General features: G+C 75.0%; 30 protein-coding genes and 1 pseudogene. 13 read left to right on the top strand and 18 right to left on the bottom strand.

The genetic code is table 11. From position 1 onward, the window contains the following. Window positions 1-4,424, bottom strand: a pseudogene (locus IE287_RS23395) (RHS repeat protein); the annotation flags it as partial. Between the two features lie 770 nt (window positions 4,425-5,194). On the opposite strand from IE287_RS23395, the gene IE287_RS23390 reads away from it, so the two are divergent. The 3 genes from IE287_RS23390 to IE287_RS23380 all read left to right on the top strand — a co-directional run bounded on the left by IE287_RS23390 (window position 5,195) and on the right by IE287_RS23380 (window position 8,937). Then, on the top strand, window positions 5,195-6,415 hold the full coding sequence (locus tag IE287_RS23390; protein WP_189851109.1) for an alpha/beta hydrolase family protein: 1,221 nt from the start codon (window positions 5,195-5,197) through the stop codon (window positions 6,413-6,415). 452 nt (window positions 6,416-6,867) lie between these two features. Then, window positions 6,868-7,431: a dihydrofolate reductase family protein gene (locus IE287_RS23385; RefSeq protein ID WP_189851108.1), complete on the top strand. Its 564-nt coding sequence runs from the start codon at window positions 6,868-6,870 to the stop codon at window positions 7,429-7,431. Window positions 7,432-7,713: 282 nt separating this feature from the next. Beyond that, window positions 7,714-8,937, top strand: a complete 1,224-nt coding sequence (locus tag IE287_RS23380) for a condensation domain-containing protein (RefSeq protein ID WP_189851107.1) — start codon at window positions 7,714-7,716, stop codon at window positions 8,935-8,937. Window positions 8,938-9,098: 161 nt separating this feature from the next. On the opposite strand, the gene IE287_RS23375 is transcribed toward IE287_RS23380, so the two are convergent. From IE287_RS23375 to IE287_RS23360, 4 genes are all read right to left on the bottom strand, one after another. Then, window positions 9,099-10,490 carry a PASTA domain-containing protein gene (locus IE287_RS23375; protein WP_189851106.1) on the bottom strand — a complete coding sequence of 464 codons (1,392 nt, stop codon included), beginning with the start codon at window positions 10,488-10,490 and terminating at the stop codon, window positions 9,099-9,101. A 239-nt stretch (window positions 10,491-10,729) separates the two neighbouring features. Further along, window positions 10,730-11,155 carry a VOC family protein gene (locus IE287_RS23370; RefSeq protein WP_189851132.1) on the bottom strand — a complete coding sequence of 142 codons (426 nt, stop codon included), beginning with the start codon at window positions 11,153-11,155 and terminating at the stop codon, window positions 10,730-10,732. A gap of 347 nt (window positions 11,156-11,502) precedes the next feature. Next, entirely contained in the window at window positions 11,503-12,363 is an 861-nt protein-coding gene (locus IE287_RS23365; protein WP_229883670.1) for an ABC transporter permease, read from the bottom strand. A gap of 14 nt (window positions 12,364-12,377) precedes the next feature. Continuing rightward, window positions 12,378-13,316 (bottom strand): ATP-binding cassette domain-containing protein, encoded by a 939-nt coding sequence (locus IE287_RS23360; protein ID WP_189851104.1) that lies wholly within the window; start codon window positions 13,314-13,316, stop codon window positions 12,378-12,380. Between the two features lie 175 nt (window positions 13,317-13,491). Here IE287_RS23360 and IE287_RS23355 point away from each other — a divergent pair, with 175 nt between their 5' ends. The 6 genes from IE287_RS23355 to IE287_RS23330 all read left to right on the top strand — a co-directional run bounded on the left by IE287_RS23355 (window position 13,492) and on the right by IE287_RS23330 (window position 27,420). Further along, window positions 13,492-14,130 carry a PadR family transcriptional regulator gene (locus tag IE287_RS23355; protein ID WP_189851103.1) on the top strand — a complete coding sequence of 213 codons (639 nt, stop codon included), beginning with the start codon at window positions 13,492-13,494 and terminating at the stop codon, window positions 14,128-14,130. Between the two features lie 317 nt (window positions 14,131-14,447). Continuing rightward, complete coding sequence (locus IE287_RS23350; protein WP_189851101.1) at window positions 14,448-15,305, top strand: DUF4132 domain-containing protein; 858 nt, start codon at window positions 14,448-14,450, stop codon at window positions 15,303-15,305. Continuing rightward, window positions 15,302-20,218, top strand: a complete 4,917-nt coding sequence (locus IE287_RS23345) for a DNA-binding protein (RefSeq protein ID WP_189851100.1) — start codon at window positions 15,302-15,304, stop codon at window positions 20,216-20,218. Before IE287_RS23350 ends, IE287_RS23345 begins: the two co-directional genes overlap by 4 nt. Before the next feature lie 385 nt (window positions 20,219-20,603). Then, window positions 20,604-21,758 carry an ATP-binding protein gene (locus tag IE287_RS23340; RefSeq protein ID WP_189851099.1) on the top strand — a complete coding sequence of 385 codons (1,155 nt, stop codon included), beginning with the start codon at window positions 20,604-20,606 and terminating at the stop codon, window positions 21,756-21,758. After that, complete coding sequence (locus IE287_RS23335; RefSeq protein WP_189851098.1) at window positions 21,755-25,507, top strand: DUF5682 family protein; 3,753 nt, start codon at window positions 21,755-21,757, stop codon at window positions 25,505-25,507. The genes IE287_RS23340 and IE287_RS23335 overlap by 4 nt, the downstream gene beginning before the upstream one ends. Continuing rightward, on the top strand, window positions 25,504-27,420 hold the full coding sequence (locus IE287_RS23330; RefSeq protein ID WP_189851097.1) for a hypothetical protein: 1,917 nt from the start codon (window positions 25,504-25,506) through the stop codon (window positions 27,418-27,420). Before IE287_RS23335 ends, IE287_RS23330 begins: the two co-directional genes overlap by 4 nt. A 144-nt stretch (window positions 27,421-27,564) precedes the next feature. Here the strand turns inward: IE287_RS23330 and IE287_RS23325 are convergent, their stop codons facing one another. After that, window positions 27,565-28,485, bottom strand: a complete 921-nt coding sequence (locus tag IE287_RS23325; RefSeq protein WP_189851096.1) for a LysR family transcriptional regulator — start codon at window positions 28,483-28,485, stop codon at window positions 27,565-27,567. 217 nt (window positions 28,486-28,702) lie between these two features. Here IE287_RS23325 and IE287_RS23320 point away from each other — a divergent pair, with 217 nt between their 5' ends. The 3 genes from IE287_RS23320 (at window position 28,703) to IE287_RS39140 (ending at window position 31,870) form a co-directional block, all read left to right on the top strand. Beyond that, window positions 28,703-30,109: a four-carbon acid sugar kinase family protein gene (locus tag IE287_RS23320; protein WP_189851095.1), complete on the top strand. Its 1,407-nt coding sequence runs from the start codon at window positions 28,703-28,705 to the stop codon at window positions 30,107-30,109. After that, window positions 30,106-31,113, top strand: a complete 1,008-nt coding sequence (gene pdxA / locus IE287_RS23315) for a 4-hydroxythreonine-4-phosphate dehydrogenase PdxA (RefSeq protein WP_229883669.1) — start codon at window positions 30,106-30,108, stop codon at window positions 31,111-31,113. Before IE287_RS23320 ends, pdxA begins: the two co-directional genes overlap by 4 nt. A gap of 79 nt (window positions 31,114-31,192) precedes the next feature. Then, window positions 31,193-31,870 carry a hypothetical protein gene (locus IE287_RS39140; RefSeq protein ID WP_189851093.1) on the top strand — a complete coding sequence of 226 codons (678 nt, stop codon included), beginning with the start codon at window positions 31,193-31,195 and terminating at the stop codon, window positions 31,868-31,870. 117 nt (window positions 31,871-31,987) lie between these two features. Here the strand turns inward: IE287_RS39140 and IE287_RS23305 are convergent, their stop codons facing one another. The 3 genes from IE287_RS23305 to IE287_RS23295 form a co-directional block, all read right to left on the bottom strand. Further along, complete coding sequence (locus tag IE287_RS23305; RefSeq protein ID WP_229883668.1) at window positions 31,988-32,362, bottom strand: hypothetical protein; 375 nt, start codon at window positions 32,360-32,362, stop codon at window positions 31,988-31,990. A 189-nt stretch (window positions 32,363-32,551) separates the two neighbouring features. Then, a complete protein-coding gene (locus tag IE287_RS23300) occupies window positions 32,552-33,391 on the bottom strand; it encodes an IS5 family transposase (protein ID WP_268254992.1) in 840 nt (279 codons plus the stop codon). A gap of 1 nt (window position 33,392) precedes the next feature. Beyond that, entirely contained in the window at window positions 33,393-33,764 is a 372-nt protein-coding gene (locus tag IE287_RS23295; protein WP_229883666.1) for a hypothetical protein, read from the bottom strand. Window positions 33,765-33,804: 40 nt separating this feature from the next. Here IE287_RS23295 and IE287_RS23290 point away from each other — a divergent pair, with 40 nt between their 5' ends. Beyond that, the gene (locus IE287_RS23290) at window positions 33,805-33,966 is read left to right on the top strand and encodes a hypothetical protein (RefSeq protein ID WP_189851092.1); all 162 of its coding nucleotides are present in this window, start codon (window positions 33,805-33,807) and stop codon (window positions 33,964-33,966) included. Between the two features lie 550 nt (window positions 33,967-34,516). On the opposite strand, the gene IE287_RS23285 is transcribed toward IE287_RS23290, so the two are convergent. The 9 genes from IE287_RS23285 to IE287_RS23245 all read right to left on the bottom strand — a co-directional run bounded on the left by IE287_RS23285 (window position 34,517) and on the right by IE287_RS23245 (window position 46,687). Continuing rightward, on the bottom strand, window positions 34,517-37,231 hold the full coding sequence (locus IE287_RS23285; protein ID WP_189851091.1) for a glycoside hydrolase family 38 N-terminal domain-containing protein: 2,715 nt from the start codon (window positions 37,229-37,231) through the stop codon (window positions 34,517-34,519). Beyond that, window positions 37,228-38,097: an N-acetylmannosamine-6-phosphate 2-epimerase gene (locus tag IE287_RS23280; RefSeq protein WP_189851090.1), complete on the bottom strand. Its 870-nt coding sequence runs from the start codon at window positions 38,095-38,097 to the stop codon at window positions 37,228-37,230. The genes IE287_RS23285 and IE287_RS23280 overlap by 4 nt, the downstream gene beginning before the upstream one ends. A 61-nt stretch (window positions 38,098-38,158) precedes the next feature. After that, window positions 38,159-39,973, bottom strand: coding sequence for an FAD-dependent oxidoreductase (locus IE287_RS23275; RefSeq protein WP_189851089.1), 1,815 nt, complete (start codon window positions 39,971-39,973; stop codon window positions 38,159-38,161). Beyond that, on the bottom strand, window positions 39,970-41,565 hold the full coding sequence (locus tag IE287_RS23270; protein ID WP_189851088.1) for a DUF4127 family protein: 1,596 nt from the start codon (window positions 41,563-41,565) through the stop codon (window positions 39,970-39,972). Before IE287_RS23270 ends, IE287_RS23275 begins: the two co-directional genes overlap by 4 nt. A 68-nt stretch (window positions 41,566-41,633) precedes the next feature. After that, window positions 41,634-42,653, bottom strand: coding sequence for an ROK family protein (locus IE287_RS23265; protein WP_189851087.1), 1,020 nt, complete (start codon window positions 42,651-42,653; stop codon window positions 41,634-41,636). Beyond that, window positions 42,650-43,438, bottom strand: a complete 789-nt coding sequence (locus IE287_RS23260) for a GntR family transcriptional regulator (RefSeq protein ID WP_189851086.1) — start codon at window positions 43,436-43,438, stop codon at window positions 42,650-42,652. Before IE287_RS23260 ends, IE287_RS23265 begins: the two co-directional genes overlap by 4 nt. Continuing rightward, window positions 43,435-44,364 carry a carbohydrate ABC transporter permease gene (locus IE287_RS23255; protein WP_189851085.1) on the bottom strand — a complete coding sequence of 310 codons (930 nt, stop codon included), beginning with the start codon at window positions 44,362-44,364 and terminating at the stop codon, window positions 43,435-43,437. Before IE287_RS23255 ends, IE287_RS23260 begins: the two co-directional genes overlap by 4 nt. Further along, window positions 44,361-45,239 carry a carbohydrate ABC transporter permease gene (locus tag IE287_RS23250; protein WP_229883665.1) on the bottom strand — a complete coding sequence of 293 codons (879 nt, stop codon included), beginning with the start codon at window positions 45,237-45,239 and terminating at the stop codon, window positions 44,361-44,363. The genes IE287_RS23255 and IE287_RS23250 overlap by 4 nt, the downstream gene beginning before the upstream one ends. A gap of 131 nt (window positions 45,240-45,370) precedes the next feature. Continuing rightward, a complete protein-coding gene (locus tag IE287_RS23245) occupies window positions 45,371-46,687 on the bottom strand; it encodes an ABC transporter substrate-binding protein (RefSeq protein WP_189851084.1) in 1,317 nt (438 codons plus the stop codon). Window positions 46,688-46,729: the final 42 nt, after the last annotated feature.

The raw sequence follows: 46,729 nt of genomic DNA, 5'->3' as shown, positions 1-46,729 counted from the left end.
CAGGCCTCCGACAGCCGCCGTGCCCAGTCGTAGGCGAAGCACTGCTGGTCGACGACGGTCCCGTCGTTCTGGACGTCCCGGATCGTGGTGACGTTGCCGGCCGGATCGTAGCCGTAGGTCAGGTCCGACACCGTCGCCGGGCCCGTCGCCTCACGGTCGACCGTGGCCCCGATCAGGCGCCGTGTGGACCGCTCGTACTCCATCGTCTGGGTCACGAGCTTGCCGATGTTGCCCAGCTGCGCCTGTGCCAGCTCGCCGAACTCGGTGTAGGTCGCCCCGCGCAGGTAGGCGTGGTCCAGCGTGCCGTCCACGATGCCCAGGAGGTCCTTGGCGCCGTAGTGGTGGGTCACCGTCTCCGCGGGCAATGCCGCCGACGCGTTCGCGTTCGTGGTGGAGTAGGCCGAGGTGGCGGCCAGGCCGTTGACCGGCGTGGTCGTGGCCCCCACGGTGTAGGTGCCGGCGAGCAGCTCCTCGCCCGTCACCGACGGGACGGTCACCTTGGTGCCCTTGGAGCGGCCGCCGGCGTCGTACCCCGTCACCTCGCTGGTGTACGCGGCGTTCGCCGTGACCGAGGAGTCGTAGCGGATCGACTTGTGCGGCAGGCCCTTGCCCGCCGGAGCGGTGTCGTAGGTCCACTCCGCCAGCTTCGCGCCGGTCACCGACCCCGACCGCAGGGACGTCTTGCGGCCCAGCTCGTCGTAGGTGGTGGCGAGGGCGCCGCGCGGATCGGTGATCAGGTCGGGACGGCCGTCGACGGTGCTGTAGTGGGTGGTGCTCAGGCCCTTGTCCGGGTCGGTGGCGGACACCTGCCGACCGCGCAGGTCGTAGCTCCACTTCCAGGTGTTGCGGCCCGACGAGTCGGTGTACGAGGCGAGCAGACCCGCCTGGTCGTACGTCCGCGTGGCCTTCTCGTACTGCGTCGCCGCCGCGCCCGGGACCGGGTTCCGGTCCTTGTACTGCCGCTCCTCGACCGTACGGCCGCGCGCGTCCGTCACGGACAGGGTGGCGGTGCCGCCGGCCGGCGGGACGACGGCCGACCAGTCGGCGCCGTAGGTGGTGGTGGTGCGCCACTTCTCGACGTTCAGCGAGAGCTGGGCGACGGCCGTGACCCGGCCGCGGCCGTCGTACTCGGTCAGGGCGGCCTGCGGCACCTGGTTCGGCGTGACGACGAACATCGTCGACGTCGAGACCGCGCTGCTGTTGTAGTACGGGGCGTTCGACAGGTAGGCGCGGCCGTGGCCGTCGTAGAAGGTGTCCGTCACCAGGCGCCCGGTCGTGCCGACCGCGTCCGACTGGGTCTGGCGCGGCCGGAGGAGCGAGTCGTAGAACGTGGTCGAGGTGCCCCACGTCCCGTCCTCGAAGAGCTTCTTCGACACGACGCTCGACGGAGCCGTGGCGGACATGGTGTAGACGAAGGTGGCGTTGGGCTGCTCCGTCCGGTCCCGGCCGGTGCTCCATCCCTTCGTCAGGCGGCCGAGCGCGTCGTACTCGCTCGTCGCGATCCGGCCGTTGGCGTCGCTCGCCGTCAGGTTGAGGCCGCGCAGGCCGTCGAAGGTGGTGCGGGTGCTGTGCCCCTTGACGTTGGTGGTCGTCACCGAGGTCGGCTGGACGCCGGTGTCCGGGGTGTAGACCGTGGTGAGCGCCTTGCCGTCCTGGCCCTCGGCCGTCAGCGGGCGGCCGTACTGGTCATGGGTGGTCCTGGAGGTCGTCTCCCAGATCGGGGTCGCGCCCTCGTATCCGGAGAGCTGCTCCGTCTTCGTGACGAAGGCCTTGCCCGGGAGGGGCGCCTGGCCCGACGCACGGCCGTCGTAGAAGGTGCGCGCCCGGCTGGTGACCTTGTCGGTGGCCAGGGTCGTGCAGGTGGACTGGTTCGCGGTCACGACCTCGCTGCGGTAGGCGATCAGCCAGTGGTCCGTGTCCGGCGTGACGTAGGAGGTGCAGGTGACCTTCTTCTCGACCGTCCCCGCGCCGTCGTCGCTCTCCTCGACCAGCAGGCCGTGGACGGGTTCGAACTCCCGCTTCTTGGTGAGGGTCCGCCACGTGCCGGTGTCCAGCAGGACGCTCGACGCCTCCTCGACGGTGCCGGAGAGGTACGCGGTCTTCGCCGGAAGGGCCGGGGCGGGGTCGTTCGGCTTGTCGGGGTCGGTGATGCCCTTCACCGTCTGCGTCGCCGTCGCGGGCGACACCCAGGGCGTGAACGTGGTCCTGGCGACGACCTTGCCGCCGGTGCCGTCCTTGTCGTAGGTGGCGTTGCTGGCGGCGCGGCCGCCGAAGTCGGCGCGGTCGACGACTCCGTTGACGGTGGCGACCGGCCGGGCGCTGCCGTCGGCGAGGGTGTCGCCGGCCATGCCGAGGTAGTAGGTGCTCTCGGTCTTCACGCGGTTCGTCGAGCCGACGTAGGTGCGGACGGTGCCGTAGCCGCGGAAGTCGTTCCAGGTGCGGTGCTTGTCGAGGGTGAACTCGCCGGTGTCGCGCCGGTAGCGCGGGCCGTCGGCGTACTCGTACGTCGTGACCTTCGAGGGCGAGCCGGTGCCGGCCGTCGTGTCGTTCTCGTCGACCCGGGTGACCAGGTACTTGTGGAACCAGTCCTTCACCGGCTCGACCGCGCCGTCCGGCGTCCACCAGGACGGGTAGCAGCGCTTGGTGTTGGTGTCCGCGGCCGGGGGAAGGGTCGTCGGCGTGCACTCCTTGGCGCTGTAGGTGACCAGGGTCTGGCCGCCCGTCTCGTTCGTCACCGTCGTGACGCGCTTGCGGTTCAGCGGCGGCCGGCCCTCGGCGGCGTCCACGCGGTTGGGCATGAGCTCGCCGGTGAAGACCGTCGCGGGCAGGCTGATGTCCGGCAGGGGTCCGGCCTTGGCCACCCGCTTCACCGAGTCCAGCCACAGCGCCGGCGTGGACGTGTCGCCCGTTCCCGGGAACGACTGGGCGAGGGTCCAGGTGTCGACCGGCTGGAGGGTCGTCCCGGAGAGGGCGTAGGTGTCGATGGAGGTCAGTCGCTGCTTCGTCCAGAACGACGGGGCCGCCTGGAGGCACTTCTCGCCCGTCGTGCATGCGAGGTCGACCGGGGTGTCCGGCCAGTTGACCGCGTTGGCCTCCGTGAACGCGCAGTCGGTCGCGGTGCACCGCGGGGCGGTCGTGAAGGTGACGCGGGCCGCCGGGTCGGCCGCGGCGTAGACGGCGCCGCCGCGCAGACCGTAGTCGATCCGCTTCAGGTAGCCGCCGCGCGTGTAGGGCTGGGGCGCGTCGGTCTTGCCGTTCTGCGCGTAGTGGCCCTGTTCCTTGGTGTAGTAGAGGGCCATGGCGTTGCCGTGCGGGTCGACGACGTAGTCGAGGTTCCAGCGCCAGCCCTGCTGCTCGGCGGAGGAGGCGAAGTCGGAGCCGTTGCCCTGCTCGCCGTCGTGGTTGCCGTAGACGGGCACGGAGAAGACGGAGTTCGATTCCGTCTCGCCGTCGGCCCAGCCGGGGAGCCGGTTCTTGCCGAACCAGTACTGGGTGCCGTCCACGGTGGTGACCCGCCAGTACTCGGAGTCCTCGTCACCGGAGTTGTTGGTCTCCGGCGCGTAGATCCGCTCCACGCGGGAACCGTCGTCACCACGGAGTTTCCACGTCTTCTTCGCCGCGTCCCAGATCAGCTCGCTCGACGATCCCTTGAGCGACAGGGTCGCGTTCTCCGACTTCCAGCACAGGTCGCCGGACTTGGCGGCGAGGTTGTTGCCGCCCTGTCGGTCGTTCTCGCAGGACACGTACCTGCGCTCGATGAAGCCCGGGGAGTACTCCCAGCCCTCGCCGATCCACGACGACTGGTTGTTCGTCGAGGCCGTGCGGCCGTCGATGGAGGAGGAGCTGTAGGACAGCTCGATCTTGGGGATCATGCCGCCCGGCACCGTCGGCACGCCGATCGGCACGTTCCAGCCGAAGCCGCCCGAGCTGCCGCCCGCGGACCAGGAGCCCGACGGCGAGAGGGAGGTCGGCTTGAACGAGCCGTCGGCGCCGTCCGTGCCGGCGGTCGCGGCCAGCAGGGTGGCGCCGAACGCGCTCGCGGCGCCGGACGCAGCGGCCGGCGCCGCGGAGCCGGTGGCGGCCACGGGGACCGTCGCGGTCAGGGTGGCGTCCGCCGTGTCGTTCCGCGTGGCGAGCGGCGTCTGCCGGCGGCACTCGGCCCTGTCGGGCGTGGTGAGCGCGCACGCGGGGAGGGTCACCAGGCGCAGACGGGAGGCCCAGCCCGCGCCGTACGCGCCCCGGATGGCGGCGTAGTCCACCTCGACGCCGACACCGGCGCGCCGGCCGGGCTTGGAGCCGGTGCTGGAACCGGTGTTGGACCCGGTGCTGCTCTTGGTGGCCGCCACGACCGGGCGCAGCGTGAGCAGAAGACCCTCGACGCCCGCCTTGCGGGCGGTTGCGCGGTCGGCGACCGTGACGTCCATCGCGTCGGACACAAGGCCCGGCGCGATACCTGATGCGGTGCCGGACGCAGCGGACTTCGTCAGCCGGAGGGGGACTCCGCCCACGATGGTCGACCGGGCGTTCCCTTCCGCGTCCGTCCGTGCGGCCGGTGCCGCGGACACGGTGCCGGTGGTGGCGCCGACGAGCGCGATCCGGCTCTGCCCCCCCTTGGGCCACGACACGGCCGGCGCCCGCCAGGGCGAGGACGGGGCGGAGCTCTTGCGTGCGCCTCCCGGGACGAAGTCCCGGCCCTCCACCGACTGCGTCTTCGGTACGCCGGGCGGGCCCGGCGGCTCCACCCGTACGGCCCAGGACGGTGCCGAGAGCAGCGACACGCTCAGGCCCGCCGCCACCACACCCACGATTCCTGCTCTTGCCCGCCTTTTCGATCCCGGTCTGCCCGAGGGACCGAAAAAGGGCATGGCGAAGCCACGCATGGTCCGCATGTGATTCCCACCCCGATTGTCATGTTCTGTTTGAACCGGCCCATCCAACGCCCCGGGTGAACCATGCGGCAAGCAAGATCACCGAGCAGTTCCGAAGTCCGTCAAGTCGCACGGCGGCCATGTCGCGACTGTCCGGTTCGCGTCGAGTCACCGTGCCCTCGGCCTTCGTGACGGGGCCCCATGGAGGTGCATCGGCGCTGCTCGCAGGGTGGAGAGCGGTGTGCGACCCGGGGCGTACGCGGGCGGTGACGGGTGCGACCACGGGGGGACGCGGAGGGTGGCGACGGAGCCGTAGCGTCCCTGGCATGAAGAAGCTGACGCGGGTGGCAGCCGCCGCCCTTCTCGCCTGCGCGGTCGCGTTACCGGCCGCCACCACCGCCCCCGCCGTCGCGGCCACCGCGGCCGACGTGCCGCGTGCCGACCGGATCGCCGCGACCGGACCGGACCGGCCCGCCGGGAGGATGGCGGTGCCCGCCCCCACCGGGGCGTACGGAGTGGGGAGTTCCGTCCTCCACCTCGTGGACCGCTCCCGTACGGACCCCTGGGTGCCCGCGGCCGACGGCCGCGAGCTGATGGTCACCGTGCACTACCCCTCGGCCCGCCCCGCGGCCGGCGGACGCACGCCGGGCCGCCCCGCCCCGTACGCCACCCGGGACGAGGCCCGGCTGCTGCTGAAAGCCGCCGCGATCGAGGACCCGGCCTCGATCCGGCGGCTGGAACGGGCCCGCGCGCACAGCGCGGTGGACGTCCGTCCCGCTCCGGGGCGGCATCCGCTGGTGGTGCTCTCGCCCGGCTTCGGCATGCCGCGGTTCACCCTCACCGCCCTCGCCGTGGACCTCGCCTCCCGCGGCTACGTCGTCGCGTCGATCGACCACGCCTACGAGTCGTCCGGCACGTCGACACCGGACGGACGGGTGCTGACCTGCGTCGCGTGCACCGTCATGGAGGAGAGCGGCTGGACCGAGGGGGCGCTGGTCTCCGCGACCCGCGCGGCCGACACCCGGTTCGTCCTGGACCGGCTGACCGGGCCCCGGCCCGCCTGGCGGTACGCGTCCTCCGTCGACCGCACGCGGATCGGCATGGCCGGGCACTCCATCGGCGGCGCGAGCACCGCGACCGCCATGGCGTCCGACCGGCGCATCGACGCCGGAGTGAACATGGACGGCACGTTCTGGGACGCGCCGCCCGCCGACGGGCTCGGCGGACGCCCGTTCCTGCTGCTCGGCACCGACGGGCACCGGCCGGGCGGTGAGGACACCAGCTGGGACTCCGTCTGGGCGGCCCTCGGCGGCGCGAAGCACTGGCTGACCGTCGACCGCGCCGACCACCTGGGCTTCTCCGACGCGCCGGTCCTCTTCGACCACTTCGGCATCCCCGGCGGCGGTGACCTCCCCGCCGGGCGCGCGGTGGCCGTCACCCGCGCCTACGTCGCCGCCTTCTTCGACGAGCACCTGCGGGGCAGGGAACAGCCCCTCCTCGACGGTCCGGACCCGTCCCACCCGGAGGTCCGCTTCCACCGCCCCTGAGGCGGGACCGGGGGGCGGGGCCGGAGGACGGGACCGGGGGACGGCGCCGGGGCCGGGGGGCGGGGACGGGAGTTCGGAGGGCGAAAGTTCGGGGGCCGGGTGTTCGGGGGCCGGGAGTCGGGGGCCGGGAGTCGGGGGCTGAGGGGCGCGGGAGCCGGTCGGGCGGCGCCGCCCGGGAGCTGCGTCGCGGTGTCGCCGCGCCCCTCCCGCCGTACGAGCGCCGGCAGCGGGGCCACCGCGAGGAGTTCGCCGACCGCCCCCGCCCACAGGGGCCTCCTTCCTCTCCATGAGTCCCTCTCCGCAGTGGAGTCCTCCCTCAGGGGGTCCTCTTCCTCAGGGGGTCCTCTCCGTGTTCCTCACGGGGTGCTCTCCGTGGCTGTCCGGCGCGTCGTGGCCGGGCCCGCGGCGGCCGGCGGCCGTACTGTCGGAGCCGTCACCGAGGAGGGCATCCGATGCGCAGCGTGACCTATTCGATGAGCACGTCGCTCGACGGGTACATCGTCGGGCCGGACGGCGGCTTCGACTGGACGGCACCCGACGAGGAGGTCTTCCGGTTCTGGATCGACGAGATCCGGAACATCGACGTCCACCTGCTGGGCCGCCGGCTCTACGAGACGATGCTGTACTGGGAGACCGCCGACGAGGACCCGGCCCTCGACGACGCGTCGCGCGAGTGGACCGCGCTCTGGAAGCCGCTCCCGAAGGTGGTCTTCTCCACCACCCTCCCGGCCGTGCGGGGACGGGCCCGGCTGGCCTCCGGCGGCGTGGCCGAGGAGATCGAACGGCTCCGGGCCGAACCGGGCGAGGGCGACATCGCGATCGGCGGCGCGCACCTCGCCGCGCAGGCGGCCGCGGCCGGGCTGATCGACGAGTACCAGGTGATGGTGTACCCGGTCCTGGTCGGCGGCGGCACGCCGTTCTTCCCCCGGGACGAGCGCCGGGTGGACCTCGAACTCGTCGAGACGCGCGCCTTCCGCTCGAAGGCCGTGTACCTCCGCTATCGCGTGGTGCGCTAGCGGGCGACGCACCGGCGTCCGGCCCGGTGCCGCGCGCCACCTCGCGGCCGGGGACCGGCGGGCGCTGATGCCGTGTCCCTTCCCGGACGCGCCTCGTTCGTATAGGCGGTCTTCGGTCGTTCCAGTGCGAGGTGTTCCATGCGGGTCCGGTTGGTGTCGGAGCGGAAGTCGGCAAACGTGCGCGAGGCCGCCGCCGGGCAGGACGGCCCTGGGGAGGGCGGCGCTGAGGAGGAAGGAGCCGGGCAGGGAGGCCGGGCGGGGCGGGCGGGGCGGGCGGGCCGGATGAACGCGCTGGACCGCGCGCTCGCGCTGTTCCCCGAAGGGGGCCGGGCCCGGATGACCGTGGTCCACGTCCTGGACTTTCCGGCCGGTGCGTTCACCCTCGACGAGCTGCGGGCGCGCGCGGCCGAGCGGCTGCCGGGGCTGGAGGCGCTGGGCGTCGCGGCGGTCGCGGGCGCCCGTACGTGGACGCGGACCGTGCCGGCCGAGATCGGGGCGCACGTCGGCGGGGAGCGGGTGGACGGCCGTCTCGCGGAGGCGACCGACGAGCTGCTGGGCGAGCCGCTGCCCGCCCGTCCGGCGCCCGCGTGGGACCTGCGGCTGCTGACGTGCGGGGTCGAGGAGGTGCAGCGGCTGTGCTTCCGCATCGACCACGCCGTCACGGACGGCGTCGGTGCGGCCCATCTGGTGGGCGCGCTGCTGGCCGACGAGCCCGTCGACGGCCCCCACCCCTACCGTCCGCCCGTCCCCCGGCCCGCCCGGCTGGCCTGGCTGGGCTCGTCGCCCTTCGGGACGTACCCCGAGCACGAGACGGTACCGGCGGGGTGCGGCGCACCGCCGAGCGGACGGGCGGCCATGGCGTACGCCGACGTCCCGGACGCGGCCCTGCGGGCGGTCGCGGCGCGGTGGGGGGTGGGGGTCAACGACGTGTACCTCGCCGCGGTGACGGGCGCGCTCGCCGCCCTCCAGCGGCGGCAGGGCGGCGAGGTCCGGGACCTGAGGGTGGTGATGCCGATGTCGGTCCGCACCCGGGAGGCCCGGCTCTCGCCGGGGAACGCGGCCCTGCCGGCGATGCTGCGGCTGCCGTGCGCCACGGCGGGGGCGGGCGGGCGTCTGGAGTCCGTGACCGGGCAGGCCCGCGCGCACAAGGACTCCGGGCTGCGCGAGGGGGGCTGGCGGACCCTGCTGCGCCTTCCGCCGCGCCTCCTCCACCGGTCGACCGTGCGCGCCGTGTTCCGGATGGCCGCCAGCCACATCCGGATCCACGGCGCGTACCGCGTGCTGGGCTCCGCCCCGCTGGGCACGAGCGTCTTCGGCCTGAACAGCCCCGGCATGCTCGGCTACTTCTCCCTCACCCGGACGGCGGCCACCGCCCGCTTCACCGTCGTCCACGACCGGTCCCACACGGCCGCGGCCGAGCTGCCCGGGCGGTGGGTGGAGGCGCTCGACGAGCTCGGCGCGCTGGACGAGCGCGACGGCCCCGAGGGGCGCGGCGGGCGGCCGTAGGTCCGACGCGCACCGCCACGGGGACCGCTCGCGGGCGCGGCTCGGCGGGCGGGACGGGCGCGGCGGGCGCGGCGGGCGCGGGCGAGGGGTACGGGCGCGGCCGAGGGGTACGGCGGGAGAGCAGTGCCCGCCAGGGAAAGCTCCTCCCCCGGCGACCGCGGTCAGCCGGAGCGGTACCCCCAACGGGCGTTGCCGTCCTTGCCCATGAAGCACTTCGCCGGTCTTCCGTCGGAGGTCGTGGCGGTGGCTCCCACGGGAGAGCAGAACTGCCCGAAGCCGACACCGGAACCGGAGCCGGAACCGGAGCCGCCCCCGGATCCGCTCGCTCCGCCCGATCCGCTCGTGGTGTCCGATCCCCCGGAAGAACCGTCCCACGCCCCGTCGCCGCTCCCTCCCGGCGTATCGCCGTCCGAGGCGGAGTCGCGAGCCGGCCGCGGACGCGGCTCGGGCTTCGAGGTCGCCTGCGCACCCGACGTGGAACCGGACTTCGGCTCGGGCTTCGGCTTCGGCTTGGGTTTTGGGCTCGGGCTCGGGGTCGGGCTGGGGTCGGTGCAGGAGACGCCCGGCTCGATGAGCCACAGGTCGACCTGCGTGGTGACCGGCACCTCGATGTCCGCCTCCGGCTGCTGCCGGCAGACCTGCCGGTCCGCCAGGCTCCGGCGCCCGTCGTCGAGGCGCTGCCCGGTGTGGGCGTGGAAGCGCGTGACGCGGTCGAGGCCGAGGCCGGCGAGCGTCCGCGACGCGGCGTCGAACCGCTCGCCGACGAGGTCCGGCATCACCACGCGCCGGGTGCCGTCCGGTTGCGCGGGGCACGGTTCCGCCTCCGGGACCGCGTAGAGCGTCATCGTCCTGTCGTACGGACGCGGCCCCTCGCCGGGGGCGGGGTTCTGGAAGCAGACGCGCCAGCCGGGCTGGGAGACACCCACCGTCCGGTACGCGGAGGACGCGTCGGCGACCGCCACCCGCCAGGACCCGTCGCGCGCCGTCGCGGTCGCCGTGGCCAGGGAGGTCCCGCGGAGGTCGGGGACGGTCCGCGTGCGGTCCGCGCCGTTCCGCGCCACGGCGTCGGGCTGCCCGGGCCCGCCCAGCCCGGCGGCCAGCATTCCGGCGACCCCCAGGGTCACCGTCACCGGATGCCGCCGTATCCACGTGGACGTCCGCTTCCCCCTGCCGGGGCGCAGGGGCGAGTCCGGGGGCAGGGGCCTTCCCGCCGCCGCCAGGAGCTCTCCCTTCGGATCGAGCTTGGAGCCGTGCAGCTTGTGCTGCCTCCCCTCCACCAGGATCCCGACGGAGTCGAGGACGCCGTACGCGCTCCGCAGGATCCACAGCGGCCCGGCCACGCGGGTCGCCCTCGGCGCCAGGAGGTTGCGGAGGAGGACGAGTCCCTTCCCCGTGAGCACGGCGTAGCCCCAGCCGTCGTGGTAGACGGCCTTGACGACCTCTTCCGCGCCGAGTTCCTGGAGCAGGACCTTCTTGTGGCCGTCGGGGAGGGAGAGGGTCTCGCCCGACGCGACCGCGGCGGTGCGCGGGTCGTCGGCCAGCGGATCGGACACAAGCTTCCCCGTGCTCGGAGGTACGACGGATGGCCCAAGGACAGCCCTGGGGGCCGTACCGGACGTACGGGATGCTAGCGGCCGCCCCGCGAAACCGCTGGTCCGGGCCCCTTCCCGGACATCCCGCCCTCCCTTCGTCCCGTCGTCCCGTGCCCACGCGAGAACGGGGGGGAACAGGGGAACGGAGAACGCGGGAACGCCTCGCCTCAGGCGGACGGAGAACGCGGGAACGCCTCGCCTCAGGCGGACGGTGACGGGGCGTCCGTGGCGACGAGTTCGACCTCGAAGCCGTCGTCGTTCTCCAGGTAGGCCGCGTAGTGCTGCTCACCGCCCGCGTACGGGTGGCGGTCCGCGAACATCAGGTGCCAGCCGTGACGCGTCGCCTCGGCGGTCAGCGCGTCGACCCTGTCCCTGCCCTCGACGTGGAAGGCGAGGTGGTTCAGTCCCGGGCGGCGGCGGTCGTGCCGGTCCGAGGTGAGGGCCGGGGACTCCTCGACGACCAGGTAGGTCGACCCCAGGAGCCAGCTGCGGCCGCCGGTCCACCGCTGGTGGGGCGTGTAGCCCATCGACTCCAGCAGGTGGCCGATGCTCGCCGCGGCGCGGCCGAGGTCGGGGACCCAGAGCTCGACGTGGTGCAGCGTTCCGGTCGTCCCGGGCGCGCTCATGCCGGCACCCGCCCCTGGGAGGGCGATGTGCCCGGCGGCTTCGGCGAGTTCGGGGCGCCCGGTGGGTTCACCGGGGCCGATGGGTTCAGCAGGGCCAGTGGGGTCACCGGGGCCGATGGGTTCAGCGGGGCCGTCGGGGCCGGTGGGAGGGGTGGGCCCGGTGGGGTCGGCGTGCCCGCCGGTCTTGTCGATCTTCACACCGCAGGCTCTCATGACACCGCGGACCCTCGTGGAGGGCGTACCCGTCCCGGGGACGCCGGCCGCCCGTCCGGCGTCCCCGGGGCGGGCCGGCGGAGGAGGGCCGGGGTGCGGCCGCGGGCCGGCCGCGCCCCGGACGCGCGGGTGCGTCAGTGGCTCAGGTCGCGGAACCGCTTCACCGCCAGCGGGAAGAAGACCGCGATCAGGACCACCGGCCAGGCCACCGCGAGGAGCTCCGCGTTCTGGGCGGCCCAGGAGTCGCCGTCGGCTCCGGGGTTGCCGAACAGGCCGCGCACCGCGGTGGCCGTCGCCGACATCGGGTTCCACTCCACTACGGCTCCGAGCCACGACGGCATCGACTCGGGCGAGGCGATCGCGTTGGAGAGGAAGCCGACCGGCCAGACGAGGATCTGCACCGCCTGCACCATCTCCGGCTTGCCCGCGACCATCGCCAGGTGGATGCCGATCCAGAGCATCGCGAACCGCAGCAGCAACAGCAGCCCCACCGCGCCCAGGAACGGCACGAAGCCCTCGTGCCAGCGCCAGCCGATCGCGTATCCCACCGCGATCATCACGGCCAGGCCGACCACCGACTGCAGCATGTCCGCGACGCTCCGGCCGACCAGGACCGCGCCGGAGGCCATCGGCATCGAGCGGAACCGGTCGATGACCCCCTTGCCGAGGTCCTGGGTGACCGCGAGCATCGTCGCCTCCAGGCCGAAGGCCATGGTCATGGCGAGCATGCCGGGGACCAGGTAGTCCTTGAAGTCCCCGTCCACGCCCTGTCCGCCGCCGATCAGGTAGCCGAACATCAGCAGCATCATCACGGGGAAGACCAGGCCGACGACGACCTGGACGGGCCGGCGCGCCCAGTGGGCCAGTTCGCGCCTGGTCATCGTCCAGGAGTCGGCGGCCGCCCACCCCAGCTTCGAGCCCGGACCCGGCACCGTGCTCACGCCCTGCACCTCGCCTCCGCCCCGCACGTCGGCCGCGTCCGACGTCCTGCCCATGTCCCGTGTCGTACTCATGCGGCGTCCCCCTTCGTCAGGTGCATGAAGACCTCGTCGAGCGTCGGCCGGCGCACCGCGACGTCCTCCGCCTCGATGCCGGCCGCCCGGAGCGCGCCGACGGTCCGGGTGAGCGCCGCCATCCGGTCGGTGACCGTGGCGCTGACCATCCGTCGGTCCTCGTCCGTCACCGCGGCGCCGGGCAGCAGCGCGGCGGCGCGGGCCAGCTGGGAGGCGTCGCGCAGGACGACGTCGATGCGGTCGCCGCCCGTCCGGGACTTCAGCTGGTCCGCCGTGCCCTCCGCGATGACCTTCCCGTGGTCGATCACGGCGATCCGGTCGGCCAGCTGGTCGGCCTCCTCCAGGTACTGCGTGGTGAGCAGGACGGTCGTGCCGCCGCCGACGAGGGAGCGCACCGCGTTCCACACCTCCGTGCGGCCCCGGGGATCGAGGCCGGTCGTGGGCTCGTCCAGGAAGAGCACCTCCGGTCGCGCGATGAGCGAGGCCGCCAGGTCCAGGCGGCGGCGCATGCCCCCGCTGTACTGCCCGACGGGCTTCCCGCCGGTGTCCTCCAGGCCGAAGCGGGCCAGGAGTTCGTCGGCGCGGGCGCCCGCGCGGCGCGCGCCGAGGTGGTACAGGCGGCCGAACATCTCCAGGTTCTGCCGGCCGCCGAGCTCCTCGTCGACGGCGGCGTTCTGGCCGAGGAGCCCGATCCGCGAGCGCACCTCGCCGGCCCGGGTCATCACGTCGATGCCCGCCACCTCGACGCGCCCCTCCTCGGGGCGCAGCAGTGTGGACATGATGCGCACGGCCGTGGTCTTGCCGGCGCCGTTCGGTCCGAGGATCCCCTGGACGGTCCCGGCCCGGACCGTGAGGTCGAGGCCGTCGAGGGCCTGCTTGGCCCCGTACCTCTTCCGTAGGCCTTCGACGACGATCGCCGCGTCGTGGTCGGACAAAGCACCCTCCCGCACTCACTGGTCAAACTTGACTAGAAACCCAAGGTACGACCCCGACCGGGTCTAGTCAAACTTGATTACGAGCGGTGGGGGCGCCCTCGCCCACCCCTGCTAGTCAAACTTGTAGAGTGGAACCGGTGACATTCGTGACCATCGCCTAGATGAGGAGCTGCGCATGTCAGCGATCCGGCTGCTGATCCTCGGCGCGGTCCGCCAGCACGGACGGGCCCACGGCTACCAGGTGCGCAACGACCTGGAGTACTGGGGGGCGCACGAGTGGTCCAACGCCAAGCCGGGCTCGATCTACCACGCGCTCAAGCAGATGGCGAAGCAGGGACTGCTCGTCGCCCACGAGGTCGCGCCGAGCACGGTCGGCGGCCCGCCCCGCGTCGAGTACGAGATCAACGAGCAGGGGACCGAGGAGTACTTCGCCCTGCTGCGGGACGCCCTCCGCTCGCACGAGCAGAAGCCCGACGTGCTCTCGGCCGGCATCGGCTTCATGGTGGACCTGCCGCGGGAGGAGGTCGTCGCGCTCCTCGGGAAGCGGATCGCGGGACTCGAACAGTGGCGGACCTCGGTCACCGACTACTACACGCCCGAGGACGGTCCCGAACAGCTCGGCCACATCGGCGAGATCATGAACATGTGGCTCCACTCGGCCGACGCGGGCGCCGCGTGGACGCGGGGCCTCGTCGAGCGCATCGAGGGCGGCGCGTACACCTTCGCGGACGAGGGCGATCCCTTCGTCGGCGTGCTCGCGGACGACGAGGAGAACCCCTACGCCACGGGGCCGCACCCCGGGGACGACCGCTAGACGGGACGACCGCTGGCCCGACGCCGAGGACGGTCGGCGGACGGCGGACGGCGGACGGCAGCCCGGGGACGGCCACGGGACTGTGAGCCGAGGACCGCCACGGGCCCGCGGCCCGAGGACGGCCGGGGGACCGCACACCGCGCGCACCGCTCCCCCGCCCCGGCCCCTGCGCCCCGGCCCTCGCCCGCCGCACGCCCCCGTGGCCGACGCGTTGTCAGTGGCGCCGCATAGTGTCCTCCGCATACCGCAGTTCGGGGCGATCCGCCCCTGTTCGAGGCTGCGTGGACGAGTGACGTACCGGTGGAGGGGCGCGGCTGATGGCGTGGGTGGATGCGGGTGAGGGGTACGAGGTCACCCTCGACGAGGGCGGGCGCGTGGCCGCGCGCCGGTCGGGGGGACGGCAGTTGAAGACGCTGCCGAAGGCGCTCCGGGACGATCCGGGGGTCGACCGGCTGCGGCGTCTCTCCGAGTGGCTGGACCGGCACGCGGACGCGTGCGTCGCGCAGGTCGACGCCTGGATGGTGTCCTCGCTGCCGGTGCCGACCGCGCTGATCGCGAAGGTGTGGCCGGACGAGGCCTGGCGGTCCGCGCTCCGCGACATGGCCGTCGTCGGGGACGACCCGGACGAGGTCGGCTTCCTGAGGGACGTGTCGGAGGACGGCGGCCTGAAGGTCGTCGACCTCGACGGCGAGACGGTGCGGCTGGCGCCGCGCACGGTCACCCTGCCGCACCCGGTGCTCCTCCCCGACCTCGACGACGTGCGGGAGTTCGCCGCCGAACTGGGCATCACCCAGCGCGTGGAGCAGATCCACCGCGCCACCTGGGCGCGCCCGGAGACGCACGCGGCGAACGCGACCGAGGTGCGGGACTACGCGGGCGGCAAGTTCGCCTCCCGCTTCGGGCTCGCCGCGCGGGCCACCGGGCTCGGCTACCGGGTCTCCGGCGGCTACGCCACCTGCAAGGTCCGCGACGGCGGCCGGGACACCGAGGCGTCGGTGTGGATCGGCGAGCCGTACTGGGACGGGGAGTCGGAGACCGGCGGGCTCAGCTGGCACGACGAGGAGGGCCGCGCGGTGCGGCTCGACGGGGTCGGGCCGGTCGCCTGGTCCGAGGGAATGCGCATGGCCGCCGCGCTCTACGCCGGCCGCACGATCGAAGAGGGTGGGAACGCGTGACCGGCACGACCTCGACGCACGACACGGAGCTGCTCGCCGCCGGAGCCGTGCTCCCGGCCGACACCGTGGGGGCCGGGCCCGCCGCGGTGGAGCTGACCGCACGCGCCTACCGCCACCCCGTGCTCGGCGAGGACCGGGTCGTGGTGCGGCTCGCCGCCGCCGAGCTCGGCGCCGCCGAGGACCTGGCCGCGGGCTTCCTCGGCCTCGAACCCGCCGCCGAGCCGGCCGTGGTCGGCCTGGGCCGGCGTCAGGAGCTCGGCTTCCCCGAGTGGGTGCTCGTGCACCACCCGGAGGACGGGCACCACGCGCTCGCCGTCGTGCCCGAGCTGGACCGGCTCGCGCGCCAGGCGAAGAGCAAGCCGAAGGCGGCGCTCGACGCCTGCCTCGAACTCGCCGGCCGGCTCGCGGCCTCCGTCCCCCACTTCCTGCCCGTCTTCTACGAGCAGGCCGCGCGGGTCTTCCTCGCCGTCGAGAACACCACCTACGCGGGCCAGCTGTTCGGCCGCGCCCGCACCAGCGAGGCGCAGCACGGGCTGCTCGTCGACGAGGACCGGCTCGACGCCGTCTTCCTGGAGTTCGCGCTCGCCGGCGCGCTGCCGGTGAAGGTGCTCTCCGGGTACGGCAAGGAGCTGTCGGCGCGCCTCGCGCCGCAGGAGGCGTACGAGCGGTTCCGCCGCCTGTGCGTGCGCCGCACCGCCGGCGGGCTCGCCCCGTCCGCGCAGGCCGCCACGGAACTGCGGCGTCTCGCCCGGGCGGCGGGCCTGCCCACCGCCGAGGCCGAGCAGGACCACCTGGCGGAGCTGCTGCCGCTGCCGGCCACCCTCCGGGCGGCGACGGGCTGGTGGAAGGCGCAGCGCGGTGCGCTCGTCGCGCTGGCCCGCCGCGTGCCGGAGGTCCGCGGCACCCTGCTGACCCTCACCCCCACGTCGGACGACGGGGAGCTCAGCACGCTGTGGCTGGAGCTCCTGGCGGAGTCCGGCGCCGACGCGGGGCTCTGCGACGCGGGGCTGCCCGCCGAGGAGCAGTGCGCCGACGGCGCCGCCGGCTGGCTGGAGCGCTTCCACACGGCCCGGCACCGCGGCTGGGGCCGGCGGACCACCCCGGCGGCGCTGCTGGAGCTGGTGGAGCGCGCGGCGGGGCGGATGCGGGCCGATCTCGCGGCCCGGCCCGAGGGCCGCCGCGAGCTGCGGATCGGCGTCGAGGACGTCAACCTGCTGGATCTGCTGCTCGCCCTGGACGTCCCCGTCGTCGCGCCGGAGGAGGACGACCGGCGTCACGGCACCGCGCTGGACCTGACGGAATGGCACCAGTCCGACCGGCCCCGGGACCTGGCCGCGCTCGCCGCCGACCCGCGCTTCCACCGCGCCTTCGACCGGGGCGCGGACGCGTTCAACGGCAGCGGCCACAGCGAGGAGGTCCTGCGCCGGCTGGCCGCGTCGGCCGGCGGGCGGGTGCTGCTCGCCCGCTGGACCCGGAAGGTCGCCCGGAAGTCCGTGGCGGCCGGGCTCCCCGCCGTGCCGCGCGCCCTGTCCACGCTGTCGTGGCTGCCGTCCGAGGCGCTGGCGCTGGCGCCGGAGGACGTGGCCGCCGCCGCGGCCGCCGACCTCGGCGAGACGCTGGCGCGCACGCTGCGCGGCGGTCTGTGGGAGGAGTTCCACTGGCCGGAGTGGGAGCGGACGGTGACGGAGCTGACGCCGGGCGGGGCCGACCCGTCGGCGCTGACCGTGGTGGAGGCGTGGCCGCACCTGATCGTGGCCAACGCCTCCCAGGTCCGGGTGATCGACGCCGACTCCACCGTGCTCGTCCACGACCTGCGCATCCCGTCCTCCGTCGCGTCCTCGGTCCGCAGCCAGGGCTTCCACTACGTGGACGGCGCGCTGCTCGTGTTCTGGAGCGTCTACGCCCACGGCCGGGTGCAGGGGTACTGGCACACGGCGCCCGACCGGCTGATCACCTTCGACGACAACGTCGACCGCTGGTCGCTGCGGTCCGAGCAGATCAGCCTGCCGCTGCCCGGCGGCGGCCGCACCACCGGCCGCGGCGTCCTGCACGCCGGGGACACCCGGCTCCCGGCCGAGGTCCCCGTGATCTCCGACGGCACCTCCTACTGGGTGTTCGACAACGGCACCGGCGGCGACGACAGCGGCTGGACCGAGTACGACCCCGCCGAGGGCACCTACGGGCGGCGCTCGCAGCCCGGCTTCCTGGCCGACGCGCTGCGGCCGCACGCCCAGGGCGCCAAGCTCGGCACGTTCTCCTCCTGGCTGCGGCCCGCCCCGGCCGTCGAGGGCTCCGTCCTCGGCGCGCCCGTCGGCGGACTGCTCGGCTGGCGCGTGGTGCGGCTGCCGGAGAACGGCTGGCACGCGGACGACCTCGCCGGGCGCGAGGTCGTCCTGCCCGAGGGGGCCGACATGCCGCTCGCGGCGCTGACGTTCCCCGGCGACGACCGGCCGCGCGCGCTGTCCCGCGCGTGGCGGACGCTGTCGCTCACCGACCCGGACGGCGTCGTCACGGCGACGACCGACAGCGGCCGGGGCGAGCTGTTCCGGACGGCGACGTCGGCGCTCCCGCCGCTCCCCTTCCTGTACGCGCTCCGCACCCGGGATCCGCGCGGGTCGGCCGCGCTGCGCGGCGCCGACGCGGAGACCGCCGGCGCCCTCCTGAAGGCGGCCGTCGCGGCGGAGCGCGTCGAGGACGTGACGGCCCTCGTGACCACCACGTTCCCGGAGCTCGCCACACCCGAACTCGTCGCCGGCGTGGTCAAGGTGGTGCGCTTCGCCGTCCGGCAGCAGAAGGCCCTGCACGCGGTCGCCGCCCGTCTCGACCCGGTGGCCGAGCCCGTCGTGTCGCGGGTCGAGGGTCCGGCCGACCATCTCCTGGCCCAGGCCCTCAACGGCGTCATCACCTCCAACTACTACCGGCGGGGCCCCGGCTCGGACGTCGCCCACCTCTTCCTGGAGACGCTCGCCGCGGCGGCCTGCGACGCCGACGCGGTGGCCGTGCCCGGCCGTCTCCACTTCGACGTGCCGGCGCTCCCCTGGTCCGGACTGCCCTTCACCCCGCTCCTCGACCGGCCCGCCGTGCTCGCCTACCGGGCCGTCGCGCCCGGCACCGACGCGGAGCGGCGGGACGCGCTGCTGGGGATGCTCGGCCGGGCCGACTCCCTCGGCCTGCTGTCCGCGGCCGGTTCCGCCGACCGCTGGCGGCGGGTCCTGCTGCACCTGGCCGAGCCGCACCTGACCGCCGCCGACGGCCAGGGCCGGAACGTGTCGCACCGCGGCGTCCTCCCGCTCGGCGGCGGGGCGTTCCTCGGCTTCACCGAGCACAGCGACGGCGTCCCCGACGGGCGGGAGTTCGGCGCCCTCCTGTACGACCCGAGCGGCCGGTTCGAGGTCCCGGGGCCGTACGCGGTGCGCGCCGGCGCGCCCGTCGGCGACCGCGTGCGCGGGCCCGGATGGGCGGCCGCCTTCCTGGAGGAGGCGCGGGCACGGGGCGCGGCGCCGTTCGTGCCCGCGGCGGTGGAGGAGTTCGGCCGGCTCACCGGCGCCTCCCGGGCGCTCGCCGGGCTCGTCGTGATCGGCATGGCCGGGATCAGCCGCCACGAGAACAACTTCCTGCCCGCCGAGCTCCGCAAGACCCTCGGCCTGAAGGTCGCCGAGGCCGGTCACGCCCGGGACGAGCTGCGGGCACTGCCGGTCGAGGTCCGCCAGGAGGTCGTCGCGGCGCTGCTGCCCGACGAGCCGGCCCGGCTGTGGACCGACGGCCCGGACGTCGCGGCGGCGGCCGAGGTGTGGAACGCGCGCGTCGGCCGCCGCGCCCAGGTCCCCGACTGGCTGACCGCCGAGGCCGCGCGGGCGGTACGCGGCGGCTGGCCGGTCCCGAGGGCGCTGCCCGCGCTGCTCGACCCGGCGGGCTCCCCCGAGCTCGGCACGGACGTGGCGTGGCGGATCCACCACGACCGGCCGGAGCCGGTGGCCCCCGCCGAGGCGCCGTTCACCGGGGCCGTACTGACGGGCGCCATGGGCCTGATGGCCTGGATGGCGCACCGGCTCCCGGCGGGCGATCCGCTGCGGGCTGTGCTGCCGGGCGCGCTGACGGCCGTGCGGCAGCGGCTGGCCTCGCCGGACCTGCTCGTCGCCGTCGGGCACTACACGAGCCTCTCGGACTTCCGGAAGGTGGCCGGGGCGCCGACGGAGACGGCACCGGACCACGAGCGGTACGGGGCCGTGCTGATGGCCACGCACGACGGGCAGCCGCTGCCCGCGCTGCGGACCTCGCTGCTCGACTCCACCGGCTCGGACCCCTACCTGGTGGCGCTGCGCGGGCCGGACCAGGAGCCGACGTCCGTCGAGGCGGCGCTGCGCCGCTGCCACGACCCGGCGTTCGCGCGGCTGCTGGCCGACCCCGGCACTCCCCTGGCGGGCGGGACGGCCGAGGACGGCACCTGGTGGCCGCAGGACCCGACGCGCTCGGTGCCGGCGCTCGTGGCCGAGGCCGCGGAGGCGCACGGCCTCGGGGCCGACGCGGCGACGCTGTACCTGATGCTGCTGGCCCTGCCCGACCCGACGGACCGCAACACGGCCCGGTGGACGGGGTGGAAGCCGGCCCGTCTGAAGGCGGCCCGTGCGGAACTCGCGGCCACCGACCTGGTGGTGTCCGCCGTCCGGGCCCGCGCGGGACGCTCGCTGTTCCTGCCGGGCGCCTGGGTGGAACAGCCGGCCCCCGCGCTCCCCGTCGAGCACTGGAAGCTGTCGCTCTTCGGCGTGCCGGCGGGCGGCCGGCCCGTGCTCGGGCAGCTGGTGCCGGCGGAGCCGGTCGCCGAGCTGTACGCCCGGGCATGGCGCCGGATCACCGACGGCGACCTGCCGCGCTTCGAGGAACTGCAGGTGAAGCGCACCCGCCGGCGCCGCTGACCGGCCACCGGCCCGGCGTGCCGGACCCGGCCCCCGCCTCCTCACGGGGCGGGGGCCGGGTCCGGCACCTGGCGGGTGGACCGGGTCCGGCACCTGGCGGGTGGACCGGGTCCGGCGCTGGGGGGAGGGGGAGGTCCGCGGGACGGGTGAGGCAAGTGAGGCGGGTGAGACAGACGGTGGTCACCACCGCCCGTCCCGCCCACCCGACCGCCCGACCGCCCGACCGCACCTGCCCTCCCCGCACCGTCGCCCCCCGTGCCGTCGTCCTCCCCTGTCGTCCCGCCCGCCTTCCCCCGCTCCGTCGTCCCGCCCCGCCCTCCCCCGCCCCGTCCTCCCCTCTCCGTCGTCCCCGCCCCTCCGCAGCACCCTCCCGAAGGAACCGCGCATGACCGTCACCGAACACCCCGCCCCCGCCCGGCAGGTCCGGCCCGCAGAGGAGCGCCACGCCGCCGAGCTCGCCTTCCTCGCCGCGCAGGACCCGGGTCCGCGTCCGCCCGGCTGGGCGCTCACCCCGCGCGCCGTCGTCACCTTCGTCTGCGGCAGCGCGGGCGTCGAGCTCGCGCTGTCGGAGAAGCGCGAGGGCCTCCCGGCGAAGCTGGCGATCGGCCCGAAGTTCGTGGGCGAGCGGGCGCTCGTCGAACGCTGCGTCGTCACGCTGGCCGGTGAGCGCGGCCTGCTCCTGACCGGCGAGCCCGGCACGGCCAAGTCGATGCTCTCCGAACTGCTCGCCGCCGCCGTGTGCGGCACCAGCTCCCTGACCGTCCAGGGCACCGCCGGCACCACCGAGGACGCCTTCCGGTACGGGTGGAACTACGCCCTCCTGCTCGCCCAGGGCCCCACCCCGCAGGCCCTGGTCGACTCGCCCGTGCTGTCGGCCATGCGCACCGGCCGGGTGGTGCGCGTCGAGGAGATCACCCGCTGCCTGCCCGAGGTCCAGGACGCCCTGGTGTCCCTCCTGTCCGACCGGCGCGTCACCGTCCCCGAACTGGCCGCGACCGAGGACGCCGTGGTGAGCGCCGCTCCGGGCTTCACCGTGATCGCGACGGCCAACCTCCGGGACCGGGGCGTCTCCGAGATGTCGGCCGCGCTCAAGCGCCGCTTCAACTTCGAGACCGTGGAGCCGATCGCCGACGCCGACGCCGAGGCGACCCTGATCCGGCGCCAGGCCGTCGCGGCGGTGCGGCGCGCGGGGGCCGACTTCGGCGTCGACGACGCCGTCCTCGACGCCCTCGTGACGGTCTTCCGCGATCTGCGGTCGGGCCGGTCCACGGAGGGCTGGGACGTGGAGCGGCCCGGCACCGTCATGTCCACCGCCGAGGCGGTGCAGGTGGCGGCCTCGCTGGGCCTGTCGGCCGCCTACCTGCCGGGCGGGGACGTCCTCGACCTGCTCCCGGGCCACCTCCTGGGCGTCGTCCGCAAGGACGACCCCGCCGACCACGCCCGGCTGCTCGGCTACTGGGACGGGCCGGTCCGCCGCCGCGCGGAGACCGGTTCGGCCATGTGGCGCCGGCTCTGGGACCTTCGCGGGAGCCTGCGTTGACCATCCCCGACCCCAGGACGGCCGTCGACGCGCTGGCCGCGTCGCGCACCCCGTACCTGCTGGGCGTGCGCCACCACAGCCCGGCGCTCGCCGCCGTGGTGCCCGCCCTCCTGGACGCGGCGGACCCCGAGGTGGTCTGCGTGGAGCTGCCCGCGGACTTCCGGCCGTGGCTGGAGCACCTCGCCGACCCCGAGACGGTCGCGCCGGTGGCGCTCGCCGGGACGGGCGAGGGCGGACGCCTGTCGTTCTACCCGTTCGCGGACTTCTCGCCGGAGCTCGCGGCGGTGCGGTGGGCCAGGGCCAGGGGCGCGGAGGTCGTCTGCTGCGACCTGCCCCTCGGCGACCCCGGCTGGTCCGCGGAGACGGACCCCACCGGGCCCGCCGCGCCCGGACGGCGCCTCTTCGCGGACGCGCTGACCGCCGCCGGCACCGGCCGGGACGGCGACGACCTGTGGGACCGCGCCGTCGAGGTGCTCGCCCCCGGGTGCGCGCCCGAGGCGGTGCGCCGGGCGGCGCTCGGCGTCGGCTGGGCCCTGCGCGCCGACGCCGTGGTGCCCGCCACCGACCTGGCGCGCGAGGCCCGGATGCGCCGGGTCATCGCCCGCGCCGGGGCGGACGGCCGACGCGTCGCCGCCGTGATCGGCGCCTTCCACGCCCCCGCGCTGATGACGCCGTCGGACGGCACGGAGAACGGCGGTGCGGAGAGGGACGACACGGAGAAGGACGGAGCCGCCCGGGGCGACGGCGGGGACACGGCCCTCGGAGCGGGCGCGTCCCCCGCGGGGGACGCGCCGCTCGTGGAGGACGCGCCGACCGGAGGGGCCGTCACCTCCTTCGTCCCGTACTCCTTCGACCTGCTGGACTCCCGCTCGGGCTACCCGGCGGGCATCCGGGACCCGCGCTGGCAGCAGTCCGTGTTCGAGGCGGGCGGCTCCCCGGAGCGGCTGCGGGAGGCCGCCGCCGCGGCGCTGACGGCGCTGTGCCGGGAGCTGCGGCGCGCCGGGCACACCGCGGGGACGGGCGAGGCCACCGAGGCGCTGCGGCTCGCCTGCGACCTGGCCGCGCTGCGCGGACTGCCCGCTCCCGGCCGCAGCGAGCTGCTGGAGGCGGTCACCACGGTGCTCGGGCAGGGCGAGCCCCTCGGCCGGGGCCGGGCCCTGGCCCGCGCCCTGGAGGCCGTGTTCGTCGGTACGGTACGGGGCCGGCTCACCCCGCACGCGCCCCGGTCGGGCCTCGGCCCCTCCGTCGAGGAGGAGCTGGCGGAGCTCAAGCTGCCCCGCCCCGACGAGCCCGCGCCGCGCGAGGTGCGGCTCGACCCGCTGCGGTCGCGCCTCGACGGACGCCGCGAGGTGCTGCTCCAGCGGCTGCTGGTCATCGGCGCCTCGTACGGGGAGCCGGTCGCCGTCGCGTCGACCGGGGACGGTACGGCGCTGGGCACCAAGTGGCGTCTGACGTGGACGCCTTCGGTGCCCGCGCGGCTCGACCTGGCCGGGGTCCGCGGCGTGACGGCCGCGCAGGCGGCGGCGGGGACGCTGGCCGAGACCGCGCGGCGCGAGGCGGCGGACGGCGGTCCGACCCCGGAACAGGTCCTCGCCGGACTCGCCGCCGCCGCCCGCTGCGACCTGCCCGAGCTGGTCGGGGACCGGCTGCGGGAGGCGTCGGCGGTCCTCCCCGAGACCGCCGGCCTGCCCGGACTCCTCGACGCCCTGGACCTGCTGGAGGGCCTCCGTCGCGGGCACCACCCGGGCACCACCCCGGAGGCGCGCGACGCGGCGGCCGCGCTGGCCGGCGAACTCCTGGAGGCGGCCGTGCGCGCGCTGCCCGGTCTCGCGGGCAGCGACACCCCCGCGGACGCGGCGGCCCTCGTCGCGCTCGCCGAGCGGACGGCCGCGCGGCAGCTGGGTCTCCGGATGGACCGGGCGCTGGCCGGACTCGCCTCGGACGGTGCCCCCCTCGTCCAGGGCGCGGCCCTCGCGGTCCGCGTCCTGCTGGACCTCGACCCGGCCGCCGGTCTCGGCGAGCGGGCGGCGGGATGGATCGACGGCGCGACGGGCCCCGAGGCGCGCCGCGCGCTCGCGAAGCGGATGGCCGGTCTGCTCACCGCCGCCGGGCCGTTGCTCCAGGTGTCCCCGGACGCCCTGGCGCCGCTCCTGGAACGGATCGACACGCTGACCGACCAGGACTTCCTGGACCGCCTGCCGGCCCTGAGGGGCGGCTTCGACACGCTGTCGCCAGCCGCGCGCGACCGCCTGCTCCACGCGGTCGGCGAGCGGCTCGGCGACCGCCTCGACCTCGCCCTGGACGCCCCGCCCGAGCTCCTCGCCCTGTGGGCGGCGGCGGACGCGGCGGGCCTGGCGGCCCTGAAGGCGCTCGCGCTCCCCGGAGCGGAGCCCGCCCCCGTACCGACCGACGCGGCTCCCCGCGTACCGGCGGACGGCGGGCCCCCCTGCGTACCGGCGGACGGCGAGGCTCCTCCCGCGCCGTCGGCGGACGGCGCCTCCCCCGTCCCGACGGACACCGGAACCACCGCGCCGACCGCCACCGGTGCTCCGGACGCCCCGTCCCTGCACCCGGTCACGCCCCCGCCACCCGCCCCGTCCCCGTCCTCGGCGCCGGAGCAGAGGATCGGGGCCACCGACCGGTGGCGACTGCTCCTCGGCCGGCACAAGGACCGGCTGGACGGCCGGGCCCTTCGCTACGCCCACGCGCTGGACGAGCTGTACGGCCACGGCCGCGGCGAGGGTTCCGACGGGCTCGACGGCGGGGCGATGGGGCGGGGCGGACCGGGCGGGCAGGAGGCCTCGTTCCCGACCGCCCGCGAGTGGGCGGACGAGCTGGAGGCCCTGTTCGGGACCGGAGTCCGCGAGGAGGTCCTCGCGGACGCCGCCGAGGCGGGCCGCACCGACGTGCTGACACAGCTGGACCCGGCCACCGTCCGTCCGTCGGTGGAGCTGCTGTCGTCGGTCCTGTCGCTGGCCGGCGGCATGCCCGAGGCCCGGCTCGCGCGCCTGCGCCCGCTGGTGAAGCGGCTCGTCGACGAGTTGTCGAAGGAGCTGGCGACCAAGGTGCGCCCCGCGTTGTCCGGGCTGTCGTCGCCCCGGCCCACCCGGCGCCCCGGCGGCCGCCTCGACCTCGCCCGTACCCTGCGGGCCAATCTGGCGCACACCCGGCGGCTCGACGACGGACGGGTGGTCGTCGTCCCGGAGCGGCCGGTCTTCGGCACCCGCGCGGGCAAGGAGGCGGACTGGCGGCTGATCCTCGTGGTCGACGTCTCCGGTTCGATGGAGGCGTCCGTCGTCTGGTCCGCCCTGACGGCGGCGGTGCTCGGCGGCGTACCGACGCTCTCCACCCACTTCCTGGCCTTCTCCACGCAGGTGGTGGACCTCACCGACCGCGTCGAGGATCCGCTCTCCCTCCTCCTGGAGGTGCGCGTCGGAGGCGGCACCCACATCGCCGCCGGCCTCGCCCACGCCCGGACGCTCGTCACCGTGCCCAGCCGCACCCTCGTCGTCGTGGTCAGCGACTTCGAGGAGGGCGCGCCGCTCTCCGGACTCCTCGGTGAGGTCCGGTCGCTGGCGTCCTCCGGGGTGCACCTGCTGGGATGCGCCGCCCTCGACGACGCGGGAGCGCCCCGCTACTCGGTGCCGGTGGCGCGCCGACTCGTCGCCGCCGGGATGCCGGTGGCCGCCCTCAGCCCGCTCGCCCTCGCCCGCTGGGTCGGCGACCGCCTCCGTGGAGAAGCCCGTTGAGCACCGAACTCCTGCCGCCCGTCGCCCCCGAGGTCCTCGCCGAGGCCGTCGAGCAGCTGACCGCCCGGCTGCGCAAGAAGCTCGACGCGGCCGTCGCGGAGTGCGCCGGGCGCGCCGTGGCGGGACCGGACGGCACGGTGGAGGTGCGCTTCGGCGAGGACACCCTGGTCACCCTGCGCCCGGGCCCGTCGGGGGCGGTGACCGCACCCGGCCAGGCGCTCTGCAGCTGCCTCCTGGCGCCTCGCTGCCTGCACCGCGCGGCCGTCCTCGGCGCGGCGCCCCTGGCGGACGGGGACGCGCCGGCCCCGGACGGGCCCGGGCCGGAGGGCGGGCACCCCGAGCCGTCGGCCGGGACCGACGCCCCCGACCCGGCAGGGCCGGGACGCCGGCCGGGGCCGGAAGGCGAACCGGACCGGGAACGGGGACCGCGGGTTCCGCCCCGCGCCCGGCCGGACTCCGGACCGGCCGACGGCCTCACGCCCGCGCTCACGCCCTCCCTCACCTCCGCCCAGACCGACGCGGCGACGGCCCTGTGGGGGGCCGCGGCCGAGGCGCTGGCCGCGGGCGTCACCGCCGGCGGGACGGTCGTCCAGGCCGAGTTGCTGCGCGCCGCGCACACGGCGCGGCTCGCCGGGCTCCCCCGCGCGGAGGCCGCCGCGCTCAGAGTCGTACGGGGACTGCGCACCGCGCGCGAGCAGGACCGGGGGCAGCGGCTCTCCGACCTGACGGCCGCCTTCCGGGAGCTGCTCGCGGGGGCCGCCGTGCTCGCGTCGGGCACGGCGGGGCCGGAGGCGGTGGGGTCGGTGCGGCGCGCCTACGGGCAGGGCGGCAGCCTCCGCGTGCTCGGACTGTGCCGGGAGCCGGTGCTCTCCGCGACCGGGTACGGCGGGGTGACGACCCATCTGCTCGGTCCCGACGGGGCGTTCCACACCGTCTCCGACGTGCGGCCGGGCGGCGTGTCGCGGGCCAAGGGGGCGGGCACGGCGTCGGTCGCGCTCGGCGGCGGCGTGCTCGACCACGCCGGGCTGGCGCGCGGGGGCCTGCTGATCGCGGGGGCGACCGTCTCGGCCGACGGGCGGCTCGGTGCGGGCCGGAGCGTGCGGGCCACTCCGGTGCGGGGTGCGGAGTGGTCGCAGGAACCGGTCGCCGCGCTCTTCGCCCGGCCGGTACGGGAGGCGGTGACGGCCGCGCTCGACGCGGCCGCGGAGGGGCGGGGCGACGCGGGGACGGTGCTGCTCGGGTGCGACGTGGAGGTCCTCGGCGCCGCCGACGACCACCTGGTGGCCCGGGTCCTGGACGGCGGGCCGGTGATCCGGCTGCGTATGGCGCATCCCCACCCGGAGCTGCCGCACGCCGCCAACCTGCGCCGGATCGGCGGCTTCCCCGGACTCGCCCTGCGGGTCCTGGGCCGTCCCGATCCGGACCGCGCGGCGACGCTCCGCCCCCTGGCGGTGGGTCCGGTCCCCGGCGCGTCGCACTCGCTGCGGCTCCCGGAGGAGTGGCGGGGCCGCGCGGACCTGGGCTACGACCGGCTCCAGGGAGACCACTTCCCGCGCCCGGAGCGGTCGTCCGCCGGCGTCCCGGTGACGGCCGGTCCGGACCCGCTGGCCGACGCCCCGCTGTGGCGGGTCCGGCGGCTGCTGGAGTCCGGTGTCGCGGGCGGCCGTCGCGCGGTGGCGGAGGCGGCGCGGGGGGCGGACCGGGCGGCACTCGCGGTGCCGCTGCGCCGGGCGGGCCTCACCGGGGCCGCCGAGCTCGCGGAGCACCTCGCCGCCGAGGCGGACCGCAGGCCCCGTGACTCCTTCGGCCGGCTGAAGGACGCCTCCTCCGACGCGTACGCCCGCGCGTGGCTGGCGTCGGCGCTCCACCTGGACGCCGCCGAACGCTCCCTGGTGACGGCCTCCTGGTCCTGAACGCCCCGCCCCGCCGGGCGCGGAGCCGCCACCACCGGAAGAGACCCGGCGGCTCCGCGCCCGCGTCCGCGCCGGGACGCGACGGAGGCCGCTCCCACCGGGCTCGGTCCCTTGCGGCCGGGCTCCTCCCCTGAACGCCCGCCGTCACCCGGAGGCGCCGGCCGCCCGGCGGCCGGGCGCGGTCTCCAGGTCGGCCGTTCGGGTCCGGAGCCAGGTCGTCAGGCGGGCGGTCCGGGTGTCCCCGGCGAGGGGGCCGCGGGTGAGCAGGTGGTAGCCGGTGCCGTCGGGGACGAAACCGAAGGGGGCGGCGAGCTGGCCCCGTTCCAGGTCGTCCCGGACGACGGCGTACGGGGCGATCGCGACGCCGACGCCGGCCGAGGCGGCCTGGAGGGTCAGGTAGAAGTGCTCCAGGGTCTGCTGGGAGGCGGGTTCGGCGCGCATGCCGGTGAGGCGCCGCCAGTCGTCCCAGGCCCGCGGGCGGGTCGCGGTGTGGAGGAGCGTCGCGTCCGGCACGTCGGCGGCGGCGGTGAGGAGGGCCGCGAGGTCGGGGCGGCAGACGGGGCCGATGTGCTCCGCGAACAGGCGGGTGCGGCTCACGTCCTCCGGGAAGGGGAAGTCGTCGCGGCGGACCGCGAGGTCGATGCCGTCCCGTTCGAAGGGGACGGGGCCGCCGCCCGCGGAGAGGTGGACGGTGACGTCCGGAGCGGCCGCGGCCAGGTCGGGGAGCCGGGGGATCAGCCACCGCATCAGGAGCGTGGGCTCGCAGGAGAGGGTGAGCGGTCCTGCGGGCGGGCGGTGCGTGATGCTCCGGGTCGCCCCGTCGACGCGGTCGAGCGCCTCGCGGACGGCGGCCGCCAGACGGTGGGCCTCCGGGGTCGGGTGCAGGGCTCGGGTACGGCGCTCGAACAGCGTCGTCCCGAGGTGGCGCTCCAGATTCTGGATCTGCCGGCTCACCGCGCCGTGCGTCACGTGCAGTTCGCGGGCCGCCGCCGTCATGCTCGCGTGGCGCACGGTCGCCTCGAAGGGGAGCAGGGTGTTCAGGGGCGGAAGGTCCGGCCATCGCATGCGTGAAGCCTACTCACAGGTCGTGTGAGAACGAATCGTTTGTCCAGGGCTTTCGGCTGAACCACCATCGATTCCGTCACGGACACCGGCCCGGTCCAGGGCACTGGTCCGGAGCCGGGCGTCGGTCCGGAGCCGGGCACCGGTCCGGAGCCGGGCATCGGTCCGGTCACGGAGGCAGGCCCGGACCCGGGCACGTCGATCGAGGGAGAGGTGGGGCATGACGTTCCGCACCGGAGTGCGGCCGGACATCGCCGTTCTGGCGGACGACCTCACGAGCGCCGGGGACGGTGCCGCGCCGTTCCGCAGGGCGGGTCACGAGGCGCGGATCCTGTTCGGCGTGCCGGAGGCGCCGCCGGAGCGCGCCACGGGCGTGACGGCGGTCGATCTCGGGAGCCGCATGCGGGACGAGGAGGCCGCCGCGGCGCGTACGGAGCGTGCGGCGCGCCTGTTCGCCGGTGTCGGGCTCCTCCTCAAGACCGTCGACTCCACCCTGCGGGGCCATGTCGCCGCGGAGGTCCGTGCCGCGTGGGCGGGGTCGCGGAGGCGGGCGGTCGTCGTCGCCCCGGCCTTCCCCGCGGAGGGCAGGGTGACGGTCGAGGGGGTGCAGTCCGTGCACGGGGTGCCCGTCCACGCGAGCGACTTCGCCCGCGACCCGGTGCATCCCGTGCGGTGCTCGGACCTGACGGAGCTGTTCCCGGAGGCCGTACCGGCGGGACCGGACGAGGTGGCCGGGCTGCCCGGCCTCGTCGACGACGGCCGCCTCGTCGTCTGGTCCGCCAGGACGGACGGCGATCTCGACCGCCTGGTGGCGGCGGTGCCACGGCTCGCCGACGTGTTGTGGGTCGGCTCCCCCGGGCTGGCGGCCGCCCTCGCCCGGAGGTGCGTACGGGAGGAGGACGGCGCCCCCGGGGTGCCCGAGCCGGCCCTGCGTCCGCTGGTGGTCGTCGGCAGCGCCCACCCGGTGTCCCGGCGGCAGCTGGCGGTGCTCCGCAGGCGGGCCGACGTCCGGGCGGCCGTCGTCGACGGCGACCGGGGCGCGGCGGAGCGGGCGGTGGCGGCGCTGCGCGGCTCGCCCGCGCCCGTCCTCGCCCTCCACACGCCCGACGAACGCCACGCGCCGTCCGCCGCCGGGGTGCTCGCCGGGTCCGTCGCGGCGGCCGTCCGGGCGCTGGCCGGGGGCCGGGCCGTCGACGCGCTCGTGCTCACCGGGGGCGAGACCGCCTCGACCGCCTTCCGGGCCCTCGGCGCCACCGGGATCCGGCTGGCCGACGAACCCGAGCCCGGCGTCGCCCGCGGAACCCTGCTCGGCCCCCTCCCCCTTCCCGTCCTCGTCAAGGCGGGCGGCTTCGGGGACGACGCCGCGCTCCTGCGCCTGTCCCAGCTCGCCCGCCAGCCGCTCGGCTCTCCCCTCCTCCCCCGTCATCGGCGGTCCCACGACCGCCCCCCGGACCGTCCGCGCGAGAGCCCGCCGGACCGCCCCTCCGTCGGCCGGCGCGAACGCCCGCTCGGCCTCCCCCATGACCGTCCACTCGTTCGTCCCCTCGACGACCGTCCCTTCGACAACCGTCCCTTCAACGACCGTCTCTTCGACGACCGTCCACTCGACCCGGGAGCGTGTGCGTGACCCCGATCGCCGTCACGACGGGCGACCCCTGCGGGATCGGCCCCGAGATCGTCCTGAAGGCGTGCGCCGATCCCCGGCGCACCGAACCGGTCGTCGTCATCGGCGACCTGGACGTCCTCGCCCGTGCGGACCGGATCGCCGGAACCGGCCTCGCCCTGCGTCCGGTCGCGTCCGTCGAGCGGGCGGGGTTCGCGCCGGGCACGGTGGACGTCCTGACGGATCCGGACGCCCACGCCGGCGGCGGGCTTCCCGCCGGCCTGCCCTGGGGCACGCTCGACGCCCGGGCCGGCGCGGCCTCGTTCCGGTACGTACGCCACGGCGTGCGGCTCGCGCTCACCGGGCGGGTACGCGCCCTGGTGACCGGGCCGATCAACAAGGAGGCGCTGCGCCTCGCGGGCGTCCCCTTCCCGGGGCACACCGAGATCCTCGCCGACCTGTCCGGCACCACGGACTACGCGATGATGATGGCCTCCGAGGAGCTGCGCGTCGTCCTGGTCACCGTCCACCAGTCGCTCCGCACCGCGATCGACGCGATCACGACCGACCGCGAGCTCGACGTCATCCGCCTGACCGACCGCACGCTCCGGCGGAGCGGCACGGACGCCCCGCGCATCGCCGTCGCCGGGCTCAACCCGCACGCCGGGGAGAACGGGCTGTTCGGGAGCGAGGACCTGGACGTCATCGCACCGGCCGTGCGGATCGCGCAGGACGAGGGCATCCGGGTGAGCGGCCCGTGGCCCGCCGACACCGTCTTCATGCGGGCCCGCGCCGGGGCCTTCGACGCCGTGGTCGCCCAGTACCACGACCAGGGTCTGATCCCGGTCAAGTACCTCGGGATCGAGCACGGCGTCAACGTCACCATCGGTCTGCCGTTCGTGCGCACGAGCGTCGACCACGGCACGGCGTTCGACATCGCCGGGCTCGGCACGGCCGACCACTCCAGTCTCCTCGCGGCCCTGCGCCAGGCCGACGTCCTGTCGTCGGAAGCGGCGAAGCGCCCTTGACCACTTCGGTCTCCCCTCGCCCTCCGTCCCCGCCCCCCTCCCCGCCCTCGACACCCGAAACGGAAGGCCGAAGGACACCGTGGACTTCATCTTCATGCTGACCCGTGACGACCGGACCGTCACCGACTGCCTCGACGTCCTCGACGCCATCGCCGGCCTCGGCATCACCCACATCGGGTTCAAGGACGTCGGCGTCGACCGCGACACCCTCGCCCGGCTCCACGCCCGCATCAGGGAGGGCGGCGCCACCACCTACCTCGAAGTCGTCAGCACCGACCGGGACGCGGCCCTCGCCTCGGTCCGCACGGCCGCCGACCTCGGCGTCGACCGGCTGATGGGCGGCACCTGGATCGACGAGACCCTGGCGCTCCTGGACGGCACGTCCGTCGACTACCTCCCCTTCGCCGGGGAGCCCGTCGGCCATCCCACCCGTCTCGCCGGCGGCCCGGAGCGCATCGCCGAGGACTGCCGGCGCGCGGAGGAGGCGGGGTGCGCCGGCGTGGACCTGCTCGCCTACCGCGCCACGGACGCCGACCCTCTGGACCTGGTCCGCGCCGCCCGCGCCGCCACCCGCGGCCGCCTGGTCGTCGCCGGCTCCATCACCGGCTCCGACCAGATCCGGTCGCTCGCCTCCGCCGGGGCCGACGCCTTCACCATCGGATCGGCCGCCTTCGACGGCTCCCTGCGCCCCCACGCGGGAACCCTCCGCTCCCAGCTGGCCTCCGTGACGGACCTCTTGGGGAATCGCGCGTCCTGAGGTGCTTCCGGACGATCCCGGCGGGGCCGTCACGGTCGGACGGACGATCCGGGGGACGGCTGATGAGCTCGTGCACGGTAAGCGGTGGGACGTCGAGGGCTTCGGTGGGACCGGTGCTCACCTCGGTCGTCGGGGGTCCAGGTCCGCGGTCTGCTGGTGGGGCAGCAGACCGGCGACGGCCCGGACGGTGTCGTTGATGCGCTCGTGACGGCCGAGGTGGCGGGCGAGAGCTCGCCCGTTCTTGAGGGGGGCGATGCCGTGCTCGACCTTGTTCTTCCCGGAGAGGAACACGTCGCGGTCCTTGCGTCCAGCGGCCGGTCGGCGGACACGGATCTCGGTGCCGCCGATGATGCCGGTCTGCCCGCTCGCGCCGAGGTGGTCGACGACTTCGGCCGGCGTCCGGAGTCGGACGCCGGGGCTGATCGTGCGCCCTCGCTCGGCGAGCAGGGGTCGTATCTCACCGAGAGGCCGGCTTGGCCTGGTGACGCTCATGCCACAACGGCCCCACCTCGGCAACGAGTTCAGCGATCACATCGGCCGGCAGGCCCGTGATCCGACGGTTGCCGACGATCACTGCGCGAGCCGCGTTCCCCACCACCCGACCCTGATCAGCCATCCCGGGCTCGACGTCTCACCGCTTGCCGCGCACGAGCTCGCCAGAGGTCGTTTCCGCCTTGTATTTCATCGCGCGATGGGGTGTTCTGTGGCGCTTTTCGGGTCGCGCCAGGAGAGGGTGTTCTCGCTGGTGAGGCGGCGGTCCATGAGGCCGGTCATCCCGAGGTGGACCATGGCTTCGGAGCGGGTGGGCAGGGTTTCGCAGCCGCGGGCCAGGCGCCGGTGGAGCATGAGCCATCCGTGGGCCGGTTCCACCGCCCACCGTTTCGGGAGGGGGTGAATCCCCTGGTCCCGGGCTTGCGGGCGGTGATCTCCATGCCGATGCCGAGAACGGCGGCATGCTCGACGAGATGCCGGCGGTAACCGGAGTCGACCCACACTTTCCGGATGCCGGGGTGAGCCGCGGCGACCTGGTCCGAGGAGCCGGGTGCCGGCGGTGGAGTCCTGCACGCTCGCCGCGGTGACCAGCACCGCGAGGAGAAGTCCGAGCGTGCCGGTGACGATGCTCCGCTTGCGTCCCACGGTCTTCTTGCCGGCGCCGATGGCCCGGCTCGAGGTCGGAACGCTGGTGGAGGTCTTGACGCTCTGCGCGTCGATCACACACGCCGAAGGCTCGCCGCTCCTGCCCTCCTCCTCGCGCAGCAGTTGCCGCAGTAGGCCGTTGAGCTGCGCGAACACGCCCTCGTCGGCCCATTTGGCGAAGTAGCCGTAGGCGGTGTTCCAGGACGGGAAGTCGCGCGGGAGACAGCGCCCCTGAACCCCGGTGCGGTCGACGTACGAGATCGCGTCCCTGGTGTCGCGCAGGTCGTGCCCGGCCGGCCGGCCGAAGTGCAGAGCCGTGCGCCGGCACTCGAGACGCCACGCGGTCAGAACCGGCTCGATCAACTCCCAGCGGGCATCGGACAGATCACTCGGAACGGAGCCGTTCCAGCGTGGCGTCCTGTCCCCGCATCGGAGCGCTGACCCAGTGGTTGCTGGCCCGGCTGGTCGTGTTGGCGGTCTGGTTGTCGATCAGCAGGTGGAGGTTCGCGGTGCTGGGCCACCGACGGCGCCGGTAGTCCGGCCACTCCACCATGAGCTCCGGGGTGAGGCCGTCGAGAGGCCGGGCGCGTCCGGCGATGGTCAGCCGGCGGTTACCGACGTCAACGTCGTCGAGCATGAGGACGGCGATCCGGGCCACCCGTGCGGCGTGGACCGCCGCCAGGACGCCGTGCGGGTCGCGCGGAACCGCGGTCCGGGCGTGACGGCCGAGCAGGTGGCCACCGACTTCGGGGTCCATCCGATGACGTCGTGGAAGCGGATGCGCCGAGCGGACACCGATGACGCCCTCCAGGCCGGGAATGTCCGGCCAGGAGGGCGTGGAACTGCGGGAGGCACGCCGGCGGATCAAGCTGCTGGAGCAGGAGAACGAGGTCCTGCGCCGGGCCGCGGCCTATCTGTCGCAGGCGGATCTGCCGGGAAGAGGATCCACCCGCTCGTGAAGGAGCCGGCCGGGGACGGGGTGCCCGTCACGGTGACGTGCCGGGTGCTCAAGCTCGCCGGACAGCCCTGCTGCCGCCGGCTCGACAAGGCGGTTGCCGACGCCGTCCTCGCCGAGACGTATGGAGCGAACGCGCTGTTCGGTGCCCACCACGAGGACCCGGAGTGCGGCTACCGGTTCCTGGCCGACGAAGCACGCGATGCCGGGGCCGCGATGGCGGACCGGACCGCGTGGCGGATCTGCCGGGAGAACCGCTGGTGGAGCGTGTTCGGCAAGAAGCGCGGCCGGGGCGAGAACGCCGGTCCGCCGGTGCACGGCGATCTCGTGAGCCGCAGCTACACCGCGGCCGGCCCGAACCGGTTGTGGCTCGCCGACATCACCGAGCACGCCACCGGCGACGGCAAGCTGCACCTCAGTGCGATCAAGGATGTCTTCAGCAACAGGATCGTGGGCCACTCCATCGACGCGCGGATGAAGTCCCGCCTGGCCGTGACCGCCGCGCCCCGCCGGGCTCGGCGGGGCGCGGCGGGGCGCGGCGGTCACCTCTCAGTTCAGTCCCGTCCTTCGATCCGGAGCGTCAGCGTGGCGAAGGGAGCCATGCGCCAGACGCTCTCCGCCGTGCCCTGCCGCACCAGCTCCTGTCCCGTGGGTTCCTCGTCCAACCGGACGGGGACGAGGAGCGCGTCGGCCGGGGCATACACGCGGGCCTCGCACGCCACCGAGGTCGGGTTGTTGAGGCGGAGGATCAGGCCGTCTCGGTTCTCGGCCGGCTTGAGCGCGGTCAGAAGCGCGCCCTCGACGCGGATCTCGCCGGGGGACGGTTCGGCCGTGGTTCCCGGGCGCAGCTGCCAGGCGCGCAAGGGCGTGCGGAAGGACGCCGCCCGACGGGTGAGGCCGGTGTCGGTGGCGACGGCGTCCCCGAGGGCGAGCGCGAGATCGAAGTTCTGCGGGCCCTGGCACTGCGCTTCGGGGGTCGCGAGCATCGGCCCGGCTCCGGTGGTGCGGCTGCGGAGGTCGAAGCGGGAGAGCCAGCCCACGGACCTGAGCAGGGTGACCACGATCTCCTGCTCGGCGCCGGTGGCCGTCTCCGTACCGGAGAGCGCGCGCGTCTCGGGCAGGCCGGGGGCGAAGAGGGCCGTGCGGTCAGTGCCGCGCCCGACCGCGCCGAGGCCCTGTACGGGGGCGGAGCCGCAGACGGCCTCATGGCCGCGCTCGGTGGGCAGCGGGCCGAGGTCGGGACGGACCGGCCGCTCGATCAGGCTCCACTGTCCGTCGCCGGTCCAGGTGTCCGCGCCGCGGGCGGTGGGCGCGTGGAAGCGCAGCCGGTGGTCCCGCGCCGTGTTGTCGAGGGCGATGTGCCAGCGCAGCAGCGGGTCACCGGACCAGTGCGCGACCTCGATCCGGACCGGGATCGCGGTGGTCCGCTCGCCGCGGCTCGCGCGGTCGGGTGTGAGGCCGACGGGCAGGTCGAGTACGGCGTCGAGCTCCAGGAAGGTGCGTACGGCCGAGGTGCGGGTGCGGGACGCGACCAGCCGGGGCGTGATCACCCTGTCCTGCCGGGGCGGGTCGTAGTTGTAGGTGTCACCGCTGTCGCCGCCGTCGGTGAGCAGTCCCAGTCCCGCCAACTCGGTGCCGTCGATGCGGGTCAGGGTCAGCGAGGCGTCGTCGGCCGCGGTGAGGTCGCCGCCCCAGGGGGCGGGGATCGTACGGGCCTGGTGGACCGTCCTGGCGACGGTGCCGTCGGACGGTGCGTCGCCGAGCCGGACGCGCAGGACGGTCCGGCCGAGGCCGGGCAAGGCCGGGACGTTCAGGTGGAGGCGGTGGCGGAGTGCGGGGCGGGAGTCGGGCAGCAGGTCGAGGTCGGCCTCGAAGACCGTCTCGACGCCGAGGGTCTCGGTCTCGAAGGGGACGGACGTGCCGTCCGGGGCCGTGACGGCGACCGGGTGGCGGTCGGGCGCGGTGAGGACGTCGACGGTGACGGGCCCGCCCGCGCCGTCCGCATGGGGGTTGAGCACGGCGAGGTCGGTGTGGTCGTGGGCTGGGTCGCCGTAAGCGCGGACGTCGAGTCCGGACGCGAGCAGGGCCCGGCGGACGACGTGTTCGCCGAGCTGGTGCACGCGCTCGTAGCGGACGGCGTTCTCGCGGTGCACCTCGTCCACGCTGCAGCCGCACAGCGAGTCGTGCGGAGCGTTCCGCAGGAGCAGTTCCCAGGCGTGGTCCAGGTCGGCGCGCAAGGTGAGGTCGCCGGGGGCGTGGAGGGCGACGGCCGGCTCGGCCCAGCGCTCCAGGAGGTTCTGGGCGGAGGCGTTGGCCTGCTTGAGGTAGGTGCGGGCGGAGAGGGTGCCGGGGAGGATGAAGGTGAGGTACCCGGCCGGTTCACGGAGCTCACCGTCGATGACGGGGAGCGGCTCGCCCGCCGACGCCCGGGCGTCGGCGGCGGTGCGGGCCGCCGTGAAGAAATCCTCCAGGGTGCTCTCGTGGAGCACGGCACCGGTGGCCGCCGCGCCGTCGGCGGCCTCGCGGATGCGCGTGCCCGGTCCGGAGGGCGCGAGGTGGTCGCCACCGTTCATCAGCAGCCACGGACCGTGGGGCAGCCGGGCGTGTTCGGCGCGGAGGAAGTCCCCCAGTCGCCCGGCGGCGTCGGAGTCGGCGGGGCCGTCGGCCCAGAGGACCTCCGCCCCGTGGTAGCCCTGGTTGACGGCGAAGACCTCCGAGCCGTCGGGAGAGCGCCAGCGGAAGCGGGCGACACCGTCAGGGGCGCCGCGCCAGACCAGAGCGGTGTCCATGCCGAAGCCGCGCAGCAGCCGGGGCAGGTCGGCGGGGTGGCCGAAGGCGTCCGGGGAGTAGCCGACGCCGGCGAGGGTGCCGGGGGCCAGGCGGCGGGCGGTCAGCAGGTTGCGTATCAGGTTCTCGCCGGACACGAGCTGGTTGTCGGCGAGGACGTGCCACGGACCGAGGGTCAGGCGGCCGGCGCGCGCGTGGCCGCGCAGGCGCTCGGCGAGGTCGGGGCGGAGGGCTTCGACGTCGGCGAGGACGATCGTCTGGCCGTCGAGGTGGAAGGACTTCATCCGGCCGTCGTCGAGCTCGGCGCAGACGCGTTCGGCGAGCTCGACGAGGCGGGCACGGAAGGCTTCGAAGGGGCGGTACCACTCGCGGTCCCAGTGCACGTGCGTGACGACGTGGCACTCGGGGGCCGCGCCGGCGACCGCCGCGCGAGGCCCGGGGCCAGCGGCGGGAACGGGGGTGCCGGGGATGGTCGTGCTCATGCGGTGGGCTCCTCTGCGGTCCGGTGGGCGACCGGGGTCGGTGCGGGCGGGGGCGGTGCGGTGAGCTCGGACGTCGCCCCCGGACCGGGCGTCGCCGCAGGTCCTCGTGCGGCCGCGGTGCCGGGTGCCGCTGCCGGCTCGGATCCGGCCGGACCGGAGGAGGGTGCCGCGGCCTGGGGCAGCGCGGCGGTGAAGCGTTCGGTGATGGCCGTCGGCCGGGTGATCGCCCCGCCGACCACCACGGCGTGCGCGCCGAGTTCCAGGGCACGGGCCGCTTCCTCCGGGGTGCCGATGCGGCCCTCCGCGATGAGCGGAACGTCGAGGACGGCGGCGAGTGAGGCGACGAGTGCGAAGTCGGGGCCGTCCGGCGGCGGGCTGTACGCGGTGTAGCCGGAGAGGGTGGTGGCGACGGCGTCGGCGCCCGCCGCCGCGGCGGCCACGCCCTCCTCGTGCGTCGAGACGTCGGCGAGCACGCCGACCCCGAGGCGGTGCAGCGCTTCGATCGTGTCCACGAGGGTCAGGCCGTCCGGGCGCGGCCGCCGGGTGGCGTCGAGGGCGACGAGGTCCGCGCCGGCCTCCGCGACACACCGGGCGTGCGCCAGCGTCGGGGTGATGTAGACACCGTCGTCGCCGTCCTTCCACAGTCCGATCACCGGAACCGCGACGGCCTGCCGTACGGCGGCGACGTCCTCGGGCCCGTTGATCCGAACGGCCGCGGCCCCGCCGGCCACGGCGGCCCGCGCCATGCGGGCCATGATGTCCGCGCCGTGGAGGGCCTCACCGGGCAGCGCCTGACAGGAGACGACCAGCGATCCGGCCAGGTCGCGCAGGGCGGCCGAAGTCCCGGCGGGGTGGGAGGTACGCATGGGGGGCACCGGGTCCCTTTCGATGATGGCGGTGGTCGCATGCCCGGGGGGCGTCGCGGTGTCAGGCATGGGCGCCGTCGGCCGTGCGGGCGCTCCGGCCCAGGGCGTGCTGTACGCGGTCGGCCAGTGTCACGGCCAGGTCGCCCCAGCGGGTGGCGGTGTCCGCCGGAGCGGTGTCGGGGAGCACGGGGGTGGTCGGGTCGCCGAGCAGTCGGGCGGCGGCGGTGTGCAGCGCGTGCCGGTCCGCGGCGTCCGCCGGGTCCTCGGGGCGAATGTCCAGTTCGGCTGCTCGTCGTCCGGTGAGCGCCCCGGCGGCGGCGAGCAGCTGCACGGCCGCGAACCGGGGGTCGCCGGGTGGGACGTCGAGGGTCCAGGCGAGCGGGACGCCGTCGGCGGCCAACCGCCCCTGGAGCAGAGTCAGCTCGCGCCGGTCGCCCACGATGCGGGCCGGGGGGAGAGCGCGTGCGCAGGATCGGGCGGCCAGTGCTCCGGCCGCCTCGCCCACGGCCCATTCCCCGTGGTGCACGCGGTAGGCGGAGGCGGCGACCTGGGTGGCCCCCAGGTTCTTCGCGGCGGCCAGCAGGTTGTCCGGTTCGGCGGCGACCAGCGAGGAGAGCGGCACCTGGAACGGGGCCGTGGGGGCGTACGCACTGGCGGGGTGGCCGATCCTGCTGTGGAGGTCCATGTGGTACATCGCGAGGCCGCCGGAGTCGGGACGGTTCGCGGCCCGCGCCCGGCCGGGGACCGGCTCCAGGTCCTGCTGGCGGACGGGGGTGGCGGTCCGCAGTCGGCGTGACTCGCGCAGGTAGGGTTCTTCGGCGTAGCCGTCGGGGGTGCCCGCGACGTGCGGGGCGAGGGTCAGCTCCGGGTGGCCGTGGCCGCCGTCGTCGCGGGGGCATTCGGTGCGCAGCCAGTGCAGGAAGGCGGCGGAGAGGCGCTTGGCCTCGGTGTACGCCTCTTCGGGGTGGTCGACGGAGGAACGGTCGGCGTAGTCGTTGCCGGCCCAGTTGATGAGGGCCGCGTCGGGGCCGCCGAGTACCGCGCCGTCGCGCAGCCGCCGGTAGGTCCAGAACGGCGGGTGGCCGTCGGGGCCTTCCTCGAACATCCGGTAGCGGTGGGGGCGGTCGTCCCAGCCGGCGATCTCCAGGGTGAACGGCTGGCTGTCACGCCACCGTTCGTACCCCTCCGGCGGTGCTCCGACCGGGAGGGAGGGAGCGGCTTCCGGAAGGTGTTCGACGACGAAGCCGACGGTGCAGGACTGCACCGCGTCGGGGCGGGGGCCGCCGGGCAGGGCCAGCGACTCGCCGTGGGCGTCGCGCCCCTCGGAGCCGACCGTCCAGGGGGCCCCGGCCAGGGGAAGCAGGTCGCCCGCTTCGGTGGCGTCGCAGAAGACCTCGGCGAACAGTTCCGTGTCGGGCGCCGCGGCTCCGTCGGCGCGCAGCCGTACAGAGGTGAGGTGCCGGCCCTCGCGCCGTACCGATCGTGGGGTGACGCCCCTGAGGATCGTCAGCCGGCCGGAGGCGATGTGCGGTGCGAGGAGTGCGTCGATGGCGTGCTCGGCGGCGGCCGGCTCGAAGCAGAGCCTGCTCACCCAGCCGCCGCCGGGGTTGGCGAGGCCGCCGTACCGTGCGCGCACGAGGTCGCGGAAGGCACGGTAGGAGGCGGAGACGCCTCCGGTCTCGACGTGGGGGTGCTCGTCGAGGGCGGGGACGAGCTGGGTGGTGGCCTGGCCTCCCAGTCGGTGGTGCCGGGCCGCGAGGACGACACCGCGGCCGGCGCGGGCGACGGCGAGGGCGGCGGCCACGGCACCGAGGCCGGACCCGATGACGGCGACGTCGGTGTGGAGGGCGCGGGCGTCGGGGGCGGGCTGGTTCACCGGGTCTCCTCGGCGGTCGTGGTGGAGGGGGCGGTGGCTGCGGGCGTGCCGGTCGCCGGTGCCGCGAGGCCGGTGGTGACGTCGAAGTCGGCCTCGAAGGTGCGTCGCCACGGCAGGTGTACCGATCCGGGCGTAATCCGGGCGTGGAAGCCGGGGAGTTCCTCGGCGTACCGCGTCAGGCCGGTGACGAGCCGGTCGAGGACGGGGTCGGCGTCGGAGACGTGGTCGTGGCGGCCCGGGACGCTGCCGAGTTCGGTGCGGAGGTCGGCACGCACCCGTGTCATGTATCCCCGGTCCTCGATGAGGCGGTGGGCCAGCAGGTCGAGGTGGGCGCGGGCGTCGAAGCGGCCGGTCCGCCGGGCGGCCACTGCGGTGACCGCGTGGGCGACGGCGGTGCCGAGGGTGTTTCCGGCTGTGTTCCATCCCGCGTAGGACGTGAGGCGGTGGGCCAGGCCGGTCGCCAGCAGGGCGTCCACGAGAAGGGGGTCGGACCCGTTGGGCTGGGCGCAGTCGGCCACGGCGACGCTGTGCCCGGCGCGCAGAAGCGCGGCGGCGCGGCCGGCGAGTGCCCGGGCCGTGGTCTCAGCGGCAGCGTGGCGGGCGTTGAGAGGGCCGGCGGCCCAGTCGCCGTCCCCGTCGGGGGTGTGGACCAGGAGGTGCAGGTCGGGGTCGGGGCCGTCGTGAACCGTGGCGCCGCACGCCTCGATCTGCCCGGCGGCGGTGTGGCCGACGGGCACGTTCTCGTACGGGGCGACGCGGGCGAGTCCGTGCGGGTCGATGGCCTCGATCCGTACGGTGACGGGCCCGCCGCCCAGCAGGTCGAGCAGGGTGCGGGCGACGAGGGTGGCGGTGGCCTCGTCGGCGCCGGGGCGCACCGCCACCCGGTCCTCGGCTTCGAGGCGGGTGCGCCAGTGCCGCAGCTGCTGGAGTTCGGCGGTGGCGAGGGCCCAGGGGGCGGTGTCGTCGGCGCCGACGACCAGGCTGTCCAGGACGCCGGCGGCCGCGAGTTCGAGCGCGGTGAGGTTGAGCGCGTGGTTCCGCAGGCGCCGTCGGGCGAAGTCCGAGCGCACGGTCCCGGGCACGGCTTCGCGGGCGGCCGCCAGCTCGCCCGGGTGGGAAGCCGTCGGCCGTTCTCCCCGGTGGAGTGCGGCGGAGAGGCGGTGGAGCGCGGGGCCGTGGGGGTCCCAGTACTCCGGCTCCTCCATCGCGTCGTCGGAGTCGGGGGTCCGGGTGATGAGCGTGACGGCGTGTACCGGGGTGCCCGTGGCGGCGATCTCGGCGAGCACCTGCCAGCGGGCGGTGACCTCGGCGACCGTACGGGGCTGCGTGCGCGAGGCGATGAGCCCGCCGTGACCGAGCGTCTCCAGGCTGACCACCGCGGCGTCGGCCTTCGGCGCGGCCCTGACCAGCCAGTCGCCGAGCGCGTCGGCGTCGCCTGGTTCCCGCAGCCGCGGCATGAGCGCGGCGGGCGGCAGCAGCACTTCGGCCCCGGCCACGGCCGCGATCTGCGCGGGCAGCCGGGAGCAGGCGGGGCGCTCGTCGAGCGGGAGCAGGGCGACGCACAGGGGCTGGCGCGCGGGGGCGGCGCTCACGGGAGTTCCTCGTCTTTCGAGTCGTGCGGGGGTTCCGCGGTTGTCGTCGGCCGTGTCGCGGTCGGTGTTCAGCGGACGGCCGGGGGGACCGGGCCGTCGTACGGGGCCGTGCCGCTGTACGAGGCCGCGCCGAGCAGGACCGCGTCGGCGCCGAGGCCTGCCCGTACGACACGGGTCCCGCGCAGCAGCGGAAGGGTCCGGACGGCGAGTTCGGCCCGGGCAGCCTCCTCGTACCAGGGGCCGGCGTGGAGGACCCCTCCGGCGAGGACCACCACGTCCGGATCGAGGGTGCTGACCACTCCGGCGAGCGCGGCGCCCAGAGCCCTGCCTCCGCGCCGCAGGACCGCGCGGGCCGCCGAGTCCCCGTCGGCGGCCGCCGCACCGACCCCCCGCAGGTCCCGGACCTCGGTGTGGGCGGCGTCGCGGCGGAGCAGAGCGGTCATCGCCGGACCGGAGGCGACGGCTTCCACGTGTCCCATGGCTCCGCACGGGCACCGGTGCCCCTCGGCCTCGGCGACCGGGACGTGGCCCAGGTGCCCGGCCGCTCCGCGGCTGCCTCGTACCACCGTCCCGTCCAGTGCGATCGCGCCGCCGATGCCGGTCCCGGCCATGACGGCGACCGCGCTGCGCGCACCCCAGGCCGCTCCTGCCGCCAACTCCCCGGCCAGGAAGGCCTGGACGTCGCCGAGCAGGGACGTGGGGGCGCCCAGCGCCTCCTCGAGGAGGGCCGCGAGCGGAGTTCCGGCCCATCCCGGCAACGCCTCCGTGGCGGAGGCGATGGTGCGGCCGTCCGGTGCCACGACTCCTGCCGTGCCGACGCCGATCGCGGTCAGCCGGGCCCCAGCGGCAGCCGGTTCGGCCAGGGCCCGTACGGCGAGTTCCCGTACGCGGCCGACCACGGCCGCGGCGCCCTCGGCGGCCGGGGTGGCGGCCGTGGCGCGGGCGAGGAACCTGTTCCCCTCGTCGAGGACCGCGACGGCTGTCTTGGTGCCGCCGATGTCGATCCCCAGCCGTACCGGCGGCCCGTGGGGAACGGAGGCGGTCCGGGCGCCGGGCCCGGTCCACGATCCGGTCGTGCGAGTCGTCATCCCCGGCGCTCCCTGCTGATCGTGAGGCGGTAGTCGTAGCGGTCCGCGCGGTAGAGGCTGACGGCCCGTTCGACGGCCCGGCCGCGGATGTCCCGGGTGACCCGCTCGACATGCAGGGCCGGGAACTGCGGGGGGACGTCGAGCAGCGCCGCCTCGCGCGGGCCCACGACGGTGGCGCGGATGGTCTGGTCGGCGGTCTCGGGCGCGGCGCCGGCCTGTTCCAGCCAGCTGTACAGGCTCTGCGGTTCACCGTGCTCGACCAGGCCGGGTACGAGTGCCTCGGGCAGCCATACGTTTTCCAGGCACATCGGCTCGCCGTCCGCCGTGCGCAGGCGTTCCAGGTGGACCACCGGCGAGCCGGGGGTCAGGAACAGGTCACGGGCGCAGTCCAGGTCCGCCTCGGTGCGCTCCAGGACCAGGAGGCGGCTGTCGGGGACCATGCGCCGGCCGCGGATGTCCTCGGAGAACGAGGTGAGGTGCAGCGACTTGCTGATGGTGGCGGGGTCCGCGACGAAGGTGCCGGCACCCTGCACGCGGTAGACGCGGCCCTCCTGGGTGAGCCGCTCGACGGCCCGCCGTACGGTCATCCGGCTGACCGAGTAGCGCTGCATGAGGTCGCGTTCGCTGGGCAGCGCCTCGTGCGGTGCGAGACCATCGTCGATCAACGCCGCCAGGGCGGTGCGCAGTGCCTCGTGCTTGGGTTCGCGCTCGGTCCCCGGGCCGGTGCTCGTCACCGTGCCGCTGTCCGTCGCCGCGCTGCCGTTCGTCCCCGTGTCCGTGTTCATCCCTTGACCGCCCCTTCGCCCACGCCCCGGAAGAAGTACCGCTGCAGGGTGAAGAAGAGAAGCAGCAGCGGGACCACGGCAATCATGGTGCCCGCGGCGACGACCCGCTGGTCGTTGGTGAACGTGCCGGAGAGGTACTGGATGCCCACGGTCAGGGTGTAGTGGGCCGGGTCCGACAGCACGATCAGCGGCCACAGGAAGTCGTCCCAGGCGAAGACGAAGCTGAAGATGGCGACGACGGCGGTGGTGCCGCGTACCGAGGGCAGGGCGATCCTCGCGTAGCGCTGCCACTCCCCCGCGCCGTCCAGGACGGCGGCCTCCTCCACCTCGCGGGGCAGGCCGAGGAAGGCGTTGCGGAAGAGCAGGATGGACAGGCTGGTGACGGCCAGCGGCAGCATCACGCCGACGAGGGTGTCGTTGAGGCCCAGCGAGCGCATCATCAGGAACTCGGAGACCATGATGCTCTCGAACGGGATGATCATCGTGGCGAGGAAGATCCCGAAGGCGATCCGTCGTCCCCGGAACCGCATCCGGGCCAGGGCGTAGCCGGCCAGGGATCCGAACAGGCAGTTGGTGACGGCGCAGCCCACCGCCACGAGGAGTGAGTTGAAGGCGTACGAGAGGACCGGGACGGTCCGGGCGGCCGACGCGTAGTGGTCCAGGGTGGGCTCGTGCGGGAGCAGTTGGGGCGGGTAGCCGAAGACGCTCTCGCCGGCGCCCTTGAGCGAGGTGGACAGCTGCCAGAGGAACGGTCCGACCGTGACGACCAGGACGACGAGGAGCAGCAGGTACCGTACGCCGGTGCCTCCGGCCGCGCGCAGGCGCAGCGCACGCGGCTTGGGCGTGACCGGAGCGGGTGCCTCGCGGGGGGTCGGTGCGGACGGGTGTGCGGGGTCCGCGAGCGGGATCGTGGTGGGGGCGCTCATGCCTGCCGCTCCTGGGAGTTGAGGCGGGTGACGAAGACGGACAGGCCGAGGGTGCCGAGGAAGAGCGCCAGGCTCATGGCGGAGGCGTAGCCGGCCTCACCGCCCAGGCCGAGCCCCGCCTCGCGGATGGTGTAGACGAGGGTGCGGGCCTCGCCGCCGGGGCCGGCGCTGCCGTCGCTGAGGGTGTAGACCTCCGCGAAGACCTTGGCCGAGGCGATCGCGGAGAGGGTGGCGACGAGGACCATGGTCGGGCGCAGCAGGGGCACGGTGACGCTCGTGAACCGGCGTACGGGTCCCGCGCCGTCGACCTCCGCCGCTTCGAGCAGCGAGCGCGGGATGTTCGCCAGGGCGGCCAGGTAGACCACCATGTAGTAGCCCAGGCCCTTCCACACGGTCATGGCCATGGCGCTGAACAGCAGCAGTCGGGAGTCGGTGAGGAAGGGCAGCGGCTCGGCGACGAGGTGCAGGGCGCGCAGCAGTGAGTTGACGAGGCCGTCGCTGGACAGCAGCCAGGACCAGATGAGTCCGGCGACCACCATCGAGGCCACGACCGGTGAGTAGAACACCGCGCGGAAGAAGCCGATTCCGGCGATCCTGCGCTGCACCAGGACGGCGACGAGCAGGGGCAGCACCACCATCAGAGGGACCACGACCACGACGTACAGAGCGGTGTTGCGCAGCGACAACCAGAACGCGTCGTCCGACAGCAGCCGTCGGTAGTTGTCGAGGCCCGTGAAGTGGCCGCCGCCGAGGGTGCTGGCGTCGGTGAAGGAGAGGACGACCGTGTTGCTGAAGGGGATGAGGAAGAACGTCACCGCGACGGCGAGCGCGGGGGCGAGGAACAGCCAGGGGGCGTACCAGCGTCGGCCGGTCACGGGTCCTCCACGGTGTGCGGGTGGGGCGGGGCCGGCGGCAGGGGGTTCGCGTCCCTGCCGCCGGGGTGGGCTCGGTGGCTCCGTCGGAGCGGGCCGGTGCGGGCGGCTCCGACGGAGGTGGTCCGGCTCGGTCAGCCGGTGATGGCGTTCGCCGCCTCGACGGCCTCGTCGAGGGCCTTCTGCGGGCTGAGCTTGCCCTGGAGGGCGAGCTGGACCTTGCCGATGACGGCCTTGGTGACGCGCTCGTCGTACTGGACGGGGACCAGGTTCCGTCCCTTGGCGATCTGCTCGGCGGAGATCTTCCGTGCCCGGGCCTCAACGGATCCGTCGCCGGCCGTGGTGAAGTAGGGGTCCTTCAGCGCCGCGGAGACGCTGGGGAGCACGGTCACGATCTTGCTGAACGCGAGCTGGTTCTCGGCGTTGGCCAGGTAGGAGGCGAAGGAGACCGCCGCGGCCTGGTTCTTGCTGGACTTGGGGACCAGCAGGCCCATGACGGACATGTTCGTCGCCCCTGAAGCTCCGGTGATCTGCGGGCCGACGCCGGTCTGCTCGGCGATCTTCGGCGCGTTCTCCTTGATGATGGTCAGGAAGTTGGGACCCGAAGGCAGGACGCCGATGCGACCGGCCTGGTACGCCTCGGTCGACTTGCTGTGGTCCTGGGTGATCGAGTCCTTCGGGAAGACGCCCTTCTCGTAGGCGTCGACGAGCTTGCCGAGGTAGGCGGCCGCTTCGGGGGTGTTGAACGTCCACTTCTTACCCGACTCGTCGAGCAGCGGCACGCCCTGCTTGGCGAGGTCGGTGATGAAGCGGTTCTCCAGGGCCGGGTGGAGGCCGTACGACTTCCCCTTGCCCGCGGTGGAGAGGCCGGCCCCGGCGGTGAGCAGTTCGTCGAAGGTGGCCGGGGGCTTCGCGGGGTCCAGGCCGGCCTTCTCGAAGAGGTCCTTGTTGTACATGGTGACCTCGGAGGTGAGGTACCAGGGGATGCCGAAGGACCCCTTCTTGCCCGGGACGGTGAAGGCGTCCCAGGCACCGGGCACGTAGTCGGCCTTGATGTCCTTCGCCACGGTGTCCATGTCGACGAACAGCCCCTTGGCCTCCAGAGCCTGGGCGAACTGCGGGTTGAGGTTGACGACGTCGGGGAGGGTGCCGGCGACGGCGTTCGCCGTCATCTTCTCCTGGGCTCCGGCGAAGGGGATGTCGACCCACTTGACTTCGACGTCCGGGTGCTTCTTCTCGTACGAGGCGATGACGCCCTCGATGTACTCCGTGAACGTCGGCTTGAGTTGCAGCGTCTCGAAGGTGACGGTCCCCTTGAGCGCGCCTCCGGAGCCACTCGCCTGCTGGGCGCCGGCGTCGCCGTCCGTGGAACCGCCGAGCCCGCAGGCGGTCGAAAGGGCTCCGAGGGCGAGGGCGACAGATGCGAGACGAATGCCTCTGCTGGAGGGCATGACGCTCCTAGGGACGATCCGGACACCAGCCGGAAGGGGGAA

This window comes from Streptomyces omiyaensis, from assembly GCF_014650895.1.
In the GTDB taxonomy this organism is placed as follows: Bacteria; Actinomycetota; Actinomycetes; order Streptomycetales; family Streptomycetaceae; genus Streptomyces; species Streptomyces omiyaensis.
The sequence above is the reverse complement of the archived record's forward strand: the minus strand, read 5'-3'. Positions and strand labels throughout refer to the sequence as shown.

Coding starts and splice junctions, on each gene's coding strand:
- IE287_RS23390 (WP_189851109.1), top strand. CDS start 5,195: ATGAAGAAGCTGACGCGGGTGGCAGCCGCCGCCCTTCTCGCCTGCGCG.
- IE287_RS23385 (WP_189851108.1), top strand. CDS start 6,868: ATGCGCAGCGTGACCTATTCGATGAGCACGTCGCTCGACGGGTACATC.
- IE287_RS23380 (WP_189851107.1), top strand. CDS start 7,714: ATGAACGCGCTGGACCGCGCGCTCGCGCTGTTCCCCGAAGGGGGCCGG.
- IE287_RS23370 (WP_189851132.1), bottom strand. CDS start 11,155: ATGAGCGCGCCCGGGACGACCGGAACGCTGCACCACGTCGAGCTCTGG.
- IE287_RS23365 (WP_229883670.1), bottom strand. CDS start 12,363: ATGGGCAGGACGTCGGACGCGGCCGACGTGCGGGGCGGAGGCGAGGTG.
- IE287_RS23355 (WP_189851103.1), top strand. CDS start 13,492: ATGTCAGCGATCCGGCTGCTGATCCTCGGCGCGGTCCGCCAGCACGGA.
- IE287_RS23350 (WP_189851101.1), top strand. CDS start 14,448: ATGGCGTGGGTGGATGCGGGTGAGGGGTACGAGGTCACCCTCGACGAG.
- IE287_RS23340 (WP_189851099.1), top strand. CDS start 20,604: ATGACCGTCACCGAACACCCCGCCCCCGCCCGGCAGGTCCGGCCCGCA.
- IE287_RS23325 (WP_189851096.1), bottom strand. CDS start 28,485: ATGCGATGGCCGGACCTTCCGCCCCTGAACACCCTGCTCCCCTTCGAG.
- IE287_RS23320 (WP_189851095.1), top strand. CDS start 28,703: ATGACGTTCCGCACCGGAGTGCGGCCGGACATCGCCGTTCTGGCGGAC.
- IE287_RS23305 (WP_229883668.1), bottom strand. CDS start 32,362: ATGAGCGTCACCAGGCCAAGCCGGCCTCTCGGTGAGATACGACCCCTG.
- IE287_RS23295 (WP_229883666.1), bottom strand. CDS start 33,764: ATGGACCCCGAAGTCGGTGGCCACCTGCTCGGCCGTCACGCCCGGACC.
- IE287_RS23290 (WP_189851092.1), top strand. CDS start 33,805: ATGACGCCCTCCAGGCCGGGAATGTCCGGCCAGGAGGGCGTGGAACTG.
- IE287_RS23285 (WP_189851091.1), bottom strand. CDS start 37,231: ATGAGCACGACCATCCCCGGCACCCCCGTTCCCGCCGCTGGCCCCGGG.
- IE287_RS23280 (WP_189851090.1), bottom strand. CDS start 38,097: ATGCGTACCTCCCACCCCGCCGGGACTTCGGCCGCCCTGCGCGACCTG.
- IE287_RS23265 (WP_189851087.1), bottom strand. CDS start 42,653: ATGACGACTCGCACGACCGGATCGTGGACCGGGCCCGGCGCCCGGACC.
- IE287_RS23260 (WP_189851086.1), bottom strand. CDS start 43,438: ATGAACACGGACACGGGGACGAACGGCAGCGCGGCGACGGACAGCGGC.
- IE287_RS23255 (WP_189851085.1), bottom strand. CDS start 44,364: ATGAGCGCCCCCACCACGATCCCGCTCGCGGACCCCGCACACCCGTCC.
- IE287_RS23245 (WP_189851084.1), bottom strand. CDS start 46,687: ATGCCCTCCAGCAGAGGCATTCGTCTCGCATCTGTCGCCCTCGCCCTC.